Source organism: Lysobacterales bacterium (genome assembly GCA_019634735.1).
In the GTDB taxonomy this organism is placed as follows: Bacteria; Pseudomonadota; Gammaproteobacteria; order Xanthomonadales; family UBA2363; genus Pseudofulvimonas.
Genome location: JAHCAT010000007.1, coordinates 114,510 through 172,180 on the forward strand (window position 1 = coordinate 114,510; position 57,671 = coordinate 172,180).

Sequence of the window (57,671 nt, forward strand, 5' to 3'; positions counted from 1 at the left end):
GGCGAGTTCGGCGGCGCCGAGACGGCCGCCTTCGACCGTTTCGGCGGCGCGCTGGCGCTGGCCACTCCGCGCGATCTGGTGATCGGCATCCCCGGGCGCGACCTGGTGCCGCCGGTCGGTCCGGTGCTGGTCGATGCTGGCGCCGCCCAGCGCCGGGCCTTGCGCGTGCGCGGCGGTTCCTGCGCGACGCCCTGGAGCCTCCAGATCGCCGGGCTGGCCAATCCCGGTGCACTTGCCCAGGCGCAGGCCCGGTTCGGCTTCGCCGTGGCTGCCGACCGCCTGGTCGCGATCGGCGCGCCGAACGGCAATGTCCCGGGCGTCGGTCGCGCCGGCTTCGTCGACGTCTCCGTACAGGACCGCCTGCTCGACCACGATTTCGACTGTCCCTGAGGGGCCTCCGAGCACCATGACTTCCTTCGTCCAACGTTCCTCCGCGCTCCTGCTGCTGGTCCACACCCTGGCGATGGCCGCACCGCCTGATCCCGCCGTGCTGATGCCCGGCCAGCAGATCGGCCCGCTGCGGCAGTCCTCGGTGGTCCTGGAAGACGGCGCGCTGGCGATGGACGAACGCGGTCAGCTGCTGGTCGGCATGCCCGGCGGCTACACCGGCCAGACCGGCACCGTGCACCTGCGACGCTGGGAGCAGGGCGAATGGCAGGTTCGGCAGATCCTGGTGCCGCCGCCCGAATTCCGGCAGACCGGCGCCCGGTTCGGCCATGCGCTGGCCGTGCACGGGCGCTGGCTGCTGGTCGGGGCGCCGCGCGAGACCGTGGACGGCCTGGCGCAGGCCGGTGCCGGCTACCTGTTCCGCCGCCGCGACGGCGACGACGGCTACGAGCTGGTCTTCAATGGCCGGATCATCCAGCAGGGCGCAACCGGCAGCGGGCGGCAGCTCGGCGCCGCGGTGGCGATCGGTGCGGACTTCGCCGCGCTCGGCGTGCCCGGGCATTCGGTGACCGGCGCGGCACAGTCCGGACAGGTCCTGATGCTGGCGCGCCAGGCCAGCAATGCCTGGTTCCTGGAAGGCCTGCTGGCCTTGCCGGCCGGCAACCCCGCCGCCGGTGCGGCGTTCGGCTCGGCGCTGGCGATGACGCCGACCGGCGACCAGGTGTTCGTGTCTGCGCCCGACCAGACCGTCGCCGACCAGGCGGTGGCCGGTCGCGTCTACTGGTTCCGGCGCAGCAGCGGCGCGTGGCAGCTGCGCCAGCAGTTGAGCTGGACGCCGGTCGACCTGCTCGACCGCTTCGGCGCCTCCCTGGCGCTGCAGGGCGGCTACCTGTTCGTCGGCGCCTCGGCGCGCAGCAAGCCGGGCGACGCGCAGACCAAGGGCGGCGGCGTCCGTGTCTACCGGCGCGAGGTGTCGCTGGACAGCTGGATCACCGCAGCCGACCTGTTCCCGACCACCGCCCAGGCCGGCGCCCGCTTCGGCCAGTCGCTGTCGGTGCTGGCGACCGGCAGCGGCCCGCGCCTGCTGGTCGGCGTGCCTCGCCGCAACCTGGGCACCCTCTTGATCGGCGTGCGCACCGAGGCTGGCGAGGCGACCGTGTTCGAGCCGGCCCCTGCCGGTGCCGGACATGTCTGGTCGCCCGGCGAGAACCTGCGCTGGGGCGGCTCGGTGCTGGCCTCGGCCAGTGGCAACCGGTTCGGCAGTTCGGTGCTTCTGGCCCCGGGCGATGGCGGCCCGCTCGCGTTTGCGGCGGCGCCGGGGCGCAGCGACGATGGTCTCACCGCCGGCTGGGTGCAGGCATTCGTGGGCGACCGGGTGTTCGCCAACGGATTCCAGCCGTAGGCGCCTGCTGCCGGACAAACCTGGGTCGTCCTCGAAGAACTGCTTCCGGCGCCTGTTCTTGCCGATTGTCGGCGAGGCGGCAGCACGCCCGGTTGCGGCTGCGGACGGCCATGAGTGGCAGGCGTCGGTTGCGATGCAGCCCGGCAAACTGCTCGCGGCGATTCCCGTGCCCGTCGTGCGCATCTGCTGTCGGCGAACCGGGATGCGGGTGCGCGAAAGGGCGACCGCAGCCGACCGGGACGCGGCGCTGCCGGGAACGGCGTCGCGCGCCTTTCCCTGTACCCTGCGGTTTCCCGGGCGCTGCGGGCTTGCGCAGCCCGCAGCCCGCCCTTGCGCCCCTGTGATGCCACCCCGACACGTCATCGACACCGTAGCCAGCCGCCCGCGCCCGGGACACGCCAGGATCGCGGTCCTGCTGGCGGCGCTGGCGATGTTCGGGCCGTTCGCGATCGACACCATGTTCCCGGCGTTCCCGGCGATGGCGGTTGCGCTCGGCGTCTCGGACCTGGGCATCCAGCAGACGCTGAGCGTGTACCTGCTCGCCTACGCAAGCATGGCCCTGGTGCATGGCCCGCTGTCCGACCGCTTCGGGCGGCGCCGCATCATCCTGGTCGGCACCTTCGTGTTCGCCCTGGCCTCGGTGGGTTGTGCGCTGGCACCGTCGCTGGGCTGGCTGCTGGTGTTCCGCGCGGTGCAGGGCGTTTCCGCAGGCGTCGGCCTGATCGTCGGTCGCGCGATCGTCCGGGATCTGTACGACGGCCCCGACGCGCAGCGCCTGATGTCCACCGTGACCATGCTGTTCGGCATCGCGCCGGCGGTGGCACCGATCATCGGCGGCTGGATCTTCGGGCTGGCCGGCTGGCAGGCCGTGTTCTGGTTCCTGTGCGGGTTCGGCCTGCTGCTCTGGCTGGCCTGCCTGCTGGGCTTGCCGGAAACGCATGGTCCCGAGCGGCGGCGTTCGCTGTCGGTCGGCGTGATGGTGCAGAACTATGCGCAGATGCTGGGCGATCGCAGCTTCGGCTGGATGTCGCTGGCGGCTGCCTTCAACTTCGCGGCGCTGTTCCTGTACATCGCGGCGGCACCGGCGTTCGTGCTCCGCCATCTGGGCCTGGGCACAATGGACTTCGGCTGGTTCTTCGTGCCGACCATCGCCGGCATGATGGCCGGGGCCTTCACGTCCGGCCGTCTGGCCGGCCGCGCCAGCCCCGAGCGCAGTATCGGGCTGGCCTATGCCGCGATGCTGGCGGCAGGCGTCGGCAATGTCGCCTACGCGGTTTCGGGGCAGCAGTTCGCGCTGCCCTGGGCGGTGTTGCCGATCAGCGCCCTGGCCTTCGCCATCGCCATCGCCTTTCCGGCGATCACGCTGCTGCTGCTGGACCGCTATCCGGCCCATCGCGGGGCCGCATCCTCGCTGCAGTCCTTCATCTCCCTGGTCCTGAACGCGCTGGTCGCTGCATTGCTGGCGCCCTGGCTGGGCGCGTCCCCGCAGATGCTGGCCCTGGGCTCCCTGGTGCTCACCGTGCTGGGCTACCTGGCCTGGCAGCTGCGGCCGCGGCCGCCCCGGACGCGGCCCCTGCCCGACGAGCCACTGCTACCGCTGGCCAATGCCGGGCAGCAGTGAAGCCGGCCCGGCAGCGGCCGGCGGCCTGCGCGGCGAGACGAGGCGCCCTTCGGGCGGATGCCTGTGAGCTTCGGTCGCCGCATCGGCCGACCGGCATCGCACCCCCTCGGTGCTCCGGCGCCATCCGTCACGCGCAGTTCTCAGGGCAACTGGGACGGTGCTCACGACGCGCGCGACGCGTCACCATTGTTTGCGTTCCAGGACCCGCCAGGGCCGTGCCGTCACCATTGTTTGCAGTTTTCGTCTTGTCCACCGGTACCGGGACCCGGAGACTGGCAGGCAACCCACAGGCAGACCGGTTGCGCGAAGACCATGGACAAAGGACACGGCATCACCGTCTACGATCGCGCCGGCAACCGCCTGCGCGGATGGCTGCAGGACAACGGCCACATCCACCTGGCCCAGCACGCCCATCGCTACACCTACGGCCGGCTCAACCGCAAGGGCGACGTCGAGCTCTACGACGATGAAGGCGGCGTCACCCTGGCCTGCGTCGGCGGCGTGGCGGCGCAGGACGCCGACGCCGAACCCGAACCGCCCCGGGCACTGGTCGCCTGAGCGCCCGTCCAGCCAGCAGGCTGTTGAAAAACAGCCTGCTGGCGGCGGCCATGGATGGCCGCTCGGCGAAGCAAGTGCGTGAGCAGTTGATTCGACGGGAGCCCGTCCGGACCTGCGCCGGACGGGCGACTTGAAAAACGACCTGGAAGGTCGTTTTTCGACAAGCTGCCAGACGTCGTTCTGCCCGGCCAACCGCGGCTCCCCTCGTGGCAACGCATCGCGGGCTGTCCCGGCCACGCGGAGGCCGGCGGCAGCCGATGAGTCAGGCCTTGCCCAGCGCCGAGAGGATGGCCTTGGTGCCGAAGTAGGCCAGCAGCAGCAGCGCCATGCCCGACAGCGTCAGCCAGGCGGCGCGCCGGCCGCGCAGGCCGTACCGGTGGTGGGACAGCAGCAGGCCGCCGAACACCAGCCAGGAGGCCACCGAGAAAAAGGTCTTGTGCGCCAGGTGCTGGCCAAGGATGTCTTCGATGAAGAGGACCCCGCTGACCAGGCTGAGGCTGAGCAGGACAAAGCCCGCCTGCAGCAGTCGGAACAGCAGGCCTTCGGTCAGGGTCAGCGGCAGGGACTGCAGGAAGGGCAGCGGGCGGCGCGTACGCAGGGCGTGCTCCTGGATCGCCAGCAGCAGCGCGGCCAGGCTGGCCACGCTGAGGGTCGAATAGGCGAGCAGCGAGGTCAGCGCGTGCAGGCTGATCTGCCAGGTGTCCGGGCCGGTCCCCGGCCGTCCATCGGGAAGCAGCAGGGCGACCAGCACACAACCGGCTGCGATCGGATAGACCAGGACGCCGAGCGGGTCGAGGTGGCGTCTGCGGGCGGCCAGCATCTGCACCGCGGCCATGCCCAGACCCACCACCGAGAGGGCGAATCCGAAGCTGTGCCGCACGCCTCCCGCGGCATGGATGGCCATCGCCAGGGCCGCCGCATGGAAGAGCACGCCCAGCCCGGCCAGAAACAGGACCGGCGCATGGCCGATGCGATCCACGCCGTGGCGCAGGCGGCCGGCCGTGAGGGCAGCGGCGGCCAAGTAGAAGAACAGGGCGATGGTGAGGGCCAGGGGCATGGTCGTGCAAGTCTCGCACGGCGCTCCGTCCGGCGTCAGCGCATGCGCGCGGTCGGCCGTTCGCCGGCCAGCGCGTCGGCGGGGCGGGTCGTTGCGGCCGACCGGCGACGGTCGCGGCAGGCCATCGATTCTCCACGCGCCGGCCAGGCCAGGGGACGGGTCGCGACCCGGAAGGGGGCCGGAACAGCCGTTCCCCGGCAATCTGCCGGCCCGGGTCTTTCGCAGGGCGGCGAATCATCGCAGTCGAGGTCCCGCCGTGGCGTGGAAATGGGCGGTCCCAGCAGCGATCTCATGAGGGATCCGGGCTAAGCTGACCCTGACACCCATGGCAGGAGTGACGATGAACTGGACAGGCAGACGGGCGGTCATTGCGTTCCTCTTCGCGACGGCCTGGAACGTCGATGCCCTGGCCGGCACGGTCGGTCCCGTGGATCGCCTGCTCAGGGACGGCTTCGATCCGCCCTTCGTGTACCTGCTCGACGACGGCAGCGGCAACGTGAACATCGGTCCGCCATCGACGTTCGACCCGGACATGCTGTGGGGCAACTATTTCCTGGTGCAGCCCGGCGCCGAGGTGGTCACGGCCATCGAGGTCGCCTTCGGCGCCACCTTCCCGTCCCTGGCGAACGGGCCGGTGACCTTCTGGCTGCTGGTCGACGCCGATGCCGACGGCGATCCGCGCAACGCGACCGCCCTGGCCAGCGTCCAGGCGACGCCAGACGTGTCGGGCAACGCCTTCTACCGGGTGGCGATCCCGCCGATGCGGGTCCAGGGCGCGATCTTCGTTGGCGCCAGCGCGCAATTGCTGGGCGGCCAGGACCGGCCGGCGCGGGTCGACACCGACGCGGTCGCCGACCGCTCGTGGTTCTTCTATGCGCCGGACATCGCGGCGGTGATCGACGACCTGGCCAGTGCGCCGTTCGGCACGCGCATGGACAACACGCAGTTCGTGCCCTTCCCGGGCGGCTTCATGGTCCGGGCGATCGGCCAGCCGGACAACTGAGCCCGGTTCGGGGCCGGCATCGGCCGGGCTCTCAGCGGCCGACCGGCCCGATCAGCGCCAGCATGGCCTCGCGGCGGCCGGGCTCGACCGCTTCGGCGTGCCCATAGGCCTCCAGGGCCTGCTCCGCCAGCGCGCGTGCCCGCCCGGCATCGCCGGCATCGGCGTGGACGCGCGCCGCGATCGCCAGCAGGTTGCCGGGGATCTGGCTGCTGGGCGGCACCCGTCCGGTGGAAAGCGCGAGCACGGCATCGATGGTTTCGCGCGCCCGGTCGTGGTGTCCGGCGCGGCCCAGGTGGGCAGCCAGGTTGGCGCGGGCGACCAGGATGGCGGGATGGTCGGGCGGGAACAGCGAGACCCGGATGGCCAGCGAGTCTTCCAGCAGGGGGATCGCGTCCTCGACCCGTCCTTGGTCGGACAGCACCAGCGCAAGATTGTTGAGGTTCACCGCTCGGTCGGGGTGGCCGTCCGGCAGCGCCGACTCGAGCAGTGCGCGGGCCCTGCCGTAGGCGGCGGCGGCCTCGTCGAGCCGGCCCAGGCCGTGCAGCGCATAGCCGAGATTTCCCTCGCGCAGCGCCTGGGCCCGGAGGTCGCCCTCGCCCGGACTGGCCAGGGCAAGGGCGGCCTGGGCCTGGGGCAGGGCCTCCTCGTAGCGGCCCAGGTCGTTGAGCAGGGCCGCCAGGTCGTTGCGGAGGGTCGCCTCCGTGACCGGGTCGCGGCGTCGGGGCAGGGACGCCAGGGCGCTGTGCAGGAGCTCCTCGGCGTCCTGGTAGCGGCCCTGGTACCAGGCGAGCAGGGCCACGGCGTCCAGGGTGCGGGCACGAACGGCGGGCGGGGCCGTGCGGTGCAGGCGCTCTGCCGCCGCGATCTGCGCGGCGGCATCGTCCAGGCGGTCCAGGGAGAGGTAGGCGCGGCCAAGGGCGACGCGAAGCTCGCCCTCCAGCAGCGGGTCCGCGGCAAAGCGATTGCCCAGGCCGGAGACCGCCTTGTCGACCGCCTCGCCAAGGGTCAGCGAGGTGCCGCTGACATGCGGGTCCGCGGCGCTCACCATGTCGATCAGGAACCGGTTCGCCTGGCGGGCCCGTTCGGCCTCCCGTTCGGCGCGCTGCGCCTGGTCGAGACTGGCGACCAGGCCGCCCAGGACACCGACCAGCGCCACCGCGCTGGCCGCCGCCGCGACGCGGTTGCGGCGCAGGAAGCGCCCGAATCGGTACCAGCGGCCATCGCCGCGCGCCTGCACCGGGCGGTGGTCGAGCCAGCGACGCAGGTCGTCGGCGAAGGCTTCGGCGGTGCCGTAGCGGCGTTCGGGCTGCTCGGCGATCGCCTTCATGACGATGCCGTCGAGGTCGCCGCGCAGGCCGCGCCGCCAGCTTGCCGCAGCAGCCCCGGTCAGGGACAGACTGCCGGGATCGAGGCGGCTGCTGGGTCGCGTCGGTGCCGGCGCCGCGAGCAGGCGGGCGAGGGCATCCAGGGAGCGGCCAACGGACTCGCGGGCCGGTCGCCCGGCCACCAGCAGGTACAGCAGCAGTCCGGCCGAATGGATGTCGCTGGCCGTGGTCAGGGGTTCGCCCCGGAACTGCTCTGGCGAGGCGTACTCCGGCGTCATGGCGGCCAGCGCCGTGACCGTGCGGTCCTGCGCGTCGCCGCTGCCGATCGAGGCGGCGATGCCGAAATCCAGCAGCTTGACGGTGCCATCGTCGGCAACCAGCACGTTGGACGGCTTCAGGTCGCGATGCACGACCAGTGCCCGGTGCGCCGCAGCCACTGCGGCCAGAACCTGCAGGAACAGCCGGACCCGGGCGCGCAGGTCGAGGCCCTTGCGTCGGCACCACTCGTCGATGGCCGCGCCGCGGATGAATTCCATCGCCACCCACGGTGCGCCGTCCGGCGCGCTGCCCCCGTCGATCACGCGGGCGATGTTGGGATGCTCCAGGCGCGCCAGCAGCCGGCGTTCGCGCTCCGCCCTGCGCAGCGCGTCGGCATCGGCAAGGTGGTCGGGAACGATCTTGATCGCCGCCTGCTGCTGGAAGTCGCCGGCATCGCGTTCGGCCAGCCAGACCTGCCCCATTCCCCCCCGGCCGATCGGCTGGAGCAGGCGCCAGGGACCCAGGCGCGAGGGCGCGGACGGATCCCCTTCGAGAAAGCCCTGGCTGCTGCCATGGGCGGCCAGCAAGGCATTCACCTGGTCCAGCAGCGCGTCGTCGCCGGCGCAGGCCTGGGCCACGAACGCGCCTCGTGCCTCTCCGTGATGTTCCAGGGCGGCCTCCAGTAGGGCCAGCGCCGCCCGACTGGTCACGACAGCGCCTGGAAAAGGAAGGCGCGCGCGACCTCCCAGTCGCGCTGCGCCGTGGATCGCGACAGGCCCAGGACGGTCGCCACCTCGGCCATTTCAAGGCCGCCGAAACAACGCAGCTCGACCACTCGCGCCTTGCGCTCGTCGAGCGCTTCGAGCTGACGCAGCGCCTGGTCCAGGGCCAGGGCATCGATGCCATCGCCGGTGCCGGCGACGTCCAGCGCCAGCGACAGGGTCAGCGGACGATCGCCGCCACCGCGTTTGCCGGCATCCCGGCGCCGGGCATGGTCGACCAGGACCTGGCGCATGCGCCGGGCGGCGATCGCGAAGAACTGCCGGCGGTCGGCTGGCGCCAGGGTGTCGTCGGCGGCCAGGCGCAGCCAGGCCTCGTGTACCAGGGCGGTGGGCGACAGCGTGTGGCTGCCGCGCTCGACGCCGAGCTGGCGTGCGGCCAGCCGGCGAAGCTGGCCGTAGACCAGGGGCAGCAGGGCGGCATCGGCGCCGCTGTCGCCGGCCGACAGCCGATGCAGCAGGACGGTGATGGCGCCTTCGTCGTCGGACATGGGCCAGCGGCACGCGGGACGGGCGTCAGCTTAGCGTCCCTTTGCCCGGTCCCGGGAGCCCGGGGTCAGCGCGCCGACTGCGGAGCGACGATTTCGCTGTGGCCCCAGGGTGTCGGCGGCAGGTCCACCGGCGTGGCCAGATCGAACTCGACCTGGAACAGCCGCCCGCCGGGCCGCGACAGCTCGTACAGGAAGCGCTGGCCGGGCTCGATCTCCATCGCCCAGGTGTTGGTCACCGAGGCGGTCAGGCCCTCGCGCTCGAACATCGCCACCGACTCGGCGTCGACCGGGAATTCCTGGCGCTGCGGCGTACCGGGTCCGGCGGTGTCGCCGCCGTACATGGTCACGGCGTCGTCGCTGCCATCCTCGTGACGGTGGTCGTGCTTCAGGCGCAGGCCAGTGCCGGTGCGGGTCAGCACCCAGGTCCGGCTGTGGTCGTCGCCGACATGGAAGGGCACCTTGACCTCGGTCTGGCCGCATTCGCGCACGTGCATCACCAGGGCCTTGCCTTCAAAGGCGTCGTCGGGCTGCGCGGGCTGGTTGGCGACGATGCGGCCGGCGTAGGCCTGGCCGCAGTGGCTGCGCAGACGGTCCAGGAAGGCATCGTGCGGGCTGTCCGCGGAGGGCGGCGCCTCCGCTTCAGCCTGCGGCGGCGGGGGCGCGGCCGGTTCCGGCGCGCTTGCAGGGGCGGTCTGCGGCGACTGGCCGCAGGCGGCCAGGGCGAGGGCTGCGCACAGCAGCGTCAGGCGGGTTGTCGTGTTCATGGCGCCACCCTACGCCGCGCGCCGGCCCCGGGCAAGGCGCGGCACAGCAGGGTCGTATACTTGGCGCCTTGCAGTCGACCCGCCCGGCCGCCGGTGCGGCGCGGGGAGTCGCTGCCCCGAGATCCGGAGTCCAGCATGTTCCAGTCCCTGAGCGAACGCCTCGGCACCACCCTCGACCGCCTGCGCGGCAAGGCGCGGCTGAGCGAGGACAACATCCGCGAGGCCCTGCGCGAGGTCCGCATCGCCCTGCTCGAGGGCGACGTCGCCCTGCCGGTGGTGCAGGCCTTCATCCAGCGCGTCAAGGTCCGCGCGGTCGGCCAGGACGTGCTGCGCAGCCTCACGCCCGGCCAGGCCCTGGTCAAGGTCGTGCGCGACGAGCTGGTCGCGGTGATGGGCGGTGCCGGCGCGCAGCCGCTGAACCTCAATGCCCCGGCGCCGGTGGTGATCCTGATGGCCGGCCTGCAGGGCGCCGGCAAGACCACCACGGTGGCCAAGCTGGCGCGCCACCTGAAGGAGCGCCAGAAGAAGAAGGTCATGGTGGTCTCCGCCGACGTCTACCGGCCGGCGGCGATCGCCCAGCTGGAGACCCTGGCCGGCCAGGTCGACGCGGTGTTCCAGCCGTCCAGCGCCGGCGAGCAGCCGGTGGCGATCGTCGAGCGTGCCATCGACGCCGCCCGCAAGGCCTTCGCCGACGTGCTGATCGTCGACACCGCCGGCCGGCTGGCGGTGGACGAGGCGATGATGGCCGAGATCAAGGCCCTGCACGCCGCGGTCAAGCCGACCGAGACGCTGTTCGTGGTCGACGCGATGACCGGCCAGGACGCCGCGGCCACCGCCAAGGCGTTCGCCGACGCCCTGCCGCTGACCGGCGTGGTGCTGACCAAGGCCGACGGCGACGCCCGCGGCGGCGCCGCGCTCAGCGTGCGTTACGTGACCGGCCGTCCGATCAAGTTCATCGGCCTGGGCGAGAAGACCGAGGCGCTGGAGCCGTTCCACCCCGACCGCATCGCCGGCCGCATCCTGGGCATGGGCGACGTGCTCAGCCTGGTCGAGGAGGTCGAGCGCAAGGTCGACCGTGACAAGGCCACGAAGCTGGCCGAAAAGGTCGCCGCCGGCCGCCGCTTCACGCTCAAGGACTTCCGCGACCAGCTCCAGCAGATGACCCAGATGGGCGGGCTGTCCGGCCTGCTCGACAAGCTGCCCGGCATGGGCAAGCTCACCGAGCAGGTCAAGGGCAAGGTCAACGATCGCGAGATCCGGCACATGATCGCCATCATCGACTCGATGACCAAGAAGGAGCGGCGCAACCCGACCCTGCTCAACGGCAGCCGCCGCGCCCGGGTCGCGCGCGGCTCCGGCACCCAGCCGGCCGACGTCAACCGCCTGCTCAAGCAGTACCAGCAGATGGAGAAGATGATGGGCAAGCTGAAGGGCGGCGGCATGAAGGGCATGCTGCGCGGCCTGAAGGGCGCCATGGGCGGGTTGGGCGGCGGCGGCATGCCGCCCGGCGGCATGCTGCGCTGAGCGGGCAGGCATGAGCGCCTGTCCCTCGCCTTGCCGTCACGGCGGCGCCCCGGGTCGCTGAGCCGGCCACGTCCGTGAACGCCTGGCTGCTGGTCTACGTCCTGGGTGCCGGCCAGGGCGCGCTGCTGGCGCTGGCGCTGTGGCAGCGTCGCCACGAGGCCGCCGGGCAGGGGCTGCTTGCCGCCTGGATCGCCCTGGCCAGCCTCGACCTTGCGGTGCGGGCGCTGTACCTGGCCGACCCCGGGCCCGGCCTGTTGCGGCCCTACCGCCTGGTCGGGTTGTTCCCCTTCCTGCACGCCAGCGCCTTTTACCTTTACTGCCGGATGGTGGTCCGCGGCGACGGCCTGCGCCGGGCCGACCTGTTGCACCTGGCCGTGTTCGCGCTGGCGGTGCTGGCCTGGGCGGATCTGCTGCTGCTCGACGAGGCGGGGCTGGTCGAGCTGTACCGTGCGCTGGCTGCCGGACGGATCCCGGCGCGGGCACCCTGGCTGGACCTGGCGATGATGGCCTGGGGCCTGGCCTGGCTGCTGCTGTCCCTGCGCCTGGTCTGGCGCTACCGGCGCCGCCTGCTGGCCAGCGCCTCGGACGGCGATCCGGGCGCGCTGCGCTGGCTGATCGCCATGGGCCTGTCGCAGGCGCTGATCTGGGCGATCGCCTTCGGCCAGTGGCTGACCACCTTGCCCTGGCTCAGCTACCGGCTGATCTATGCGGCGGTGGCGGCCTGGGTGTTCCTGGTCGGCTACCTGGCCCTGGTCCGGCCGCAGGTGCCGCGTGCGGCCGGCGACATCGAAGAGGCCGCCGCAGCCGAAACGCCGCCGCCGGATCCGCTGCCTGCCACGGATACCGAGGACCCGCGGGCCGACGCCGTCGCCGCCCGCATCGACGCCCTGATGACCGAGGGCCGGGTGCACCGCGAGCCGGCCCTGACCATCGCCCAGCTTGCCCGGCGCAGCGGCTATCCCGAGTATCTGGTCTCGGCGGTGATCAACCGCCGCCACGGCGTGCCGTTCTGGGAGTTCGTCAACCGCCACCGCATCGCCGATGTGTGCGCGGCCCTGGCCGACCCCGGCGACACCCGCACGGTGCTGGAGATCGCCTTCGCTGCCGGCTTCACCGCCAAGTCGACCTTCAACGCCGCCTTCAAGCGGCTGCAGGGCGAAACGCCGGCGGCCTACCGGCGCCGCTGCGCAGCGGACCCCGCAGCAGCCACTCGCAGACCAGCAGGTTGACCGGCCAGCACAGCCAGGCGGCGGCCAGGTAGGCGGCGTCGAAGGGCAGGCCGAGCACGGCGATGCCCAGCCCCAGGTAGGCGCGCAGGGTCACCGCGGCGAAGGTCAGGGCGATGCTGCGCAGCATCCAGCGCCGGTGCGCCTCCAGGCGGCCGGCGATGGCGTGACGGATCGCCAGGCCGGTGAAGGCCAGCCAGAGCAGGGACAGCAGGGCGAAGTTGAAGGCATTTGCCAGGCCGCCCTGGGCGCGCGGCGCCAGCAGCAGGCCCGAGACCCCGCCGATCAGCACCGCGGCCACGTACAGCCAGCCGCTCGCCCGGTGCAGTCCGGGCCAGCCTCGGCGAAGGCCGCTCAGGTACTGGACCGGTGCCAGCACCAGGGCCAGCCCGGCCGCGAAGAAGTGCGCCGGCACCGGCCAGCCGGCCTTCGCGAAGCTGACATGAAAGGGGTTGCGCGGATTCCAGCCCTGGTACAGGTAGGCGAAGGCGTGGCCGGCAATGGCCAGGCAGGACAGGGCGAACACGGCGAAGGCCAGCTTGCGGAGCAGGAGGTTCCAGGGCAGGCGCACAGGACAGGTCTCGACGGGCAGGGACGGTCCAGCCTGACCGCTGGACAGGTGTCCGGCGTCCGGTCCGGCCGGACCGGACTTTTTCGCCCCCGTCGGTCGCGCCGAGCTGCCGCCTGGTCGATCCGGCACGGCTTTGGCGCCCTGCCGGCCATCCAGGGGCGTCGTCCCGGGCCACGGATCCGGACCAAGTCCGGAGCGGCCGTGTTCCAGGGGACCGCTACATCCCGAGAGTCTCGGCCGAGTCGTAGAAGATGACGTCGTCGGCATCGATCTCGGCGGCGCCGATGTCGCAGCGCGGCGGGCCGCCATAGCCGTGCGGCCGCGTTGTGCCGTGCTGGTCGGCACCGGTGCAGGCGCCGTCGCCGACCTGGCTGGGCGATCCCGCGCTCATTGCCGGACTGTCGCGGCGCGGCCAGTGGATCGGCGTGACGCTGAGGCTGCTGCGGTAGCGCAGCGGGGTCAGCCGCGGGTCGAGGCCGCGCAGGTTGCTGATCCCGGGCAGGCCGATGCAGCTGGCCCCGTACAGGAGGTTGTGGCCGTCGCTGTCGGCCACGACCTGGGCCGGGTCGACCACGCAGTCGTTGAGGTTGCCGGCGACGATGCTGTTGCGCAAGGTCAGGTGCCAGGGGCCGTCGGCACCATAGTGCCGGAGCCCGTCGCCACCGTTGCCGACCAGGGTGACGTTGCGCAGGACGAGGTGCTTGCGCAGGGCGATGATGCCGTCGCCCTGATTGCCGCTGATGGTGCTGTCCTGCACGAGCAGGGACTGGTTGCCGGCGCCCGACTGGAAGACCGAGATGGTGCTGTTGCCCAGGTTCGAATGCACCGCGCTCTCGGTCAGCCGCAGTGAACCGGAACCGGTGAAGCGGATCGCCGCGCCGGTGCCGCCGAAGGATTCGTTGTAGGCCAGCTCGCTGCCGGCGACCCGCGTATCCGGTCCGTCCGAATAGAGGCCGCCACCGACGAAACCGGCGTTGCCGATCAGGCGCATGGCGTTCAGGCGCACGATGCCGGCGCCGGACTGCACCAGCACGCCACCGCCCACGGCATTCGGGGAATTCCTGCCGTTGATGATGTCGAAGCCGGTCAGGGTGACGTCGCCCTCGACGATCCGTACGGCCAGGGAGTTGTGGTTCGCGTTCAGCACCGGGCGCTGTTCGCAGCCGGGACAGAAGATGCTCATCGAGCGGGCGATGCGCAACTCGCCGGTGGCGCCGTCGTGCGCCACCAACGGCCGGGTCAGCAGGTACTCGCGGCCGGATTGCAGGTGGATGGTGTGGCTGCCGGGCAGGGCGCTGGCCTCCATGATCGCCGCGCGCAGCGTGCACTGGCTGGGCGGCAGGCCGACCGGGTCGCACACGCCGTTGCCGGGATTGGCGTCCGGCACGTCCAGCGAACTGGCCGCCACGAAGGTGGCGGCATGGGCGGAAGGCAGCAGGATGAAGGACAGGAGTCCGGCGCGGAGCAGACGAGACATGAGTGAACGCTCTTGAAGACGTGGGCCGCACCCGTGTCGGCCCTCGCCTGTACCTACGGGCCGACGAAGGCGCAGGGATCAGCGCTCCGCCCCGAACCGTCGCCGATCAATCGGCCACCGGCGCTGTCGTCGCTGGACAGCGGCGTCTGGCGGGTGCTGCCGGATCGAACGGACATCGGAAAACCCCGGGCCGCCACACGGCGCGTTGCAGACACCAGGCCATCCCGGCCTGAAGGAGTGCCGCCATGACCCGATCCGTCCTTGCCGCCGCGCTGACCCTGCTGGCGCTGGCTGCTGCCTACCCCGCCCAGGCCGGTACCGGCCGCCTTGCCGAGCTGGAGGTGTTCGACCGCGCGACCGGCCAGGCCTTGCCTGTGCATCGCCACCAGGGACGACTCTGGGTCGCCGGGCGGCCGGGTCACGAGTACGAGCTGCGCGTGCGCAGCCGCCATGGGGGTCGCCTGCTGGCCGTGACCAGCGTCGACGGCGTCAACGTGGTGACCGGGCAGACCGCGGCCCCGGACCAGTCCGGCTACGTGCTCGCCGGCCACGGCCAGGTGCGCATCACCGGCTGGCGCAAGAGCACGCGGCAGACCGCGGCCTTCGAGTTCACCACCCTGTCCGACAGCTATGCGGCGCGCACCGGTCGTCCGGGCCATGTCGGCGTGATCGGTGTGGCCCTGTTCCGCGAGGCGGTTCCGCAGCGCTGGCAGGGCGACGAGCTGGCCGCCGGCGAGGCTGATCGGCATCGCGCCCGGGCACCGGCAGCGCCCTCGGCCTCGGCGCCGCCCTCGGCCGCCGAGAGCCTGGGCACCGGCCACGGCCGCCGCCTGGACTCGCCGGTCCGGAACGTCGACTTTGCGCGCGCCACGACGCAGCCCGACGAGGTGATCGAGATCCGCTACGACAGCCGCGAGAACCTGGTGGCGATGGGGGTGCTGCCGGCCCCGTGGCGCCACGACCGGCAGCCGCGCGCCTTTCCGGCCGGCTTCGTGCCCGATCCCTGAGGCCGCATCGCCTGCGCCGGGCGGCCCGGAACCCGCGACCGTGTCGCAGGCGGTGAGACGGCCGCCATGGCAGCATGGCGGCCATGGACGGCACGCCCCCCGACCCGCGTCGTGATCCTCTGGATGGCTTCCATCCGGCGGTCGCCGACTGGTTCCGCCGGGCCTTTCCCGGCGGCGCCACCGCGGTCCAGTTGCGTGCCTGGCGCGAGGCCCGCGCCGGCCGCCATGCCCTGGTCTGCGCGCCGACCGGCTCGGGCAAGACCCTGGCGGCCTTCCTGGCGGCGCTCGACGACCTGGTGGTGCGCGGCCTGGCGGCGCCGCTGCCGGATGCCGTCCAGGTGCTCTACGTGTCGCCGCTGAAGGCGCTCTCGAACGACATCGAGAAGAACCTGCAGGCACCCCTGAACGGCATCCGCGACCGCCTGTTCGAACTCGGCCTGCCCGACGTCGGCCTGCGCGTCGGCGTGCGCACCGGCGACAGCACCGCCGCCGAGCGCGCCCTGATGCGCCGGCTGCCGCCGCACGTGCTGGTGACCACGCCCGAATCGCTGTTCATCCTGCTGACCAGTCCCTCCGGGCGCGCCATGCTCGGCGACGTGCGCACCGTGATCGTCGACGAACTGCACGCCCTGGCCGGCAGCAAGCGCGGCGCCCACCTGATGCTGTCGCTGGAGCGCATGGCGGCGTTGACCGGCCGGCGGCCGCTGCGCATCGGGCTGTCTGCGACGGTGCGGCCGGTCGACGTGGTGGCCCGCTACCTGGTCGGCGAGGGCGACGACGGCGATTGCGCGGTGATCGACGCCGGCCATGCCCGCCGCCGCGATCTTGCCGTGGAAGTGCCGGGCGCGCCACTGGACGCGGTGATGTCGAACGAGGTCTGGACCGAAGTCTACGACCGCCTGGCCGAGCTGGCCCGCGGCCATCGCACCACCCTGGTGTTCGTCAACCAGCGGCGCCTGGCCGAACGGGTCGCCCGGCACCTGGGCGAGCGCCTGGGTGAGGGCGAGGTCGCCGCCCACCATGGCTCGCTGGCGCGGGCGCAGCGCCTTGACGCCGAGCAGCGCCTGAAGTCCGGCCGCCTGCGCGCCCTGGTCGCGACCTCGTCGCTGGAACTGGGCATCGACATCGGCGAGGTCGACCTGGTCTGCCAGCTCGGCTCGCCGCGCTGGATCAGCGCCCTGCTGCAGCGAGTCGGTCGCTCCGGGCACGCCGTCGGCGGCCTGCCCAAGGGCCGGCTGTTCCCGCTCAGCCGCGACGACCTGCTGGAGTGCGCAGCCCTGCTGCGGGCCATCGACGACGGCGTGCTGGACCGCTTGCGCGATGCCGGCGCACCGCTGGACGTGCTCGCCCAGCAGGTGCTGGCCGAGGTCGGCTGCGGCGAATGGCGCTGCGACGAGCTGTTCACCGCGGTCCGTTGCGCCGCGCCGTACCGGAGCCTGGCGCGCGGCGAATTCGACGCCGTGCTGGCGATGCTGGCGGAAGGGTATGCCACCCGGCGCGGCCGACGCGGCGCCTGGCTGCACCTGGACGGCATCAACGGCCGGGTGCGGCCGCGGCGCGGCGCGCGCCTGGTCGCGGTGACCAATGCCGGCACCATTCCCGACCAGTTCGACTACGACGTGGTGCTGCAGCCGGAAGGCCAGCGGATCGGCACCCTAAACGAGGACTTCGCCTTCGAGAGCGTCGCCGGCGACATCTTCCAGCTCGGCAACAGCGCCTATCGCATCCTCAAGGTCGAGACCGGCAAGGTGCTGGTCGAGGACGCCCGCGGCCAGCCGCCCAGCCTGCCGTTCTGGTTCGGCGAGGCGCTGGGCCGCAGCGACGAGCTGTCGCAGGCGGTCTCCGCGCTGAGCGCCGACGTCGACCGTGCCCTGGACGAAGGGCCGGACGTCGCCGCCGGCCTGCTCGCCCGGGTGCCTGGCCTGCCGGTCGCGGCCGGCGCGCAACTGGTGCAATGGCTGGCCGCCGCGCGGGCTGCGCTGGGCGTGCTGCCGACCCTCGACACCCTGGTCGTCGAACGCTTCTTCGACGAGGTCGGCGACGCCCACCTGGTGATCCATTCGCCGTACGGCTCGCGCATCAACAAGGCCTGGGGCCTGGCCCTGCGCAAGCGCTTCTGCCGCACCTTCAACTTCGAGCTGCAGGCCTCGGCGCTGGAGGACAGTCTGATCCTGTCGCTGGGCCCCAGCCACAGCTTCCCGCTCGAGGACGTGGTCCGCTTCCTGCACAGCGCCAGTGCCCGCGATGTCCTGGTCCAGGCGCTGCTGGACGCGCCCATGTTCGGCACCCGCTGGCGCTGGTGCGCCAGCGTCGCCCTGGCGGTGCGCCGCATGAACGCCGGTCGCCGGGTGCCGCCGCAGTTCCAGCGCAGCGATGCCGAGGACCTGCTGACCGTGGTCTTCCCCGACCAGGTCGCCTGCGCCGAGAACCTGTCCGGGCCGCGCGAGGTGCCCGACCACCCGCTGGTCGCCCAAACCCTGCACGACTGCCTGCACGACACCATGGACGTCGACGGCTTCCTGGCGCTGCTGGCCGGGATCGAGTCCGGTCGGGTCCGTGTCGAGTGCCGCGACCTGGTGGCGCCGTCGCCGCTGGCCGGCGCCATCCTCAACGCCCGCCCCTATGCCTTCCTCGACGATGGCGAGGCCGAGGAGCGCCGTACCCGGGCGGTCGGCTGGCAGGCGCTGCCCGATGCCGCCACCGCCGCCACCTTGGCGCGGCCCGATCCGGCGGCGGTGGCGAAGGTCCGCGACGAGGCCTGGCCGCTGGTACGCGATGCCGACGAGCTTCACGATGCCCTGATGGTGCATGGCGCCCTGGCCGAAGCGGATGTTCAGCGGCTGGCTGCCGCGGTGTGGCTGGACGAACTGGTCGCAACGGGCCGCGCACTGACACTTGCGTGGCCCGATGGCCGCCGCGCCGCCTGTGCTGTGGAACGCTGGCCGCAGCTCGGGCCCGCCTGGTCCGGCAACGGGATAGAGGTCGTGGCGGGGACAACCGCGCCGGGCGATGTGGAGGCGGCCGACGCGGACCCCGACACCGCCCTGGTCGAGCTGCTGCGCGGCCGGCTGGAGCTGCTCGGACCCACCACGGCGGCCGCGCTGGCGGCGCCGTTCGCCCTGCCGGAAGGGCGGGTCGAGGCGGCGCTGCTGCGTCTGGAAGGGGAGGGCGTGGCGATGCGCGGCGCCTTCGACGCCGGCCTCGGCCCCGGCCAGTGGTGCGAGCGCCGCCTGCTGGCGCGCATCCACCGGCTCAGCCGCGACCAGCGGCGGGCCAGCCAGAAGGCGGTGCCGCCCGCGCAGTTCCAGCGCTTCCTGCTGCACTGGCAAGGCATCGCCGGCGCCGGCGAACCGCGTCGCGGCGAGGCCGGACTGCTGGCGGTGCTGGACCAACTCGAGGGCTGGGTGGCGCCGGCCTGTGCCTGGGAGCGCGACCTGCTGCCGCAGCGCCTGGCCGACTGGTCGCCGGCGCTGCTCGACCGCCTGTGCGCAAGCGGCCGGATCGCCTGGTGGCGGCCCCGTGCGCAGGGCGCCGTGCCGTCCGGGCGCGGCGCACCGGTGCGCGCCACGCCGATCCTGCTGTCGGCGCGCGCCAGCCTGGGCCACTGGCAGGCCCTGGCCGCCGGCGAGCCGGCGGCCGGCCAGGATCAGTTGGCCGGGCTGGATGGCCGTGCCCGACGGGTGGCCGAAACGCTGCGCGCCTGCGGCGCCCTGTTCCTTGACGACCTGGTGGCGGAGAGCGGCCTGATCCTGGCCGAGGCCGAGACCGCCCTGGGGGAGTTGGTCGGTCAGGGCGTGGTCGGCTGCGACAGCTTCGCGGGACTGCGCGCCCTGCTGGCGCCGGCCCGGCACCGGGCGCGCCAGCGGGGCAGGGCGCTGCCCGCCGATGCCGGCCATGCCGGTCGCTGGAGCCTGCAGCGCGTCCGGTCTGCCGGCGCGGGCGAGGCGGGCGGCGGCCTGGCCGAACCCGCCGTGGAGCATGTCGCCCGGGTCCTGCTGCGCCGCTACGGCGTGGTGTTCCGGGCCCTGCTGGCGCGCGAGCAGCACCTGCCGCCCTGGCGGGCCCTGCACTACGTGTACCGGCGCATGGAGGCGCGCGGCGAGCTGCTGGGCGGCCGCTTCGTCGAGGGCCAGGCCGGCGAGCAGTTCGCGCTGGCCGAGGCCGCCAGCGCGCTGCGCGGCCTGGCGCCCGGGCAGGGCAGCCTGGTCGCGCTGAGCGCCGCCGACCCGCTCAACCTGTGTGGTGTCCTGGGCAGCGGCACGCGCCTGCCGGGCCTGGCCGGCAACCGCCTGCTGCTGCGCGACGGCGTGCCGGCCGGCAACCGCAGCGGCCGGCGCATCACCCTGGACCCGCAGCTCGCCCTGGCCGATCTGGACCGGGCGCGCCGGATCCTGGCCGCCAGCGCAGGTCCGCGCGCTCGGGCCTGAGCGCGTCGCGCGGCCCGGCCACGACCGGTGCCGCAGGCTGCGGCGCTCGGTGGGGCGCGGCCACCGGCGCCCGGGGATCGGGTCCGATGCCGAACAAGAGGGCGCATTCCCGGCCGTGCGGCGTCTGCCGAAGGAGGCGGCAGGTCGGCCGGGCTTGCGCGGGCCTTCCATTTCCAAGGGGTGTCGCTATAATGTCGCGTTCATTCGCGCCCCCGTCGGGACGCGATTCCCACCCAGAGTCCCCGCACATGGTCAAGATTCGACTGGCTCGCGGCGGCGCCAAGGCGCGGCCGTTCTACCACATCATCGTCGCCGACGAGCGCAGCCCGCGCGACGGCCGCAGCATCGAGCGCGTGGGTTTCTACAACCCGATCGCGACCGGCCAGGAGCGTCCGCTCGAGGTCAAGCTGGAGCGCGTCGACCACTGGGTCGGCAAGGGCGCCCAGATGACCGAGAAGGTGCGCTCGCTGGTCAAGCAGGCCCGCAAGAGCCAGCCCGCCGCGGCCTGAGGGCCGCGCGCAGCCCCGCCATGGATCGTCGCGACCGCCGCGTCCTGGTCGGGCGTGTGGTCGGGCTCCATGGCGTCCGCGGGGGCCTCAAGGTGGAGTCCTTCACCGAGCCCCGCGACCGGATCTTCGACTACCAGCCCTGGATCGTGCGCCAGCTCGGTGCCGAGCGCGTCGCGCGCGCCAGGCCCCTGGTGCGCCAGCAGCGCATCGCTGCGATGGTCGACGGCATAGACGACCGCGACGCGGCGGCAGCGCTGCTCGGCGCGGAGATCTGCGTGCGCCGGGCTCAGCTCCCGGCACCGGCGCCCGGCGAGTTCTACTGGACGGATCTCGAGGGGCTGGCCGTCGTCAACCTGGATGGCGTGCAGCTCGGCGTCGTCGAGTCGCTGTTCGCGACCGGCGCCAACGACGTGATGGTGGTGCGGCAGGGCGAACGCGAGCGCCTGGTGCCGTTCGTCCGTGGCAGCCATGTGCGCCGCGTCGACCTCGACGGGGGCATGATCCTGGTCGACTGGGATCCGGACTTCTAGACCGGGTATCTCATGGGGGCGTGATCTCGACGGCCGCGGTAGCGGCTTCATGGAACACCCGGGCCAGCCCGGCCAGCTCGCCCGGTGCGGCCGGCCAACATGGCCGGCGCCGGCCTCCTACCTGGTACGACAGGATCTTGCCGTGCGCATCGACGTGATCAGCCTGTTCCCCGACTTCGTCGACGCCGCCAGCGGCTTCGGCGTGGTCGGCCGCGCCCGGCAGCGCGGCCTGCTCGAGGTGGTCGGCTGGAATCCCCGCGACTTCACCGGCGATCCCCACCGCACCGTGGACGACCGCCCCTACGGCGGCGGACCGGGCATGGTGATGCTGGTCGATCCCTTGCGTGCCGCGCTGGCTGCGGCACGCGACGCCGCGCCGGGGCCTGCGCGCGTGATCCACCTGAGCCCGCAGGGCGAGCGCCTGAGCCAGTCCGGGGTCAGGCGCCTGGCGGCCCTGCCGCGCCTGGTCCTGGTCTGCGGACGCTACGAGGCGATCGACGAGCGCCTGCTGGCCGCCGAGGTCGACGAGGAACTGTCGGTCGGCGACTACGTGTTGTCCGGCGGCGAATTGCCGGCCTGCATCGTGATCGATGCCGTCGGCCGCCTGCTGGACGGGGCGCTTGGCGACGCCGACTCGGCGCGCCAGGACTCCTTCGGGGACGGGCTGCTGGACTGCGGGCACTGGACCCGCCCGGAGCACCACGCGCTGGGCGCCGTGCCCCAGGTGCTGCTGGGCGGCGACCATGCCGCCATCGCGCGCTGGCGCCGCCGCGAGGCGCTCGGCCGCACCTGGCTGCGGCGCCCCGACCTGCTGGCCAGGGCCACCCTGGACCCGGCCGACCGCGTCCTGCTCGCCGAGTTCATCGACGCCTGGCGGCGTGCGGGCGGATCCGGCGCGGCCTGAGCCGGCCGCAGCGTCAGCCTGGGCGGGGTCGGCAGGGGGGGGTGTCGCGGTCCCGGATTGGATGCCAGGGTCCGGTCAGGACGGCCCGGCGGGCCGCCCTGGCGGGACCTTCCCAAGCACCGTCGGGATCTGCCATAATCCGCGGTCTTTGCAAGCCCCCCCGATTCTCACGTCATTGGTGAACGCCATGAACCTGATCCAGCAATTCGAAGCCGAGCAGATGGCGCGCCAGCTGCCGGATTTCTCCCCCGGCGACACCGTGGTGGTCAACGTCAAGGTCAAGGAAGGCAACCGCGAGCGCATCCAGGCCTATGAGGGCGTGGTCATCGCCAAGCGCAACCGCGGCCTGAACTCCGCCTTCACCGTGCGCAAGATGTCGCATGGCACCGGCGTCGAGCGCGTGTTCCAGGCGCACAGCCCGGTGATCGACTCGGTCGAGGTCAAGCGTCGTGGCAAGGTGCGCGGCGCCAAGCTGTACTACCTGCGTGGGCTCGAGGGCAAGGCGGCGCGCATCCAGGAGGATCTGGCCGCTTCCGCGAAGGACGCCGCAAAGCGCGATGCCGCCAAGAAGGCGGCCAAGAAGGCCAAGGAAGCCTGAACCCGGGCAGCTGGACGGTGTGCGCGAGCGCGCCGTCCGGGGATCGCCGCGAAGGCCGCCAGCAATGGCGGCCTTCGGCATTTGCGGGGTCCTGTGGGCCGCTTGGCCGCGTGCCGGGTCGTCAGGCGAGAAGGGAGCGCAGCATCCAGGCGGTCTTCTCGTGCGCCTGCATGCGCTGCGTGACCAGGTCGGCAGTGGGCTGGTCGTCCGCGCCGTCCGCCACCTTGAACGCCTCGCGCGCGGTCCGCGCGCAGGTCTCGTGGCCGTCGACCAGCTGCCCGACCATGCCCTTCCAGTCGGGCACCCCGGCCTCTTCCTTGATCGCCGACAGCCCCGCGAACTGCGCACCCGAGCCCGGCGCGTACATGCCCAGGGCGCGGATCCGTTCGGCGATGTCGTCGTTGGCCAGCCACAGTTCGTTGTACTGGACCTCGAACATGGTGTGCAGGGTGTTGAACATCGGCCCGGTGACGTTCCAGTGGAACGCATGGGTCTTGAGGTACAGGGTGTAGTTGTCGGCCAGCAGGCGGGCCAGACCCTCGGCGATCTGCCGCCGCTGCTTCTCGGGAATGCCGATGTCGATCTTCGCCTCGGCCTTCTTCGCCTTCGCCTCGATCTTGCGCTTGCCGCTTGCCATGACCATCTCCTGTCGGAACCGGAATTGGCCCTAGGCTAACCCGCCGCCCCGTCACAATGAAGTCAGCTCCGCCAATGGCGTCAATCGACCCTGCCGATCGCCGTCCCGGACTCCCGCCCCTGCCGCCGCCGGGCAGCGTGCGCAGCGCCGACCGCGGCCGGCTGCTGCGCCTGCGCCAGCGCCTGCGCGGCGCGAAACCTGACCAGGTGGCGGCCCTGGCCGAGCAGTACCGTGCCCTGTGCGAGACGTCGGCGGCGGCGGTCGGGGCCCGCCGGCAGGTCCTGCCGACGCCGCGCTTCGACGGTTGCCTGCCGATCCACGCCGAGGGCGAGCGCCTGGCCGGACTGATCGCCCGGCACCGGGTGGTGGTGGTCGCCGGCGAGACCGGCTCCGGCAAGACCACGCAGATCCCGAAGCTGGCGCTGGTGGCCGGTCGCGGCGCCGCCGGTGCGATCGCCTGCACCCAGCCGCGCCGGATCGCGGCGCGCAGCGTCGCACGCCGGGTCGCCGAGGAGCTCGACACCCGGCTCGGCGAGCTGGTCGGCTATCAGGTGCGCTTCGACGAGCGCGCCGGCGAGGACACCGCGATCCGCTTCATGACCGACGGCATCCTGCTCGCCCAGGCGCAGTCCGACCCCTGGCTTTCCGCCTACGACACCATCCTGGTCGACGAGGCGCACGAGCGCTCGCTCAACATCGACTTCCTGCTCGGCCTGCTCAAGCGCCTGCTGGCGCGCCGCGACGACCTCAAGGTGATCGTCACCTCGGCGACCATCGACACGGCACGCTTCGCCGCCTTCTTCGATGGTGCGCCGGTGGTCGAGATCCCCGGCCGCAGTTACCCGGTCGAGCGCCGTTGGCGGCCGCTGGCGGACCGCGAGCGCGGCGAGCGCGGGCTGGTCGCGGCGCTCGCCGACACGGTCGCCGAAATCGGCCGGGAGGATCCTCAGGGCGACGTCCTGGTGTTCCTGCCCGGCGAGCGCGAGATCCGCGAAGCGCACCGCGTGCTGGCCGAGCTGCGCCTGCGCCATACCGAAGTGCTGCCGCTGTACGCGCGGCTGTCGGCGCGCGACCAGGACCGTGTGTTCCGGCCCGGCACCGGCCGGCGCATCGTGCTGGCCACCAACGTCGCCGAGACCTCGCTGACGGTGCCGCGGATCCGCCACGTGGTCGACGCCGGCACCGCGCGGATCAGCCGCTACAGCCCGCGCAGCAAGGTGCAGCGCCTGGAGGTCGAGCCGATCGCCCGCGCCAATGCCGAGCAGCGCGCCGGCCGCTGCGGCCGCACCGGCCCGGGCATCGCCTGGCGCCTGTACGACGAGGCCGATTTCCTGGCGCGCCCGGAGTACGCCGATCCGGAGATCCTGCGCAGCTCGCTGGCCAACGTCATCCTGCGCATGCTGTCGCTGGGTCTGGGCGACATCGAGGCGTTCCCGTTCATCGACCCGCCCGGCGAGCGCGCCATCCGCGAGGGCCTGCAGCAGCTCGCCGAGCTCAGGGCGGTCGACGGCCAGCGCCGGCTGACCGACATCGGCCGGGCGATGGCGCGCTTCCCGATCGACGTCCAGCTCGCCCGGATGCTGGTCGAGGCCCGCGAGCTGGGCAGCCTGCGCGAGCTGCTGGCGATCGTCGCCTTCCTGGGCGTCCAGGATCCGCGCGAGCGGCCGGCCGAGGTCCGCCAGCTCGCCGACAGCCGGCACGCCGAGTTCGCCGACGCCCGCTCGGATTTCCTGTCGGCCTGGAAGCTGTGGCAGGCCTTCGACGCCGCCCACGCCGAGCTCGGCAGCAGCCGGCTGCGCGCCTGGTGCGAAGAGCGCTTCCTCAACTTCATGCGCATGCGCGAGTGGCGCGAACTGCACCGGCAACTGCTGCAGATCGCCGATGCCATCGGCTGGCCGCTGGCCGGCCCGGACGGCAAGCCGGCGAGCTACGAGGCGATCCACCGGGCGATCCTGGCCGGCCTGCCGACCAGCGTCGCCCGACGCGGCGAGAAGGGCCTGTACGAGGGCACCCGCAGCCGCGGCTTCTCGATCTTCCCGGGCAGCGCCCTGGCCAAGGCGCAGCCGCCCTGGCTGCTGTCGCTGTCGGTGATCCAGACCGCCCGGCTGTACGCCCACGTCAACGCCCGGATCGAGCCGGACTGGCTGTACGCACAGGCCGGCCACCTGCTGCGGCGGACCGTGTTCGAGCCGTTCTGGGATGCCGACCGCGGCCGCGTCCAGGCCTTCGAGCAGGCCAGCCTGCTCGGCCTGGTCGTGCATGCCCGGCGCCGGGTCGACTATGCCGCCACCGACCCCGCCGGTGCCCGCGCGATCTTCCTGCGCGACGGCCTGGCCGAATGCGACCTGCGCAGCCGCAGCGATTTCGTGGCCGACAACGCGCTGGTCCTGGCCCAGGCGCGCGAGCGCGAGGCTGCGCAGCGACGCCAGGGGCTGGTGCTGGATGCTGAAGCGAGGGCCCAGTTCTTCGAGGCGCTGGTGCCGGCGACGGTGAACTCGACCCGAGCCCTGGACGACTGGTACCGGCGGCTGCCGGCCCCGGAACGGCGAGGCCTGCATTGGCAACTCACCGACCTGCTGGCCCAGGACACCGGCGCCGACGGCTTCCCGGCGCGCCTGCAACTGGCCGGGCACTGGTTCGACCTGGACTACCGTTTCGTGCCGGGCGACGAGGCCGATGGCGTCTCCCTGCGGGTGCCGCTGGCCTGGCTCAACGCGGTGCCGCCGGCGCGTCTGGACTGGCTGGTGCCCGGCCTGCTGCCGGCGCGGGTCGCAGAGCTGATCCGCTCGCTGGCCAAGCCGCAGCGACGCAACTTCGTGCCGGCACCCGACTTCGCCCGGGCCTTCGCGCAGGCGCAGGCACCGCGCGATGTCGCCCTGGTCGACGCGCTGGCGGCCTGGTTGCGCAGCACGACCGGTGTCGACGTTGCAGCCTCTGATTTCGACGACAGCGGGTTGCCGGCCCACCTGCGCATGCGCATCGTGGTGGTCGACGAGGCCGGCACCGAAGTCGCACACGGGCGGGACCTGGCCGCCCTGCAGGCACGCTGGGGACGGGCCGCCCGCGCCGCCTTCGCGCAGCGCGCGGCTGGCGGCTTCAGCCGTACCGGGCTGACCCGGTTCGAACCCGATGAGCTGCCCGACCGCATCGAGGGCGAGGCCGGTCTGGCCGCCTATCCGGCCTTCGTCGACCGCGGCGAGCACGTCGACCTGGTGGTGTTCGAGACCGCCGCGCAAGCGGCACAGGCGCATGCCGGCGGCCTTCGCAGGCTCCTGCTGCTGCGCCTGGCCGACCTGCGCCGGCGCCTTGCCCGGCAATTGCCGCTCGATGCCCAGGCGCAGTTCGCCTGGGCCGGCATCGGCTCGGTGGATGTGCTGCGCGCGCAGATCGTCGACCACGCCCTGGCCAGGCTGCTGGTGGAGGCCGGGCCGGTGCGCAGCCGTGCCGCCTTCGAGGCGCTGGCCGGCGATCTCGGCGAGCGGCTGGGTCGCGCCGTCAACGCCCGGGCACTGAAGGTGGCCGATGCGCTCTCGGCGCTGGCCCAGGCGGCCCCGGCCCTCGCACCCCCTCTGCTGGGCTTCGCTGCCGCCAACTTCGACGACTTGCACGCGCAGCGCCAGGCACTGTTCCCCGCCGATCTGGGCGAGCGGATACCCGACGAGCGGCTTTCGGAGTATCCGCGCTACCTGCGGGCCATGGCGCTGCGCGCCCAGCGGCTGCAGGACGACCCGCGCCGCGACCAGGCGCGGATGCTGGTGGTCGAGGGCTTCCAGCGGCGCATCCAGGCGCTGGCCGGGCGTGCCGACGGCCAGCAGCTGGAAGACGTGCGCTGGCTGCTCGAGGAACTCCGGGTGTCGTTGTTCGCGCAGGAACTGGGCACCCGGGAGCCGGTCTCGGAAAAGCGCGTGGAGCGAAGGCTCCAGGCGCTGGAGAGCTGATCGGCGATTCCGTAACGGAGCGGGGGTCGCCCCTGCGGCGGGTTGCGCGCTGCCGGTCGGGGTCGTGCTGCGGACCGCCGGCCTGCGGTGGCTCGGCCGATGCGCGGCGGAAGCCGGGCCGGCGCCTGCGCAGTTCCTTGACGCCGTTCAGCCAGACAGGCCGGGGCCGGTCCGGCTGCAGCGGGACTCAGCGAACGCGGCGGACCCGCGCGGACGCGTTGTAGCCCTCGATGCGCAGGTTCCAGGCGCCGAACAGGCCAGGTTCGATGATCACGGTCGGGTCCTGCACCGCCCGGATCGCCAGCGGCGTGAACGAGCCGGCCATCTCCCAGACCATGCCGTTCTCCAGCGTGAAGGTGGTGCGGCTGTTCCAGCCGGTGAACTCGCCCTTGATGCGGCTGACGATGGCGTTGCGGGAGACGGCAGGGTCGCTCAGGCCGCGGTTGTCCGCCTGGGCGGGGTAGGCAGCGGCGGCGCTTGCCGGCCAGTTGGCGCGCAACCAGTCGTTGAGCCGGGCCAGCTCGTCGGCGGACAACCGGTCCAGGCCAGCCGAGCTGAAGTCGTCGCTGCTCATGCGCTCCTCCAGGGAAGAGAAGTCCTGTGCCATCGCGGTGGATGCGGTCAGGACGAGGAACAGGAGGAGGACGCGGGCGATGATGTGCATACGGCGGGCCTTGGCGAGGGTTCGGACGTCAGGGGCGGATTGTAGCCGCGATCCGGCCGCCACCACGGCGGCGACCGTCCGCCGGCCTACAATGGTCGCCATGGAGTCAGCCGCCACCGTCGATCCCGCCGCAGGCGCCGTGCTGCCGGACTGGGCCGCACCGGCGGCGCAGGCGCTGATGTCCGACGATCGCGACGCGCTGATCCAGGTCCTGGCCCTGCTCGACGGCCTGCAGGTCGACCCGGCGACGCGCGCGGCGGCCATCGCGCGCCGGCTGGATTGCTGGTCGCAGGCCACGGCGGCGGTGCGCGAGTGCGGCGCCCTGCGCGAAGGACTGGGTGAGGCCGGGCTGGTCTGGAGCCTGCACGCCGATCCGACCGGCGCTGCCAACGCCGAGGGGCTGCGCCGGCTCCTGCTGGCGATCGTGCGCGACCTGCGCGTGGTGTTCATCCTGCTGGCCGAGCAACTGGTCGCCCTGCGCCAGGCGGCACGCCTGCCAGCCGACCAGCGCCGGGAGCTGGCCCGGCTCGCGGCGGACATCCACGCGCCGCTGGCAAACCGCCTGGGCATCTGGCAACTCAAGTGGGAGCTGGAGGATCTCGCCTTCCGTTTCCTCAACCCGGACACCTATCGGCGCATCGCCGGTCTGCTCGATGAGCGCCGTGGTGACCGCGAGCGCTACATCGAGCAGGCCGGCCGTGCGCTGACCTTGGCCCTGGGCCAGGCCGGCCTGCGCGCCCAGGTCGCCGGCCGGCCCAAGCACATCTTCAGCATCTGGAAGAAGATGGGCCGCAAGAACGCGGGATTCGGCGAGCTGTACGACGTCCGTGCCCTGCGCGTCCTGGTCGACGACGTCGCCGCCTGCTACGCGGCGCTGGGCGTGGTCCACAGCCTGTGGACGCCGATTCCCCAGGAGTTCGACGACTACATCGCCCGGCCCAAGGGCAACAACTACCAGTCCCTGCACACGGCGGTGGTCGGCCCCGACGGCAAGACGCTGGAGGTGCAGATCCGCAGCCATGACATGCACGCCCACGCCGAGCTGGGCGTCGCCGCGCACTGGAAGTACAAGGAGGGCGGGCGTGGCGACGCCGCCCTGGAACGCAAGATCGCCTGGCTGCGCAACCTGCTGGAGAACCGCGAGGCCGGCGAGGACGACCGCGGCCTCTACGAGGGCTTCCGCACCGACACGGTCGAGGACCGTGTATACGTGCTGACCCCGCGCGGCCAGGTCGTCGACCTGCCGGCCGGCGCCACCGTGCTGGACTTCGCCTACCACGTGCACACCGAGGTCGGGCATCGCTGTCGCGGCGCCAAGGTCAACGGCCGCATCGTGCCGCTGAGCCACTGCCCGCAATCGGGCGACCGCATCGAAATCCTGACCGGCAAGCAGGCGGCGCCGCGCCGCGACTGGCTCAATGCGCAGGCCGGTTACCTGGTCAGCGGTCGTGCCCGCGACAAGGTCAGGGCCTGGTTCCGGCGCCTGGAGCTCGACCAGAACCTGCGCGAGGGCGCCGCCCTTCTGGAACGCGAGCTCAAGCGCCTGGGTCTGCACGAGTGGCCGCTGGCGCCGCTGCTTGCGCGCTGGAACCTCAAGCGCATCGAGGAGCTGCATGTGGCGGTCGCGCTCGGCGAGGTGTCGCCGGCGCAGGTGGCGCGCGCCATCCACGAGGCGCAGGTGCCGCGCCCGGCGCCCGCGGAGCCGGCGCCGCGCCAGGGCCAGGTGCCGGCGGCCGGCGACGCAGTGACCGTCGAGGGCGTGGACAATCTGCTGCTGGCCTATGCGCGTTGCTGCCAGCCGCTGCCGGGCGACGCCATCACCGGCTACGTCACCCAGGGGCGCGGTGTCAGCGTGCACCGCCAGGACTGCGGCAGCCTGGCCCGGATGGCGGCCCGGCACCCCGAGCGGGTGCTGCCGGTCGAGTGGGGTCGCCGGGCGGCCGGCCAGTTCGAAGTCGGCCTGCGCCTGCGCGCTTTCGACCGTGGCGGGCTGCTCAAGGACGTCACCGCGGTGTTCGCCGGTCTGGGCGTGCCGGTCCTGGCCCTGGACTCCCGCATCGATGCCCGCCAGGGCGAGGCCGAGATCCGCTGCGCGGCCCGCGTGCGCGATGTCGATCAGCTGGGTACGCTGCTGACCCGCCTGTCGGCCCTGCCCTCCGTCCGCGAGGCGCGGCGGCTGAGCTGATTCCCTCTGCGAATGTGAGTTTCATCGCACAAGCACGGTTCATGCGCCAGGCCTTCTAATGGCGCGATCCGATTTCCGATCCGACCCTTCAAGGCCCCGCCGCGCCATGCATCCCCGCCATCGACCCGAACCCGAACTGGGGCGTATCGACGACCTCGACCCGGAGCGCCCGGACCGGCCGGTCGAGGAGCCGCTCATCGCCGGCGAGCGGCGGGCGCCGAGACGACCGCCGCCGCCGGGCCGCGGGGCGCGCTGGCCCCTGCTGCTGACCGGGATGGTGCTGGTCGCCGCGGCGCTGGTCTGGAGCCAGCGCGAGGCCCTGCGCGAAGGGTTCCCCGCCTCCCAGACCCGTGAGCTGCTCAACGCCGCCGCCCGCGCCGAGGCGGAGGGACGCTGGCAGGGAGAGGCCGGTGGCAACGACGCGCTCGCCCTCTATCAGCGGGTGCTGGCCGACGATCCGGACAACGACGCCGCGCGCCTCGGCCTTCGCCGGGTTGGCCAGGCCCTGGTCGGACAGGCCCAGGATGCCCTGGCCACGGCTGACCCGGCGCGCGCCCGTGCCCTGGTCGCGCTGTTGCCAGACACCGGCGAGGCCGGTGCCACGGTGGCCGACCTCGAACGTCGCATCGCCGCCATCGAGGCGGCCGGCCAGGCCCTGCCTGCGCTGCTGGAGCGCGGTCAGGAGGCGCTGGCGCGCCGTCGTATCCGTGGCGATCAGGGCGCCCTGGTGGCGTTCCGGCAGATGCTGGCGATCGATCCCGGCAACGCCGTTGCCAGCCGGGGTATCGAGGACGCGCTGGCGGTGCTGGCCGACGAGGCCGGCCAGGCGCTCGGCGCTGGCCGGCTCGACAGTGCCGGCGGGATGATCGAGGCGATCGCCGCCGAACAGCCCCAGCACGCCAGCCTGCCGGCCCTGCGCCAGCGCCTGGCGCAGGCGCAGGCCGGCCAGCAGGCCGCGGCGGAAGCCCAGGCGCGCGCAGCGCAGCTCGCGGCTGCCGAACAGGCCGCTGCGACCGCCGCTGCCGCGGCGGAGGCGGTCGAACGCGAGGTCGCCGAGCTGGCGCGCGCTCGCGAGCAGCAGGCGGAAGAACAGGCACGCCGCGACGCCGAGTTGCGCAGACGCCTGGCCAGTGCCGATCGCGCCCTGCAGGCAGGTCGCCTGGAGGATGCCATCACCGGTTACCAGCGTGTCCTGGCCCTCGACGGCGACGATCCGCGCGGCCAGGCCGGCCTTGAACGCGCGGCCGAGCGCGCCCTGGCACAGGCACTCTCGGCGATCGAACAGCGCAACCCCGCGCGGGCCGAAGCCGGACTTGCCCTGGCCCGGCGTGCCGGCGCCGATGCAGCGGCGCTGGCCGACGCCGAGGCCAGCCTTGCGGCGATGAACGAGCGGCTTGCAGAGGTGCTGGCGCGGCCCGAGCTCGACGCCGCCGCCCGCGCCCGGCTGAACCGGCTGATGGAACAGGCACGCGGCGCCGAGCGCCGGGGCGCGCTGGTCGAGCCCGCTGGCGCGAGCGCCTACGACCTGTACCGCCAGGTGCTGGCCATCGATCCCATGGACGAGGATGCCCGGCGCGCGGTGGCCGCCCTGCCCAGCCGTGCGCAGTCGCTGGTCGTCCACCATGCGGAAATGGGTCGGCTGGTCGAGGCCGGCGATGCCCTCGACGCCCTGGTCGCCATGGCCCCGATGGATCCGGCAATCCCCGAACTGCGCCGGCAGCTCGCGAACGCCTGGCTGGAGCGGGGCAGCGGCCAGGCGCGGGCTGGCGAGACCGGTCCTGCGCGCCTGTCGCTGGAGCGTGCCCGCTCGCTGGCGCCAGGCCACCCTGGACTTGCCGTCCTGGCGCGCGAGATCGATGGCGGCTGAACCGGTCCACGGTTCCCGGTGCCCGCCGCACGCGGTGCGGGCGGGACCGGGCCTGCGGGCCGCGGCGCCGAATCGCGCTAAAATCGCGGTTCGACAACGGGCGAGTGCATGCCGATCACCCTGAAAACCCCCGAGGAAATCGAGCAGATGCGCACGGCCGGCCGCCTGGCCGCCGAGGTGCTGCGCATGATCGAGCCACACGTCCGCCCGGGGGTCACCACGGAGGAGCTGGACCGCATCTGCCACGACCACATCGTCGGGGTGCAGCAGGCGGTGCCGGCCAACCTCGGCTACGGCGGCGCGCCCGGCCGGATGCCGTTCCCGAAGACCATCTGCACCTCGGTCAACAACGTCATCTGCCATGGCATCCCCAGCGGTGGCAAGGCGCTCAAGGCAGGGGACATCGTCAACATCGACGTCACCGTGATCAAGGACGGCTGGCACGGCGACACCAGCCGCATGTACTACGTCGGGGAACCCCCGGTGCTCGCCCGGCGCCTGGTGGAGACCACCTACGCGGCGATGTGCGCCGGCATCCGCATGGTCCGGCCGGGCGTCCAGCTTGGCGATATCGGACATGCCATCCAGCAGGTCGCCGAGGCCGAACGCTTCTCCGTGGTGAGGGAATACTGCGGGCACGGCATCGGCAGGATCTACCACGAGGAGCCGCAGGTGCTGCACTACGGCCAGCCGGGTACCGGCGTGGTCCTGCGGCCGGGAATGGTGTTCACCATCGAGCCGATGGTGAACGCCGGCAAGCGGCACACCCGCCTGCTGCCCGACAACTGGACCGTGGTCACCCGCGATCGCTCCCTGTCCGCGCAGTGGGAACACACCGTGGCCGTCACCGAGGACGGCTTCGACGTGCTCACCCTGCCGCCCGGCGAGCCGCTCTGAGGCCGGGCCGCCGTGCACGCCGTCGCCGACCCCGGACTCGAGCGGTTGCGCGGCGAGGTCGCCGCCTTCGACAGGGCCCAGGAAACGGCGTTCCGCGGTGATGCGCCGGTTGCCGATCTGCTGAGGGAACGGGCGCACGCCTTCGACGGGTGGCTGACCTCGCTGTGGGCCGAGGCGGTCGGCGACGACGATGGCCTGTCGCTGTTCGCGGTCGGCGGTTACGGTCGGGGCGAGCTGCATCCGCAGTCCGATCTCGACCTGCTGGTGCTCTCCGACGGCGAGCCCGATCTCGCGCGACGCGGCCGCATCGAGGGCTTCGTGTCCCGCCTCTGGGACCTCGGCCTGCGCCCGGGCCACGCGGTCCGCACCCTGAGCCAGTGCACCGCCGCTGCCGCCGCGGATGCCGCGGTGTGCACGACGATGATGGAGGCCCGGCTGCTGGCAGGTCCTGCCGGGTCCGCCGCCGCCCTGGCGGCGGCGATCGCCCCCGACCAGGTCTGGCCGCTCGACCGCTACGCGGCCGCCAAGCAGGCCGAGCTGACCGAGCGACACGCCCGCTATGGCGATACCAGCTACAACCTCGAGCCCAACCTCAAGGACGGTCCGGGCGGGCTGCGCGACATCCAGACCATGGCCTGGATCGCGCTGCGCGCTACTGGCAGCGCCGACCCCGCCGAATGGGCCCGGGCGGACGTCCTGCGCGCCGGCGAGTGGCAGGCGCTGGTGGCGGCGGGCGAACAGCTGTCCCGGTTGCGCTTCGCCCTGCACCTGGTTGCGGGCCGTGCCGAGGAGCGTCTGCTGTTCGACCATCAGCCGCCGCTGGCGGAGCTGTTCGGCCTGCGCGACGAGCACCGCGACAACCGCGCCGTCGAGCAGCTCATGCAGGGCTATTTCCGGGCTGCGCTGGCGGTCCGGCGGATACAGGCGCGGTTCGATGCGCGCTGGCGCGAGCGCTACGAGGGCGACGTCGAGGGCCAGGGGCTGGACGACGACTTCCTGCGCTACGGCTCGCGGCTGGCGGTGCGCGACATGGCGGCGTTCGAGCGCGATCCGGCCACCGCCGTGGCGCTGTTCGCGTGCTGGCAACGGCATCCCGACCTCACCGCACTGAGCGCCGACACCACGGCGGCGTTGGACGCCCTGGTGCAGCGCGGCGATGCCGCGCTGACCGGGCGGCCGAAGGCGCGCGACGCCTTCCTCGCCATCCTGCGCGGCGCCGACGTGTCGCGGACGCTGCAGCGGATGCACCTGCACGGCGTGCTTGGCGCGTACCTGCCGGCTTTCGCGCAGGTGACAGGACGCATGCAGTACGACCTTTTCCATGTCTACACGGTCGACCAGCACACCCTCAACGTGATCCGCAACGTCGACCGCATCGCGGCCGGCGAGGCGCCGGAGTTCCCGCAGGCGGCAGCGGTGTTCGAGGGACTGCGCAAACCCGAGCTGCTCTATCTCGCGGCCCTGTTCCACGACATCGCCAAGGGCCGTGGCGGCGACCACTCGGAACTGGGCGCCGCCGACGCCGCGGAGTTCTGCCGCGCGCATGGCATGGGCGAGGCCGATGTCGACCTGGTCGCCTGGCTGGTGCGCCAGCACCTGCTGCTGTCGGTCACCGCCCAGAAATCGGACGTGACCGACCCGGCCGTGATCAACGGGTTCGCCGCCATCGTCGGGGACCGCGAGCGGCTCGACGCGCTGTACCTGCTCACCATGGCCGACATCGCCGGCACCGGTCCCACGCTCTGGAACACCTGGAAGGCGCGCCTGGTCGCCGACCTCCACGCCGCCGCGCGCTTCGCCTTGCGGCGCGGCCTCGAATATCCGATCCATGTCGACGAACGCATCGCCGAGTGCCGCAAGGCGGCGCTCGCGCAGCTCGCGGACGAGGGCATCGATGCCGCCCAGGCGGAGGTCATCTGGCAGGATTTCCCCGCCTCCAGCTTCCTGCGCTACCGGCCCGGACTGATCGCCTGGGTCACCCGCAACGTCGCTTCGGCGCGCAGCGACGCGCTGCCCCTGGTCGCGGCGCGCCGTGAGGGCGAGCGCGGCGCGCGCGAGATCCTGGTGCACAGCCAGGACATCGACGGGCTGTTCGCGGCGATCACCTCGGCGCTCGACCGCCTCGACCTGGACGTCGTCGAGGCTCGGGTCATGACCTCGACCCGGGGTCTCAGCCTGGACACCTTCCGCGTCCTGGAGCGCAGCCGGCGCGCACCCGATCCCGGGCTGCCGGTCGCCGAGCGCGAGGCGGCGTTCGCCGAGCGCGACGAGGAGATCGTGCGCAGCCTGCGCTACGCGCTGCGGCAGCGGCCGCTGCGCCTGGGACCGGTGCGCCGGAGCCTGAGCCGCACGCAACGCCACTTCCACATGAGCCCGCGGGTCGAGTTCAGCCCGTCCGCCACCGCGGCCCGCACCCGCATGGCCCTGGTGTGCTCGGACCGGCCGGGTCTGCTGGCCCTGGTCGCCCAGGTGCTGCGCGAGCAGCAGGTGCGCGTGCATGGCGCCAGGATCGCCACCTTCGGGGAGCGTGCCGAGGACTTCTTCGTGCTCAGCGACGAGCGCGACCGGCCGCTCGAGGAGGCGGCTCAGCGGGACCTGGGGCAGGCCCTGGCCGAGCGCCTGGACGCCGCTTTCGGTTGATCCGGGCCCGTCCGGAGGGCCTGTCGGCCCGGCCCGCCCGGCCAGCAGGCACGTCGGGCATCGTGCTCGTCTACCATGGCGGGCCCGCACGAGCCCAGACCCCATGAGCGTATCCGCCCGTCACATCGACCAGGCCGCCATCGAAGAGGCCTTCGGCGAGCTCTCCTCGCTCGACCAGCCCGCCCTGGCCGCGCGCGCAGGGTCGCAGGTGGAGGCGGTGCTCGATGCCCTGGAGTCGGGCGAGCTGCGCGTCGCCGAACCGGACGGGCAGGGCGGCTGGCGGGTCAACGACTGGATCAAGAAGGCGGTGCTGATGTATTTCCGGATTCGCGGCATGGCGCCCATGCCTGCGACTCCCGGCGGTCTGCTGGGTGCCTGGGACAAGGTGCCGCTGCGTTTCGCCGGCGACACCGGCGAGGCGGTCTACCAGAGCGCCGGCGCCCGGGTGGTTCCGGGTGCGATCGTCCGCCGCGGTGCGCATGTCGGCCGCGACGTGGTTCTGATGCCGAGCTTCGTGAACATCGGCGCGCACGTCGGCGCCGGCACCATGGTCGACACCTGGGCGACCGTCGGCTCCTGCGCGCAGATCGGGCGCAACGTCCACCTCTCCGGCGGTGCCGGGATCGGCGGCGTGCTCGAACCGCTGCAGGCGACGCCGACCATCGTCGAGGACGACTGCTTCATCGGCGCGCGCTCGGAAGTGGTCGAGGGCGTGGTGGTGGAACGCGGCAGCGTGATCGGCATGGGCGTGTTCCTGGGTCAGAGCACGCGCATCTACGACCGCGCCAGCGGCGAGGTTCACTACGGCCGGGTGCCGGCCGGAAGCGTGGTGGTGCCCGGCAGTCTTCCCTCCGAGGATGGCCGCTATTCCCTGTCCTGCGCGGTCATCGTCAAGCGCGTCGATGCCCGCACCCGCGCCAAGACCTCGATCAACGAACTGCTGCGCATGGCATGAGCCGCCCCGCGCGCGCATCGGTCCCCTGTCCGCAACTCCCTACCTTGCCATGAGCCACACCGTTTACGGGCTGCCCAACTGCGATACCTGCCGGAAGGCGCGCAACTGGCTGCAGCGCTTCGGGGTGGACCACGATTTCGTCGACTACCGGACGCAACCGGTGGCTGCCGAACGCCTGCGCGCCTGGGCCGGTCGGCTTGGCGGGTTCGATGCGCTGATCAACCGCGCCTCCTCGACCTGGCGGAACCTGCCCGGCAATCGCAAGGCGCCGGGCAGCGAACCGGAATGGCTGCTGTTGATCCGCGAGTATCCGGCCCTGGTCAAGCGCCCGGTGCTGGAAGGCGCCGACGGCTCGGTGACCCTGGGTTTCTCGGATGCCGCTTGGAAGCGGCTGCTTCTGCCATGAGGCTGCGCCAGCCGCCCGACGATCGACGCCCCGGCGCGAAGGCGGGTCGATGAGCGACGTGCTGGCCCTGGCCTGCGAGCTGATCCGCCGTCGCTCGGTGACGCCCGAGGACGACGGCTGCCAGGACCTGCTGGCCGCACGCCTGGCCGCCGCCGGATTCGCGATCGAACGCCTCGATACCGGTGGGGTGCGCAACCTCTGGGCCAGCCATGGTTCCGGCGGGCCGGTGCTGTGCCTGCTGGGTCACACCGACGTGGTGCCGCCCGGCCCGCTCGAGGCCTGGCAGCACGATCCGTTCGATCCGGTGGTGCGCGACGGCCGGCTGTACGGCCGCGGCGCCGCCGACATGAAGGGGTCGGTGGCCGCCTTCGTGGTGGCGCTGGAACGGTTCGTCGCCGCCCATCCTGACCATCCCGGCACCGTCGCCCTGCTGCTCACCTCGGACGAGGAGGGCGATGCCATCGACGGCGTGCGCGCCGTGGTCGAGCGGTTCCGCGCCGAGCGACGCGCCATCGACTTCTGCCTGGTCGGCGAGCCCAGTTCGGGGCATCGTCTGGGCGACGTGGTCCGTATCGGCCGCCGTGGTTCGCTCACCGCGACCGTGACCGTCCATGGCGTGCAGGGGCATGTCGCCTACCCGGACAAGGCCGTCAACCCCATCCACCGCGTCCTGCCGGTGCTGGCCGAGCTGGTTGCGCGAGCCTGGGACGCGCAGCCCTGGCCGGACTTTCCGGCGACCTCGCTGCAGGTCGCCAATGTGGCGGCCGGCACAGGCGCCAGCAACGTGATTCCGGGCACCGCCACGGTGCAGTTCAACCTGCGCTACTCGCCGCGCTGGACGGCCGAGGGCCTGATCGCGGAGATCGAGGCCGCGTTCGCACGCCAAGGCGTCGAAGCCTCGATCGCCTGGCATCGCTCCGGCGAGCCTTTCCATACCGCCCCTGGCCGGCTCCGGGCAGCGGTCCGCGAAGCGGTGCAGGGAGCGTTGGGGGTGACGCCGGACGAGAACACCGGCGGCGGCACCTCCGACGGCCGCTTCGTGGCCCTGCTTGGCGCCCAGGTGGTCGAGCTGGGTCCGGTCAATGCCAGCATCCACAAGGTCGACGAGCATGTCGAGGTCGCCGATCTGGAACGCCTGCCGGGACTGTACGGCGCAGTATTGGCGCACTGCCTGCTGGACGCTGGGCGGGCGCCCTGAGCAAGGTCCGATCAGGCCATCCCTGGCCTGATCCGGTTCGCGCGCGTCCGGCACAGGATCGGGCGCGGCTGCGCCGAGTCGTAGGCTCTGCGCCTGCTTGCGCGCGCCGGCCTTGCTGGTCGGTGGAGCCTCCGACCCGATCGGAGGGCACTTGCGGCGCCGCTCGGCCGGTTCCGGATGGCGGTTGGCCGGTTCGGCCGACCTGAACCGTGCGCCCGGGAACCGGCCAGCGGGCTGCCGAATCCGGCAGGTGCCGGCGGTCTGCGATCCGGTCGCGTTCATGATGCAGCGCACAGGCGGCCGGGTCGCGCCTGTGCTAGCGTCACGGGATTGTCAAGGCCGACCAGCCAACCATCCGGAGGGAAATCCATGTCTCGCATCATCCTGGCGCCGCTGTCGGCGCTGCTCGTGCTGGCAATCGGTGTCGCCCACGCCGCGACGCCCCAGCAGCCCTACGAGCGCAGTGCCGACGAGGCCGTGCAGGAGGCCTTCTGGGCGGTCAGCGGCGGTGAACTCAAGCTGCGGGTGAACGAGGATTTCCTCGAGCTGTTCGGCGTTCATGCCCGACTGCCGGCCCCGGCACCCGGCCAGGATGCCGAGGACCACGAGTTCGCGGTGTTCGCCGTCAGCCCCGGCGAGGCCCTTCATTTCAATGCCCCGGAAGGCGGCTTCGACCGCTTCGTGGGCGGCAGCCTGCGCGTCGAGGGCGGCTTTTCGGTCGATCTGGCAGGTCGCGGCAGCCTCGACCAGCGCGGCCTGAACCTGCGAGCCAGCACCGTCAACCCGATGCAGCTCGAGCTGGTCGGCGCCGACGGCACCGCGTGGTTCTACCTCAACCACCTGATGTACAAGATGGTCGAGGACTACCGCTGGTTCTACGTGCGCAGCGCCGACCTGCGCGCAAGCAAGGCGCTCGCCGACCGCATCGGTCGCCCGGAACTGGCCGATGCCTATGTCGGTGAGGTCAAGATGCTGCTCGACGTGGTCGCCCGGCCCGCAGGCTTCGACGCCGCCGCGCTGCGCTGCCCGGCGCCGAACTTCCATGGCCTGCCGCTGCCGGGCGGCGGCGGCAACTATCGCGCCGACGTGCTGATGGAGGTTTACACCATGGCGTTCACGCGCTGCCGGCGCGGCGACAACCAGGCCAACGGCTGCAATGTGGCCGGCGACGACGGCCAGGTCGTGTTCACGCCAAGCTCGACGCTGCGCAACAGCAACCGCGACGACTCCGCCGACGTGCCGTGGTACCAGAAGTTCACGGTCAGCCCCTACAACTACCCGTACCCGGGCAACGACCAGCACCCCTACCTGATCTGGAACATGTTCCGGCTCAACGACGGCCAGCTGGAGCAGATCGGCGCGTCCGGCGTCAAGCACGCCTTCCTGACCATCAACACCGGCTGCGCACCGGGCGCCTGCACCGGCGGCGGCCACATCCTCGGCCGCAACTGCGGCGACGTCTACGGCACCGGCAACAACGACAGCAACTCCAGCCTGGGTCCGCGCCGCGAACTGGTGCCGGCCACCGGCGAGTGGGGCCGCTGCCGCTCCATCTACGACCTCAGCTGCAATGGCGTGCAGAACGCCTCGGGCAACACCAACTACGACCAGCGCCTGATCGTGCGGGAGTCGCAGATGCGGGTGCCGGGCGCGCAGTTCTTCACCGAGTCCTGGTACATCGTCCAGGACGACGTGAACATCTACAACACCATGGCGTTCCGCCCGATCAACCCGTCGGCCTCCGGCAGTTCCTGGACCACCGGCAGCCAGGGCGCCTTCACGCTTGGCCCGGTGATCAACCACTGGGTGAACCCGGCCGCCAACCCGACCCGCAACGTCGAGATCGCCACGCCCGAGGGCCATACCCGGATCGCCGTCGCCACCAAGGACCTGGGCGCCTGCGAGGCCGGGACCGGCCTGGCCGGCAACTGCTGGCGCTACGACTACGTGGTCAACAACTTCGACTTCTCGCGCGCTGTGTACGGCAACCCGCCCAACGACGTGCCGCCCAATCTTGAGGTGGTCAGCAACAAAGGCTTCGACCGCTTCACCATTCCGGTGGCGCAGGCCGGTGTGCACGTCCCGACCGGGCACTTCGCCGACATCGACATCCAGGCCGGCAACGACTGGACCGTGTCGCAGGATGCGGGCAGCCTGACCTGGACCGCGCCGGACGGCAACGAGCTGAACTGGGGAACGCTGTACCGCTTCAGCTTCGTCACCAACGTCGCACCCGATCCCGCCCACACCCGCCAGGTCGTGCTGGGCGTGGCAGGCCCCGGCGAGCCGTCGTCCCTGACCACCCAGGTGATGGTGCCGGACGTGAGCGCCATCCTCGATCTCATCTTCGCCCACGACTTCGAGGCGGCGGCCACCGAACGCCGGCACTGATTCGCGAACCGTGCCTGCCCGCGGTCTCCTGGCCAGCACCGCCCTGGCGGTGCTGGCCCTGCTCTGGCCGGCTAGCGGCAGGCCCGACATCTCTGGGCGGGTCGTCGACGTCGTCGACGGCACGCCGCTCGCCGGGGCGGTGGTCGCGATCCGCGCCCGACCCGAGCTGGGCCGGGCGGTGACCGGCGAAGACGGGCATTTCCACCTGGCCATGACGGCGGCCGGCCAGCTCGAGATCGGTGCCGCGCTGCCGCACGATCCAGCGCGCCCGCGCAACTATCTCAGCGAGACGCAGCAGGTCTTCGACGGCATGTCGCAGGTGCTGATCGAGCTGCCCAGGCTGCCCGGGCTGGACAACCCGACCTATCTTCCGCCGTCGACCCAGCAGTCCTGCCGAAGCTGCCACTCCGCCTATTACACGCAGTGGGCCGGCTCCAGGCATGCCGGCGCCGCGGTCAACAGCTGGGTGCTCGACCTGTTCTCCGGCACCGGGACCCCGGGCGGAGCGGCCGGCTACGTGTTCCGGAACCTCCACGACCCCGACGACACCGGCTTCTGCGCAACCTGCCATGCGCCCATGCAGGATGTCCGTGTGCCGGGCGGCATGATGCTGGACGAGGTCGACAGCCCGGCAGGCCTGGAGGGCGTGAACTGCCATGCCTGCCACCAGCTCGCCCACGTCAACGACGATATCGACGCCCTGCACCATCGCGGCAATGGCGAGTACCGGTTCCCGCTGGGCACCAGCGACTCGTCCTTCTACGTCTGGGGAAGCCTGCCGGACGTGCCGACATCGCCCATGCAGAACAGCTACTCGCCTCTGCACGGCGACTCGAAACTGTGCGCGTCCTGCCACCAGTACACCAATCCCGTCACCGGCGCGCCTGGCCAGAACACCTACCGGGAGTGGCTGGCATCGCCCTATGCGCAGCCGGGTCCGGGGCAGCGCCATTGCCAGGGTTGCCACATGCCCACCCAGAGCGGCTCGGCGGTGATCGGCAGCGGCGGTCCCAGCCGACCGGGCAGCCAGCGGCACGCCCACACCATGATCGGCGCGACGCCGGCGCGGCTGACCGAGAACATCCTGCTGCGCGTGGAGAGCCGCCAGGAAGGCGCCCAGCTCGTCGTCGAGGCCGAGGTCGAGAATCGGTGCGGGCACAATTTCCCGACCGGCATCTCCCTGCGCAACGCGCTGCTGGTGGTCGACGTTCGCCTGGATGGCGAGCCGCTGGCGCAATCCGGGGGTGGCGTGGTGCCCTGGTGGGCGGACGACGACGTGCCGGGCGAGCAGCCGGGCGACTACGCAGGGCGACCCGGCCGGGGCTTCGCCAAGGTCCTGGCCGGGCGCATCAACGGCTCGGGTCCGGAGGTCGCGCCGGTGCTGTTCATCGATGCCGAGTCCGTGCTCGAGGACAGCGGCATTCCTTCGGGCGCCACCGACCAGAGCAGCTACCGCTTCCGGGTGCCGGTCGGCCTGCCGCCGGGCGCCCAGGCGAGCGTCGACGTTCGTCTGCTGTACCGCCGCGCCTGGCGGGCCCTGGCGGTGACCAAGGGCTGGACCCAGACTCCCGGCGGCATGCCGGTGGAGATCCAGGTGCAGCGCGTGCAACTGCCGCAAGCGCTGGCGCCGGTGCCCGATGCCTTGTTCCTGGACGGTTTCGAGTTGCCGCCATGACGGCCCGCGGCATGGCGCCGAGACGGGGCGATCCGTCGCACGGAGCCGTGTTCGCGCGGCTCGCCGCCTTGACCGTCCCGGCGCTGCCGACTTATGGTCACACGTGGGGAGACGTCATCGTGATGGCCTGCCCGGTTCCGACGCCTGCTGGGCCCAGCCCGGAGTATTCATGAATCCTCTACTGCGGCCGCCGATGCCACGCCTCGGCGCGGTCTGCTTCCTCTGGCCGGCTCGACGTGGTGTCCGCTGCGCCTTCGCCGTCCATCGGTCCGCGGCCCGCACCCCGACGCGGCCTCGACGCCCTCGCGACGAGGTTTCACGAAAACTCCAGGTCAGACGATGATCCGATTCCGCCAATCCGGCGCCGCCCGCTGGCTGCTGCTCGCCATCGTGGCGACCGGCGCCGCCGCCGCGCTGGGTGCCGGCCTGACCTGGTCCGCCGCACCTGCCGATCCCCACGCCGGCTTCCTGGACATCACGCCCGATGGCACCCAGCCGGGTCTGGCCAGCGCCATGGAGCCCAACACCGGCTGCTTCGGCTGTCATCGCTCGTTCAATCCCGACTCGCCGCAAGCCGGCTTCCTGCCGCACAACACCTGGGGCGGCTCGATGATGGCGCACTCCGGCCGCGACCCCCTGTTCTGGGCGGCGCTGGACGTCGCCAATGCCGACCTGCCGGGAGTCGGCGACTGGTGCCTGCGCTGCCACGCGCCGACCGCCTGGCTGGAGGGTCGCGTCCTCAAGGTGCCGGGTGGCGGGCTGGTCGACGGCACCAACGGCTGCCTGCTGGAGGGCCGCCACGATGCCACCGACGACAAGGGCAACGACTATGCCGGCATCGGCTGCCACTTCTGCCACCGGATGACCGAGACCGGTCCGGCCGGTGCGACGGCGCCGCCGGGCAGCGGCAACTTCTGGCTGGACGACGCGCTGTCCTGCGAGACGCCGGGCGGCACCTACGGCGGGCCCTGCCGGGCCGGCCCCTATCAGTATCAGCCCGGCGACCTCTACGAGCCGCCGCATGGCTGGGTGTACTCGGCCTTCCTCGACCGCGGCGCCGTATGCGGCGTCTGCCACGACGTGACCTCGCCGATCACCGAGATCGGACCGGTCACCACGCTGATCCTTCCGGACGGCACCGATACCGGGCTGGCGATGCCGATCGAGCGCACCTTCACGGAGTGGGGGCGCAGCGATTTCGGCGACCTCGTGTTCCGCGACCGCATGGGCGACGATTTCGACTTCACGCCGCAGCTCGCCCGCGGCGCGACCTGCCAGGATTGCCACATGGCCAGCAGCGAGGATCCGCTTGCCAAGGCCTGCACCTTCCTGCCCGACGGCTCGCGGGCCGGCAACCTGCCGGTGCACGAGTTCGTCGGCGCCAACACCTGGATCCCGAAGATGATCCGGGACCTGTATGCGACCGGCATCGGCGGCGGCATCGAGGACCGCGCTGCCGATATCGACCGGACCATCCTCCGTGCCCGGCACATGCTTACGCAGCGCAGCGCCGTCATCGAGACCAGCGCGCAGGCCGGCGCCGGGGTGGTCAACGCCCAGGTCAAGGTCACCAACCTCGCGGGCCACAAGCTGCCGACCGGCTATGCCGAGGGTCGGCGCATGTGGCTGCACGTGGTGGCCCGGAGTGGCCAGGGCGACGTGATCTGGCAGACCGGCGACTGGAACCCCGATACCGGCGCGCTTGCGATCGACGCGCAGACGCGCGTCTACGAGGTCCAGCAGGGCATCTGGAATCCGGCGACCCAGTCCTGCGAGACCGAGGACGCGCTGGGCCGCAAGCAGTTCCATTTCGTGCGCAACAACTGCGTGGCCAAGGACAACCGCATTCCGCCGCTGGGCTTCACCGGCGGTGCCGATCTCGACACCCGCCCGGTCGGCCTGGTCTACCCGCCGGTGGCGCCCGGGTCGCCCAGGCTGGTCAACTACGACGTGAGCAGCTACGCGATCCCGCTGCCGCCCGGCTTCAACGGCCAGGTCACGGTGACCGCCACCTTGAAGTTCCAGATCGCCAGCGCGGAGTACATCACCTTCCTGCGCGACCAGGCGGTCGAGCGCAACTTCCAGCCCGAGAACCTGATGTGCGCCGGCGGTCCGGGCAGGCCGTTCGACGTCGGTCCGCAAGGCCAGACCCGCGGCGAGTTCATGTACGACCTGTGGAGCAATCCCGCCTACGGGCGATCGCCGCCCGAGGACATGGTGAGCGCCGCCGCAGCCGTGATGGTGGCGCCTTGAGCCCGGTAGCAGGTCGCGCCCTGGCCCTGGTGCCGCTGGTACTGGGGCTGCTTGCGGGTTGTGCGACCGGCGGCGGGCGGCAGTCGGCACATCCGGCGCCGGCGTCTGGACCTGTCGCCTCGGCGGTCGATCCGGGCGGCCGGATGAGCGGCTACCAGTTCGCGCGTCGCTACTCGGACGTCGTCAAGCTCGATGGCCGAGATGTCCGGCAGGATGTCGAGTACGGATTCGATTACGACCGGCGAAGCACCGTGCGCCGGGTCTTCGACCCCGATGGGCGGCTGCTGTCCGAGGACCTGCTGCCCGGCGAATCCCTGCGCGCCAACGCTGCGGAGGAAGCCCGCCTGGAAGCGTTGGTGCGCGGCCATCCCGAGCTCGGCCCGTTGATGGCCGGCCGCGACGACCTGCTCGTCCATCGCGGCGGCTTCGTGGTCCGGGAGGCCGGCGACCCGTGGTGCGACCTGGGCTCGCGTTGCCTGCGCTTCATCGTCAGTGCCGGGGATGGCTCCATTCCCGTCCTCCATGCCGTCGTCGACCTGGTGAGCGACCGCGTGGTGTACACCCACGACGACCACCAGGTTCCTGCTGATCCGCCCTGAGGACCGTTCGCCGATGAAATCCGCCCTGTACCTGGCTGGCCTGCTGGCCCTGGCCTGCCTGAGTCCTTCGGCCGCCCGCGCCGCCGCCCCCGACTGCGTGGCCGAGGGCGGCACCCTGCTGTCCTGGCCGGCGGTCGAGCCGCTCTGGCAGATGTGCTGGCTGCCGCCCAACCAGAGCATCGGCCCGCGCGGTTCCGGGCTGGAACTTCGCGCCGTGCACTACCGGGGCATCCTGGTCGCCAAGCGCATCCATTCGCCCATGCTGTTCGCCGAATACCGCACCAGCACCTGTTACCGGGACTGGAAGGACACCGGAACGCCGACGCTCGCGCATACCAGCACGCACAACGTCCTGGCGGTGCCGCCCGACCCCGAGCGCCTGGCGACCACGTCCTGCACGGTTTCAAAGTCGCCCACCGCATCCTACGGCACCTGTCCGTTCCAGCAGCCGACCGGCGGCGGCTTCGCCTGCACGACCAACAACGGCGTGGTCATCGAGGACCTCGGCGATCATGTCCGGCTGACCAGCCAGTACCGCGCCGACTGGTACATGTACGACTCGCGGATCCGCTTCTTCGACGACGGCACGATCGAGCCGACCTTCGGCTTCGGCAACAACAACGGCACCTTCAACAACGTCACCCACTGGCACCACAACTACTGGCGGTTCGACTTCGACATCGACGGCGCCGACAACCACGTGGTGGCGGAGAACGGCGTCGATCAGCCGGTCGAGTTCAGCGCCCTGCGCGGCGCGCCGGGCAGCACCACCTGGACGGTCCGCAACACCGTCACCGGCCGTGGCTACGAGCTGGTGCCCGGCGCCGACGACTACGCGGTGGCGACCAACGAGTCCGGGCGCAACTTCCACACCACCGACTTCATGGCGACCCGCTACGTGGCTGGCCAGTACGGCGACAACCCCAGCTACTCGCTCGGCGACTGCGGCATGAACCAGGGCGCCCTGGTCAACGGCCAGAGCATCGACAACGAGGACGTGGTGCTCTGGTACCGGGTCGCGGTGCGCGACGCCACCGCCAACAACTGGCCGACGGGATGCGGTACCGGCGGCAACCCGCCGTGCATTCCCCAGGACTCGATGGTCTGCAAGAGCGCGGGTCCGCGGCTGGTGCCGTTCGGCCCGTGGGCACCGGTCGACGACCGCATCTTCGCGCACGACTTCGAGTTCCCGGCGCCCTGAGACGACGCCCCGGACAGTCTGTCGGCAAACGACCGGGTCGGCCGTTTGCCGATGGACCGCTATCTCGGATGGGCGGCCAGCCCGCTGCTGCGGGCGCGGATCTTCGCGCCGTGGTGCGGTGGTCGGCGCGGGTTGCCCAGCCGGACGCAGCCTCGACCACACCCTTGCCACCCGCCGGTGCGCTCGCACCCCGACGCGATCCTTGGATCCGCCCAACGCGCCTCCCTGAGGATGCCGGGCCAGCCCCGCCTTCGCTGCCGGCTTACAGGTAGTCGCTGCGCAGATCGACGCTGGAGCGCACGCCGAGGTCGTCGAAATGCGCGGCAAGCCAGCGCCGCGCGACCTCCCGGCCGTAGTCGTGCAGGGTGGTCAGGAAGCCGAGGTCCGGGCTGAGCTTGCTGGCCAGGGTCAGTTCCGCCATCAGCGCGTCGTCACGGATGGCGTGGATGTGCATGGCGCGCACCCGGTCGCGGTACTCGTCCCGCAGCCAGCCCTCCTCGACCAGGCGGGCCGCGAAGGCGATGGCGCGCATCTCGCGCATCAACGAGGAGTTGAAGCTGATCTCGTTGACCCGGTTGGCGATCGCCTCGGGGGTTCTGGGCACCTCATCGCGGGCGATCGGATTGACGTGCACCAGCACGATGTCGCTGCTGACGGTGCGGTAGAACAGCGGGTAGAGCACCGGATTGCCCATGTAGCCGCCATCCCAGAAGGCCTCGCCGTCGATCTCCACCGCCCGGAAGAGTTGCGGCAGGCAGGCCGAGGCGAGCAGGGCGTCGACGCTCATCTCCGTGTTGCCAAAGATGCGGACCTTGCCGGTGCGCACGTTGGTGGCGCAGACGAACAGCTTCAGGCAATGCGGCTGCGACAGCGCCTGGAAGTCGACGTGGCGTTCGATCACCGTGCGCAGCGGATTGAAGTCGAACGGGTTGAACTGGTAGGGCGAGAACATCCGCGTGAACGCGTCGAAGGCGGCATGGCTGGCCGCCAGGCCGATCGCCGGGTCGATGCCGAACCAGCGCAGCAGGTCCGGCTGCGGTCGGACCGGGCTCCACAACCGGCCCTCGGCGGCGATGTCCAGCCAGAACGCCCGCAGTGCCGCGCGGGCGCCGTCGCGCCCGCCCGACAGCAGGCCGTGCGCCATCACCACGGCGTTCATGGCGCCGGCACTGGTCCCGCACAGGCCTTCGAAGCCGATCCGGCCGTCCTCCAGCAGGGCGTCCAGCACGCCCCAGGTGAAGGCGCCATGGGCGCCGCCGCCCTGCAGGGCCAGATGGACGGTCGGTGTCGCGATCAACGCGCCACCCAGCCGCCGTCCAGCACCATCTGGGTGCCGGTCATGTTCGCGGCCGCCGGACCGCACAGGAAGCGCACCGCCCCGGCGATGTCCTCGGGTCGGGTGAAGCGCAGCGAGGGCTGCTTCTCCTCCAGCAGGGCGCGTTCGGCCTGTTCCGCGGTGCAGCCCTCGCGGGCCGCGCGATCGTCGATCTGCTTGCGCACCAGCGGCGTCAGCACCCAGCCCGGGCAGACGGCGTTGCAGGTGATGTCGGCCTGGGCGTTCTCCAGCGCAACCACCTTGGTCAGGCCCATCACGCCATGCTTGGCCGCGACATAGGCCGACTTGTCGAGCGACGCGACCAGGCCATGCACGGAGGCGATGTTGACGATCCGGCCGTGGCCACGCGCCTGCATTCCGGGCAGCGCGGCCCGGATGGCGTGGAATACCGCCGACAGGTTGATCGCCAGGATCAGGTCCCAGCGCTCGGGCGGGAATTCGTGCACCGGCGCGGTGTGCTGGATACCGGCGTTGTTGACGAGGATGTCGATGCGGCCGAAGCGCCGCTCGGTGTCGGCCACCAGGGCCTCGACCTGGTCGCGGCGGGACAGGTCGGCCGGGTGGAAGTCGACCGCCGTGCCGTGCCGTGCGACCTCCGCCTTGGCGGCCTCGATCTGCTGTGGGTCGCCCAGGCCGTTGAGCATGACCGTGCAGCCGGCTTCGGCGAGGTCGGCGGCGATGGCCAGCCCGATGCCGCTGGTGGAGCCGGTGACCAGGGCGATCTTGTCCTTGAGCATGCTGTCTCCTTCGATGTCGATTTCGGTGTCGGCGCCCGACCAGGGCGGTTCCGGCCGGGAAACGGCGAGCGCCTCGGCGCCTGCTCCGCGACCGGCGATGCCTCCGTGGCCGGTCATTCTCGCAAACCCGGACCTGACCGGCTTTCACCCGCCTGCGGTGGCACCCGTTGACGCCTGCCGCTTCGGGTTCAGACGGCGGTCCCCAGCACGATGTCGCGCGCCAGCAGGCGGGCAAGGATGTCGCGCCCGTGGACCAGCAGCGCATCCGCAGCCAGGCCGGCCTCGGTGGCCAGGGTGCGGAACTGGTCGGCGCCGGCGACGGCGGGACGTTCGCGCAGCAGTTCGAGCAGGCGCAAGGTCAGGGCATTGGCCTCCAGGAAGCCGACGCGGTCGCGACGGTCGCGCACGACCACCAGGCAGGTCGGCTGCGCCGGCGCGGTCGCCTGCGGCGGCTGCTCCGCACCCAGCCGGTGCACGGGCCACCGGTAGGCGAGCGGCCAGGCAAGGGGCGAGACGACCGGGGCACCGGCCAGCAGGTCGCCTTCGGGATCATGGGCGACGTCCGCGATTTCCGCTTCGGCATTGGCCGCATGGATCTCCATGTACTCGTAATGCGCCAGCTCGGCCAGCCAGGGCGGATCGGGTGCTTCCGGCAGCGCCTGGCGTGCCTGCAGCCAGGCCACGAACTCGCTGCCGACCTCGGGGAACAGGGGCGAGCGGGCACGATGCCCCGCGTACCAGGCGCGCACCAGGGACCGCCACGCGGCCTCGTCATGGAGGACGCGCAGCACCGGGAAGTTGCCGGCCAGCAGGCCGGCCACGGTGTTGAAGAACAGGCGGCGGTAGACGGCGAGCCGGCGGGGATCGACGCCTGCCGGCGCCGACCGGCGGTCCGGGTCGCGCAGCCATTCGGCGAAGGCCTGCTGGCGGCTGCGCAGCGCCGCGCCGGTGTCAGCCGGTTCCCGCATGGCGCGCCTGCAGGGTTCGGATGGTGGCGATCTCGGCCAGCAGTTCGCCCAGCGGCGGGATGTTGAAATCGCGCTCGAGCAGGGTCGGCCGGACCCCATGGCGATCGTAGCAATGCGCCAGCAGCGCCCAGACCGGGTCGATCACCGCCGCGCCGTGGCTGTCGATGATCAGGTCGGGCGCTTCGCGGTAATGGCCGGCGACGTGCAGGGCGACGATCCGGTGGCCGGGCAGGGCGTCGATGAAGGCGACCGGGTCGAAGCCGTGGTTGACGCTGTTGACGTAGACGTTGTTGACGTCGAGCAGCAGGTCGCAGTCGGCCTCTTCGAGCACGGCCCGCAGGAACTCAAGCTCGTCCAGGTCGGTCGCCAGGGGCGCGTAGTAGGAGACGTTCTCCACGGCGATGCGCCGGCCCAGCAGATCCTGCGCCTGGCCGATGCGCGCCGAGACGTGGCGTACGCCCTCGGCCGTGAACGGGATCGGCGCCAGGTCGTACAGCTGGCCGTCGTCGCTGCACCAGCTCAGGTGTTCGGAATACAGCGCGACGCGATGGCGCTCGAGGAAGGCGCCGATGCGGCGCAGCAGGTCGAGGTCGAGCGGCGCCGGGCCGCCCAGCGACAGGGACAGGCCGTGGCAGCTCAGCGGATGGCGCTCGGCCAGGGCGGCCAGCCGGCGGCCCGGTGCGCCGCCGACGCCGATCCAGTTTTCCGGCGCGCACTCCAGGAAATCGACGGCATCGGCCGGCGCGGCCTCGAGCGCACCCAGCAGGGCGCGGCGCAGGCCCAGCCCGGCGCCCTGGAGGGACGCCGGCGTCATGGCCGCGCGGTCGCGGTCAGGCCTTGCCGCCGCACTGACCCTCGCCGCACTTGCCTTCACCGCACTTGCCTTCCTCGCCGCACTTGCCCTCTTCCCCGCACTGGCCTTCTTCGCCGCACTTGCCCTCTTCGCCGCACTTGCCTTCCTCGGGCGGGTCGTCGCTGACCTGGTAGCCACCGCCGAGGTCGGCCAGGGCGAACGGGCTGGTCGCCTGGCTCAGCGGGGCGCCGGCGAGCAATGCCAGGCCGAGCACGGCCGTCAGGGGCTTGATCAGGTTGCTGTCCATCGTGGAACCTCCTGGTGGGGGTGGAGCGCGGGCGTCGACGCCGCCGGTCGGGGGCGCAGGAGACAAGCGTAGTACCGAAGGCGACCGTCAACCAGCGCCCCGGAAAACCCGTTCAGCAGGTTGCGGTACCGGACGTCCTGCCGGCCACCGGGGTCCCGCTCAGAACCAGCCGTGCACCCGCACACCCTGGACGGTGTCGGTACCGCCGCCGGCGTGATGACCCCGGCCCACCTGGGCGGTGATCCGCAGACTGGCGGGCAGCAACCAGCTCGCGGCGAGGGCGTAGCTGTGGCCGCTCTGCCGCGCCTGGGCGGCATCCTCGACGGCCAGCCGGGCGGCACGCAGCGAGAATTCCCAGGCGCCCGCCCGCCTGCCGGGGCTGATCCCCTCGAACACGCCGTCACGGTAGCGGCGGCTCTCTCCACCCGGCCGCCAGCTCGCCATCAGATAGCCGCCGTTGGCCTGGTGGCTCCGCCCGGGGACCCGCGCACGCAGCCACAGGTGTTCGGCCTGCACGGTGAACGGTCCGCGATCCCAGGCCGCCTCCACGCCGAGACGGTCGGCCCGCGCGACGCCGTCCAGGCGGCCGCTGTCGGCCAGGACCAGGGGCAGTCCGCTGACATCGGGTCGGCCGCGCAGCCGGACCGGCCCGTCCGGCCGCTCCGTGCCGGCGGCCAGGCCCAGGTGCAGCCGGTGCCCGTCGTCGTCGGTCTGCCGCCAGTTCCAGGTGGTCCGGGCGAACAGGCCAGGGCCGCGTCGCTCGGGATTGAGGGTGCCATCGAAGGCGGCGACCGCCAGCGTCCGCCTGCCGCCTGCCCAGCCCGCCTCCAGCCCGAGTGCCCGTCCCGGCACCAGGGCGTTCATCGGCGAGCGCTCGAGCAGGGTCAGGTGGCGATGGCTGGTGAGCGCCTCCAGCCCCATCGGCGTCTTGCCCTGGCCGATCCGCAGGCGACCGTGCTCGCCCAGTCGCAAGCGCACGAAGACATCGGTCCAGGTGCCCGGCACGGCGTCGTACTCGACCTTGGCCGCCAGTCCGTTGGGACCGGCCAGGTTCACGGCCATACGCTGGCGGCGGAAACCGTCGGCCGAGACGCCGCCATGGTCGCGGTCTGCGTGCAGCACGTCGTACTGGGCGCTGGCGGCCGGGGCCACGGTCCAGCCCTCCGCTGGCGACCAGCGGGGTGGCCAGCCGTCCGCTTGGACGGCCCCTCCCGGTGCGGCAACGAGCAGGGCAAGGGCGGACAGACGCAGCAGGCAGCGCGTGGACATGATGGACCGGAGCAGCCGAGGGCGCCGGCATCGTATGTCAGAAATGTTGCTGGAAGGTTACAGATGACGCGTCGATGACTTTTCTGGGTCATCCGAATGACACGGGCCCGAATGCCCAGGGGCCGCGGTCGCAGGGCGGCGGCCGCACGTCGGACACCGCAGGTGCCCGGCTCAGTCCTCGGGTGGCGCCAGGGGCGCTTCGCCGGGCGGCGCCGGTGGCCGCAGGCGGCGCGGCCACCGGCACAGGTCGGCAACGGGGCAGGCGTGGCAGCGTGGCTGCCGGGCCCGGCAGGTGTAGCGGCCGTGCAGGATCAGCCAGTGGTGGGCGTGCTGCAGGTAGGTCTCGGGCACCCGCTTGAGCAAGCCATGCTCGACCGCCAGGGGCGTCTTTCCGGGCGCCAGGCCGGTGCGGTTGCCGACCCGGAAGATGTGCGTGTCGACCGCCATGGTCGGTTGCCCGAAGGCGACGTTGAGCACCACGTTGGCGGTCTTCCGGCCGACGCCGGGCAGGGCCTCCAGGGATGCGCGATCCGCCGGCACCTCGCCGCCGTGACGCTCGACCAGCAGCGCGCAGGTCTTCAGCAGGTTGCGGGCCTTGGTCTGGTAGAGGCCGATCGAGGCGATATGGCGGCGAACCGCGTCCTCTCCCAGCGCCAGCATGGCCTGCGGCGTCGGCGCCGCGGCGAACAGGTGGCGGGTGGCCTTGTTGACGCCCGCGTCGGTAGCCTGCGCCGAGAGCAGCACCGCGGCCAGCAACTGGAAGGTCGAGCCGTACTCCAGTTCGGTTTTCGGAGATGGGTTCAGTTCGGCCAGGCGCCGGAAGAACTCGACGCGCTCGGCGAGTCTCATGGGGCCGGTTCCGGCGCTGCCGGGCGCGCCGCGGCCCGGGCGACCAGCGCATTGCGTGCGGCGATCAGGCCGGCGAAAACGAAGAAGGCACCGGCCGGCAGCACCGCCAGCAGCAGGCCCCGCCCGGTGCCCAGTTCGATGCGCAGCGCGGCCGACCAGCCGCCCAGCAGCAGGGGCAGGTCGGCGAACACGGTGCCCTGGCCGAGCAGTTCGCGGATTGCGCCGACCGCCACCAGCACCGCCAGCAGCCCGACGCCCATCAGGGCGCCGTCCAGCGCCGCCAGGCCGACCCGCTGGCGCGCGGCGAATGCCTCGGCACGGCCGAGGATCATGCAGTTGGTGACGATCAGGGGAATGAACAGGCCGATCGCCTCATGCAGTCCGGGCAGCCAGGCCCGCGCCAGCAGGTCGACGCTGCTCACCGCCGAGGCGATCACCAGCACGAACAGCGGCAGGCGCACCTGCGGGCGGGTGATCGGTCGCAACGCCGACACCGCGGTGCTGGCGACGGTCACCACCAGGACCGTGGCCAGGCCCAGGCCCAGGGCGTTCACCGTGCTGGTCGACACTGCCAGCAGGGGGCACAGGCCAAGCAGCTGTACCAGCGCCGGGTTGTTCTCCCACAAGGCGTTGCGGGCCAGTTCGGCGGCGGAGGGCTCGGTCATGCGCGGATTGTACGGGCTGGCTCGTCAGGCGCTTGGCCGGGCAGGCCAGGGACCGGGGACCGGGGAGCAGGGGAGCAGGAAGCAGGGAGCGGGGAGCAGGGAGCGGGGAGGGGCGTGGTGCCGTCGCAAGGTGGAAGGCGCTTGCCAGGAGCGGGTGGGCCTGGCTGTGGCGATGGCTCGGCGAGGGCGCCAGTCAGGGTCCCTCAGTGGGGTTGCGCCGGCAGTGCGTACAGGGACTCGCCACGCTCGGCGTGGACGGCCAGGGCACGCGCCACCGCCGTGACCACGGCGCGCGGCGTGATGGTGGCGCCGGTGAACTGGTCGAAGTCGCCGCCGTCGCGGCGCACGGTCCAGCGGGGCGGTGGCGGTTCGGCCAGGCTGCGGCCGTCGAAGCCCAGCACCCAGTCGCTGCGGCGCAGCTCGATCGGGTCGCCCAGGCCCGGCGTCTCGGCATGGGCGACGACGCGGACGCCCAGGACATGGCCTGCCCGGTCGATGCCGACCAGCAGTTCGATCGGCCCGGCATAGCCATCCGGTGCGGTGACGGTCAGCGCGACCGCGGTGCCGATGCCGCCGCGGCGCGCCCGCCAGACGGTCCTTGCACCCGGACCCAGGCGTGCGTCATGGACCAGGGCGGTGTCGGCCAGCGGGTCATTGTCGTACAGCGAAGGCGGCAGCACCGCGGCCAGCCGCTCCAGCGCGCGGGTGTGCTCGCGGGCGGCGATGCGTTCGCGGGTGCCGTGATGGATGCCGGCCAGCAGCGCAGTGGCCAGCAGCGCGGCCACGGCCAGCAGCAGCGCCGGCGATCCGCGCTCAGCCGCCATCGCCGCGCTCCGCGCGCCGTCGGTGGCCGAAGATGCGCGTCGGCGTCAGGCGGTCGATCATCGGCGCCGCCGCGTTCATCAGCAGGATCGCGAAGGCGACGCCGTCCGGATAGCCGCCCCAGCGCCGGATCGCCAGGGTCAGCACCGCCACGCCGATGCCGAATATCCAGCGCCCGCGCGGCGTGGTGCAGCCGGACACCGGGTCGGTGGCGATGAAGAAGGCGGCCAGCACCAGGGCACCGGAGAACACGTGCTGCGGCGGCGAGGGATGCAGGCCGGGATCGGCCAGCCAGAACGGCAGGCTGAGCGCGATCGTGGCGCCCAGCACCGCGACCGGCGTGCGCCAGTCGGCGACCCGCAAAAGGCACAGGACGATGCCGCCGAGCGCGAAGAAGTTGGCCGACCATTCCCAGCCGCGGCCGCCGAAGTCGCCGAACACCGGGTCGCCGCGCACCTCGGCGAGGGTGCGGCCCGCCCCGGCCAGCTCGCGAAGCGTGGCCAGGGGCGTGGCACCGGTCACCGCATCCCAGCCGGCGTCGGGGGGGCATCCTGCGAAGATGGCCGCGAACGTCTCGGCGGCGGTGACCTGGGTCGCCGCAAGTCCCGCCGGCGCCAGCCAGCGCGACGCCTCGAGCGGAAACGACACCAGCACCACCGCGTAACCGACCATCGCCGGGTTGAACAGGTTGTGGCCGAGGCCGCCGTACAGGTGCTTGGCCAGGCCGATCGCGGCGACCATGCCGACCAGGGCCAGCCACCAGGGCGCCAGCGGCGGGATGCACAGGGCGAACAGCCAGCCGGTCACCGCCGCGCTGCCGTCGCCCAGGAACGGCCGCAGGGGCTGGCCGCGCAGGCGCAGCGCGGCGGCCTCCAGGGCCAGTGCGAAGGCCACCGCCAGCAGCACCTGGACCAGCACGCCGATGCCGAAGAACCACACCTGGGCGGCGGTGCCCGGCAGCAGGGCGGCCAGCACCAGCAGCATCACGCGGCGCACGCTGTTGCGCGCCGGCCAGTGCGGTGCGGGGCCGGTCTCGAAGCGCCTCATGGCCGACCCGCCGGTGCGTCGTCGTCGTCGCGCAACGCCGCCTCGCGGGCCCGCAGGCGCGCCTCGCGCGCCGCCTGCTCGCGCACCAGGCGCGCCTGACGGGCCTCGAACAGGACGCGCGAACGGCGCGCGCGTTCCGCCTCCTGGGCCTGCCAGGCGCGCTCGCCCTTGCCGAACCGGAAGCGCTCGACCAGGGGGATCTGGCTGGGACACACGTAGGCGCACAGGCCGCATTCGATGCAGTCGGCCAGGCCCAGGCGGGACGTGGCCACCCAGTCGCCAGCGCGGATGGCGGCGTCGAGCTGCTGCGGCAGGAGCCGGGCCGGGCAGACGCGCGCGCACTCGCCGCAGCGGATGCAGGGCAGCTCGGGGCCACGGGCTCGCAGTTCGTCGGCGGCCAGCACCAGCACACAGTTGCCGGACTTGCCGACCGGCACCTGGTCGCTGGCCAGCGACTGGCCCATCATCGGCCCGCCCAGCACCAGCCGTTGCGCGGCCGGTGTGTAGCCGCCCGCGGCTTCGACCAGGTCGGCGACCAGGGTGCCCAGCGGCACCTCCAGGCTGCACGGCCCGGCGACACCGCGGCCGGCGACGCTGACCACCCGCGAGACCAGCGGTTCGCCCAGGACCACGGCGCGCCAGGCGGCCGCTGCGGTGGCGACGTTCACGCAGGCGACGCCGTGCTGGCGCGGCGTGGTGCCGGCGCCCACCTCGATACCGGTGAGCGTGTAGACCAGCTGGCGCTCGCCGCCCTGCGGATAGCGGGTCGGCACGGCGACCAGCTCGATCGCGGTGCCGGCGGCCGCGTCGGTCAGCGCTTCAAGTGCCTCGCGCATGTGGTCCTCGACCGCCAGCAGGATGCGCGAGGCGCCGAGCAGATGGCCGAGCAGTTCGCTGCCCGCCGTCACCTGGTCCGCGCGGGCCCGCATCAGCGCGTCATCGCAGGCGATCCAGGGTTCGCACTCGGCGCCGTTGACGATCAGCGTGTGGACCGGGAAGCCGTCCGGCGCCAGTTTACGATCGGTGGGGAAAACCGCGCCGCCCAGGCCGACCACGCCGGCCTCGCGCAGGCGCGCGGCCAGCGTCGCCGGCGGCGATGTCCGCCACGCCGGCAGCGGCGGCATGCGCTGCCAGTCCTGGCGGCCATCGGGAACCAGCTCGACACAGGGCAATGGCTGGCCGGCAGGATGGCCGATGTCGTGCGTCACGATGCCCAGGACCTGTCCGGACGCCGGCGCATGCACGTGGGCGGAGTCCTCGCCGTCGGCCTCGCCGATGCGCTTGCCGGCCAGCACCCGCTCGCCGGCCGCGACGCAGGCGCGGGCGGGCGAGCCGGCATGCTGCAACAGCGGCACCAGCAGCCGGGCCGGCATCGGCAGGCAGCGCAGCGGCGGCCGGCTGGCCTGCTTGCGCGGATCCAGGCGCAGCCCCCCGGGGAAGACGTAGGTGCTCATCCGCGCGCCGCGTGCTCAGTCTGCCGCCGGCGCGATGCCGGACCCGCCGGCCGATCGCCAACCGCCGCGGCGGCGCGACATGCCGTCAGGCGCCGCGATCGACCGCGAAACGCGCAAGGAAGGCCAGCGCGTCCCGGTAGGGCGAGGCGGGCAGGGCGGCCAGCGCATCGGTGGCGCCCCCGGCGTGGTCGCCGGCCTGGCGACGCGCGTAGTCCAGGCCGCCGTGGCTGCGGATCGCGGCCAGCACCGCTGGCAGGTGCTCGCGGCCGCCGCTCGCGACCGCGTTGCGCAGGGTCGCGGCCTCCTCGCCCCGGGCGTGCGCCAGGGCATGGATCAGCGGCAGGGTCGGCTTGCCCTCGGCGAGATCGTCGCCCAGGTGTTTGCCCAGGGCGTCCTCGTCGGCCTCGTAGTCGAGGATGTCGTCGGCGATCTGGAAGGCCATGCCCAGGGCGTGGCCATAGTCGCGCAGCGCCTGGACGCGTGCGCCGTCCAGGCCGGCGAGCAGACCGCCGAGCTGCGCCGCGGCCGCGAACAGGATCGCTGTCTTGCGCTCGATCACCCGCAGGTAGTCGGCCTCGGTGGTGTCCGGATTGTGGATGTGCATGAGCTGCAGCACCTCACCCTCGGCGATCGCGTTGGTGGTGTCGGCCAGCAGCCGCATCACCGGCATGGCGTCGAGGTCGACCATCAGCTGGAACGACCGCGAGTAGAGGAAGTCGCCGACCAGCACCGAGGCCGCGTTGCCGAACAGCGAGTTCGCGGTGCGCCGGCCGCGCCGCAGGTCGGACTCGTCGACCACGTCGTCGTGCAGCAGGGTGGCGGTGTGGATGAACTCGATGATCGCCGCGGCGGCGATGTGGCCGTCGCCGCGGTAACCGGCCGCACGCGCCGCCAGCAGGACCACCAGCGGGCGCAGCCGCTTGCCGCCGGCGACGATGTGCTCGGCGACCTGGTTGACCAGCAGCACCTCCGAGGCCAGCCGGCGCCGGATCAGGGCGTCGACCTGGCGCGCGTCCTCGGCGACCAGCGCCTGCACGGCGGCGAAATCGCTCGGGGCCTGGCGGCTGGTGGCGGTGGCGGTGGCGGAAACGGCGGTCAAGAGCGGTCCTTACGATGATGGCGCGCTGCCCCGGGGCCTGGTCGGCGGCCGCCGGCGCCGTCGCAAGTATACGCCGGGGGCGATTTTGGCAGACTATGCGCCGTCCTCCAGTGCCTGTCCCGTGAAGCTCAACGCCCTCGAACGCCGCGCCGCGGCGGCCCTGGCGCTGGTCGTCAGCCTGCGCATGTTCGGCCTGTTCCTGATCCTGCCGGTGTTCGCCGCGCAGGCGCGCGCCTATCCCGACGCGGTGCCCTGGCTGATCGGCCTGGCCCTGGGCGTCTACGGACTCGGCCAGGCCCTGCTGCAACTGCCCTATGGCCTGCTGTCGGATCGCGTGGGACGGCGTCCCGCGATTTCCCTGGGCCTGCTGGTGTTCGCGCTTGGCGGCCTGGTGGCGGCCT

General features: G+C 72.4%; 47 protein-coding genes (2 of these 47 cut by a window edge). 27 read left to right on the forward strand and 20 right to left on the reverse strand.

Translation table 11 applies throughout. The annotated features are described in order from the left end of the window. From KF823_08425 to KF823_08440, 4 genes are all read left to right on the forward strand, one after another. A protein-coding gene (locus KF823_08425; GenBank protein ID MBX3725929.1) for an FG-GAP repeat protein crosses the window boundary here: on the forward strand, window positions 1-390 show its 3' end. It extends 936 nt beyond the left edge of the window; the window shows 390 of its 1,326 coding nt (coding positions 937-1,326); its start codon lies beyond the left edge, outside the window; its stop codon occupies window positions 388-390. Window positions 391-406: 16 nt separating this feature from the next. Next, entirely contained in the window at window positions 407-1,789 is a 1,383-nt protein-coding gene (locus tag KF823_08430; protein MBX3725930.1) for a hypothetical protein, read from the forward strand. A gap of 343 nt (window positions 1,790-2,132) precedes the next feature. Then, complete coding sequence (locus KF823_08435; GenBank protein ID MBX3725931.1) at window positions 2,133-3,410, forward strand: multidrug effflux MFS transporter; 1,278 nt, start codon at window positions 2,133-2,135, stop codon at window positions 3,408-3,410. Window positions 3,411-3,722: 312 nt separating this feature from the next. Then, window positions 3,723-3,968: a hypothetical protein gene (locus tag KF823_08440; protein ID MBX3725932.1), complete on the forward strand. Its 246-nt coding sequence runs from the start codon at window positions 3,723-3,725 to the stop codon at window positions 3,966-3,968. Between the two features lie 262 nt (window positions 3,969-4,230). On the opposite strand, the gene ccsA is transcribed toward KF823_08440, so the two are convergent. Next, window positions 4,231-5,025, reverse strand: coding sequence for a cytochrome c biogenesis protein CcsA (ccsA, locus tag KF823_08445; GenBank protein ID MBX3725933.1), 795 nt, complete (start codon window positions 5,023-5,025; stop codon window positions 4,231-4,233). Between the two features lie 340 nt (window positions 5,026-5,365). On the opposite strand from ccsA, the gene KF823_08450 reads away from it, so the two are divergent. After that, a complete protein-coding gene (locus KF823_08450; protein ID MBX3725934.1) occupies window positions 5,366-6,028 on the forward strand; it encodes a hypothetical protein in 663 nt (220 codons plus the stop codon). A 31-nt stretch (window positions 6,029-6,059) separates the two neighbouring features. Here KF823_08450 and KF823_08455 read toward each other — a convergent pair whose 3' ends face one another. From KF823_08455 to KF823_08465, 3 genes are all read right to left on the reverse strand, one after another. Beyond that, complete coding sequence (locus KF823_08455) at window positions 6,060-8,321, reverse strand: serine/threonine protein kinase (protein ID MBX3725935.1); 2,262 nt, start codon at window positions 8,319-8,321, stop codon at window positions 6,060-6,062. After that, the gene (locus KF823_08460) at window positions 8,318-8,881 is read right to left on the reverse strand and encodes an RNA polymerase subunit sigma (GenBank protein ID MBX3725936.1); all 564 of its coding nucleotides are present in this window, start codon (window positions 8,879-8,881) and stop codon (window positions 8,318-8,320) included. Before KF823_08460 ends, KF823_08455 begins: the two co-directional genes overlap by 4 nt. A gap of 65 nt (window positions 8,882-8,946) precedes the next feature. Beyond that, window positions 8,947-9,645 carry a hypothetical protein gene (locus KF823_08465; GenBank protein ID MBX3725937.1) on the reverse strand — a complete coding sequence of 233 codons (699 nt, stop codon included), beginning with the start codon at window positions 9,643-9,645 and terminating at the stop codon, window positions 8,947-8,949. Between the two features lie 135 nt (window positions 9,646-9,780). Here KF823_08465 and ffh point away from each other — a divergent pair, with 135 nt between their 5' ends. Both ffh and KF823_08475 read left to right on the forward strand, forming a co-directional pair. Continuing rightward, window positions 9,781-11,169, forward strand: coding sequence for a signal recognition particle protein (gene ffh / locus KF823_08470; protein MBX3725938.1), 1,389 nt, complete (start codon window positions 9,781-9,783; stop codon window positions 11,167-11,169). Window positions 11,170-11,243: 74 nt separating this feature from the next. Then, on the forward strand, window positions 11,244-12,398 hold the full coding sequence (locus KF823_08475; GenBank protein ID MBX3725939.1) for an AraC family transcriptional regulator: 1,155 nt from the start codon (window positions 11,244-11,246) through the stop codon (window positions 12,396-12,398). Here KF823_08475 and KF823_08480 read toward each other — a convergent pair. Both KF823_08480 and KF823_08485 read right to left on the reverse strand, forming a co-directional pair. Then, window positions 12,310-12,966, reverse strand: a complete 657-nt coding sequence (locus tag KF823_08480) for a DUF2306 domain-containing protein (GenBank protein ID MBX3725940.1) — start codon at window positions 12,964-12,966, stop codon at window positions 12,310-12,312. The two genes, KF823_08475 and KF823_08480, sit on opposite strands and share 89 nt — an antisense overlap. 217 nt (window positions 12,967-13,183) lie before the next feature. Continuing rightward, window positions 13,184-14,443, reverse strand: a complete 1,260-nt coding sequence (locus KF823_08485; protein MBX3725941.1) for a hypothetical protein — start codon at window positions 14,441-14,443, stop codon at window positions 13,184-13,186. 245 nt (window positions 14,444-14,688) lie between these two features. On the opposite strand from KF823_08485, the gene KF823_08490 reads away from it, so the two are divergent. From KF823_08490 to rplS, 6 genes are all read left to right on the forward strand, one after another. After that, window positions 14,689-15,450: a hypothetical protein gene (locus tag KF823_08490; protein ID MBX3725942.1), complete on the forward strand. Its 762-nt coding sequence runs from the start codon at window positions 14,689-14,691 to the stop codon at window positions 15,448-15,450. An 83-nt stretch (window positions 15,451-15,533) separates the two neighbouring features. After that, entirely contained in the window at window positions 15,534-19,877 is a 4,344-nt protein-coding gene (locus KF823_08495; GenBank protein ID MBX3725943.1) for a DEAD/DEAH box helicase, read from the forward strand. A gap of 248 nt (window positions 19,878-20,125) precedes the next feature. Continuing rightward, window positions 20,126-20,386, forward strand: a complete 261-nt coding sequence (rpsP, locus tag KF823_08500) for a 30S ribosomal protein S16 (protein ID MBX3725944.1) — start codon at window positions 20,126-20,128, stop codon at window positions 20,384-20,386. Between the two features lie 20 nt (window positions 20,387-20,406). Next, complete coding sequence (gene rimM, locus KF823_08505; protein ID MBX3725945.1) at window positions 20,407-20,916, forward strand: ribosome maturation factor RimM; 510 nt, start codon at window positions 20,407-20,409, stop codon at window positions 20,914-20,916. A gap of 142 nt (window positions 20,917-21,058) precedes the next feature. Further along, a complete protein-coding gene (trmD, locus tag KF823_08510) occupies window positions 21,059-21,820 on the forward strand; it encodes a tRNA (guanosine(37)-N1)-methyltransferase TrmD (GenBank protein MBX3725946.1) in 762 nt (253 codons plus the stop codon). A 187-nt stretch (window positions 21,821-22,007) separates the two neighbouring features. Further along, window positions 22,008-22,418, forward strand: a complete 411-nt coding sequence (gene rplS, locus KF823_08515) for a 50S ribosomal protein L19 (protein ID MBX3725947.1) — start codon at window positions 22,008-22,010, stop codon at window positions 22,416-22,418. Between the two features lie 121 nt (window positions 22,419-22,539). Here rplS and KF823_08520 read toward each other — a convergent pair whose 3' ends face one another. Beyond that, window positions 22,540-23,055: a DNA starvation/stationary phase protection protein gene (locus tag KF823_08520; protein MBX3725948.1), complete on the reverse strand. Its 516-nt coding sequence runs from the start codon at window positions 23,053-23,055 to the stop codon at window positions 22,540-22,542. A gap of 74 nt (window positions 23,056-23,129) precedes the next feature. Between KF823_08520 and hrpA the strand changes: the two genes are divergently transcribed. Further along, window positions 23,130-26,993: an ATP-dependent RNA helicase HrpA gene (hrpA, locus tag KF823_08525; protein MBX3725949.1), complete on the forward strand. Its 3,864-nt coding sequence runs from the start codon at window positions 23,130-23,132 to the stop codon at window positions 26,991-26,993. A 187-nt stretch (window positions 26,994-27,180) separates the two neighbouring features. Here hrpA and KF823_08530 read toward each other — a convergent pair whose 3' ends face one another. Further along, complete coding sequence (locus KF823_08530; GenBank protein ID MBX3725950.1) at window positions 27,181-27,567, reverse strand: hypothetical protein; 387 nt, start codon at window positions 27,565-27,567, stop codon at window positions 27,181-27,183. A 181-nt stretch (window positions 27,568-27,748) separates the two neighbouring features. On the opposite strand from KF823_08530, the gene KF823_08535 reads away from it, so the two are divergent. The 12 genes from KF823_08535 (at window position 27,749) to KF823_08590 (ending at window position 45,924) form a co-directional block, all read left to right on the forward strand. Beyond that, window positions 27,749-29,842, forward strand: coding sequence for a bifunctional (p)ppGpp synthetase/guanosine-3',5'-bis(diphosphate) 3'-pyrophosphohydrolase (locus tag KF823_08535; GenBank protein ID MBX3725951.1), 2,094 nt, complete (start codon window positions 27,749-27,751; stop codon window positions 29,840-29,842). Window positions 29,843-29,948: 106 nt separating this feature from the next. After that, a complete protein-coding gene (locus KF823_08540; protein MBX3725952.1) occupies window positions 29,949-31,709 on the forward strand; it encodes a hypothetical protein in 1,761 nt (586 codons plus the stop codon). Between the two features lie 108 nt (window positions 31,710-31,817). Beyond that, window positions 31,818-32,606 (forward strand): type I methionyl aminopeptidase, encoded by a 789-nt coding sequence (gene map, locus KF823_08545; protein MBX3725953.1) that lies wholly within the window; start codon window positions 31,818-31,820, stop codon window positions 32,604-32,606. A gap of 12 nt (window positions 32,607-32,618) precedes the next feature. Further along, window positions 32,619-35,246 (forward strand): [protein-PII] uridylyltransferase, encoded by a 2,628-nt coding sequence (gene glnD, locus KF823_08550; GenBank protein MBX3725954.1) that lies wholly within the window; start codon window positions 32,619-32,621, stop codon window positions 35,244-35,246. A gap of 103 nt (window positions 35,247-35,349) precedes the next feature. After that, window positions 35,350-36,201, forward strand: a complete 852-nt coding sequence (gene dapD, locus KF823_08555; GenBank protein MBX3725955.1) for a 2,3,4,5-tetrahydropyridine-2,6-dicarboxylate N-succinyltransferase — start codon at window positions 35,350-35,352, stop codon at window positions 36,199-36,201. Window positions 36,202-36,250: 49 nt separating this feature from the next. Then, window positions 36,251-36,607, forward strand: coding sequence for a Spx/MgsR family RNA polymerase-binding regulatory protein (locus KF823_08560; GenBank protein MBX3725956.1), 357 nt, complete (start codon window positions 36,251-36,253; stop codon window positions 36,605-36,607). Window positions 36,608-36,656: 49 nt separating this feature from the next. After that, complete coding sequence (dapE, locus tag KF823_08565) at window positions 36,657-37,805, forward strand: succinyl-diaminopimelate desuccinylase (GenBank protein ID MBX3725957.1); 1,149 nt, start codon at window positions 36,657-36,659, stop codon at window positions 37,803-37,805. 369 nt (window positions 37,806-38,174) lie between these two features. Beyond that, a complete protein-coding gene (locus tag KF823_08570) occupies window positions 38,175-40,196 on the forward strand; it encodes a hypothetical protein (protein MBX3725958.1) in 2,022 nt (673 codons plus the stop codon). 10 nt (window positions 40,197-40,206) lie between these two features. Beyond that, complete coding sequence (locus tag KF823_08575) at window positions 40,207-41,871, forward strand: hypothetical protein (protein MBX3725959.1); 1,665 nt, start codon at window positions 40,207-40,209, stop codon at window positions 41,869-41,871. Window positions 41,872-42,210: 339 nt separating this feature from the next. Beyond that, window positions 42,211-44,124 (forward strand): hypothetical protein, encoded by a 1,914-nt coding sequence (locus KF823_08580; GenBank protein MBX3725960.1) that lies wholly within the window; start codon window positions 42,211-42,213, stop codon window positions 44,122-44,124. Then, window positions 44,121-44,723 (forward strand): hypothetical protein, encoded by a 603-nt coding sequence (locus KF823_08585; GenBank protein ID MBX3725961.1) that lies wholly within the window; start codon window positions 44,121-44,123, stop codon window positions 44,721-44,723. Before KF823_08580 ends, KF823_08585 begins: the two co-directional genes overlap by 4 nt. A gap of 13 nt (window positions 44,724-44,736) precedes the next feature. Continuing rightward, the gene (locus KF823_08590; protein ID MBX3725962.1) at window positions 44,737-45,924 is read left to right on the forward strand and encodes a hypothetical protein; all 1,188 of its coding nucleotides are present in this window, start codon (window positions 44,737-44,739) and stop codon (window positions 45,922-45,924) included. 262 nt (window positions 45,925-46,186) lie between these two features. On the opposite strand, the gene KF823_08595 is transcribed toward KF823_08590, so the two are convergent. The 12 genes from KF823_08595 to KF823_08650 all read right to left on the reverse strand — a co-directional run bounded on the left by KF823_08595 (window position 46,187) and on the right by KF823_08650 (window position 57,270). Continuing rightward, on the reverse strand, window positions 46,187-47,221 hold the full coding sequence (locus tag KF823_08595; GenBank protein MBX3725963.1) for a patatin-like phospholipase family protein: 1,035 nt from the start codon (window positions 47,219-47,221) through the stop codon (window positions 46,187-46,189). Continuing rightward, window positions 47,218-47,997: a 3-hydroxybutyrate dehydrogenase gene (locus KF823_08600; protein MBX3725964.1), complete on the reverse strand. Its 780-nt coding sequence runs from the start codon at window positions 47,995-47,997 to the stop codon at window positions 47,218-47,220. The genes KF823_08595 and KF823_08600 overlap by 4 nt, the downstream gene beginning before the upstream one ends. Window positions 47,998-48,185: 188 nt before the next feature. After that, a complete protein-coding gene (locus tag KF823_08605) occupies window positions 48,186-48,965 on the reverse strand; it encodes a putative DNA-binding domain-containing protein (GenBank protein MBX3725965.1) in 780 nt (259 codons plus the stop codon). Further along, window positions 48,949-49,779, reverse strand: a complete 831-nt coding sequence (locus KF823_08610; protein ID MBX3725966.1) for a DUF692 domain-containing protein — start codon at window positions 49,777-49,779, stop codon at window positions 48,949-48,951. Before KF823_08610 ends, KF823_08605 begins: the two co-directional genes overlap by 17 nt. A gap of 16 nt (window positions 49,780-49,795) precedes the next feature. After that, the gene (locus tag KF823_08615; GenBank protein ID MBX3725967.1) at window positions 49,796-50,065 is read right to left on the reverse strand and encodes a hypothetical protein; all 270 of its coding nucleotides are present in this window, start codon (window positions 50,063-50,065) and stop codon (window positions 49,796-49,798) included. A gap of 159 nt (window positions 50,066-50,224) precedes the next feature. Then, the gene (locus KF823_08620; protein MBX3725968.1) at window positions 50,225-51,334 is read right to left on the reverse strand and encodes a hypothetical protein; all 1,110 of its coding nucleotides are present in this window, start codon (window positions 51,332-51,334) and stop codon (window positions 50,225-50,227) included. A 171-nt stretch (window positions 51,335-51,505) separates the two neighbouring features. After that, the gene (gene nth / locus KF823_08625; GenBank protein ID MBX3725969.1) at window positions 51,506-52,183 is read right to left on the reverse strand and encodes an endonuclease III; all 678 of its coding nucleotides are present in this window, start codon (window positions 52,181-52,183) and stop codon (window positions 51,506-51,508) included. Then, a complete protein-coding gene (rsxE, locus tag KF823_08630) occupies window positions 52,180-52,848 on the reverse strand; it encodes an electron transport complex subunit RsxE (protein ID MBX3725970.1) in 669 nt (222 codons plus the stop codon). Before rsxE ends, nth begins: the two co-directional genes overlap by 4 nt. A 203-nt stretch (window positions 52,849-53,051) precedes the next feature. Beyond that, complete coding sequence (gene rsxG, locus KF823_08635) at window positions 53,052-53,672, reverse strand: electron transport complex subunit RsxG (GenBank protein ID MBX3725971.1); 621 nt, start codon at window positions 53,670-53,672, stop codon at window positions 53,052-53,054. Next, window positions 53,662-54,717, reverse strand: coding sequence for an RnfABCDGE type electron transport complex subunit D (locus tag KF823_08640; GenBank protein MBX3725972.1), 1,056 nt, complete (start codon window positions 54,715-54,717; stop codon window positions 53,662-53,664). Before KF823_08640 ends, rsxG begins: the two co-directional genes overlap by 11 nt. After that, the gene (gene rsxC / locus KF823_08645) at window positions 54,714-56,171 is read right to left on the reverse strand and encodes an electron transport complex subunit RsxC (protein ID MBX3725973.1); all 1,458 of its coding nucleotides are present in this window, start codon (window positions 56,169-56,171) and stop codon (window positions 54,714-54,716) included. The genes KF823_08640 and rsxC overlap by 4 nt, the downstream gene beginning before the upstream one ends. Before the next feature lie 85 nt (window positions 56,172-56,256). Next, window positions 56,257-57,270 carry a polyprenyl synthetase family protein gene (locus tag KF823_08650; GenBank protein MBX3725974.1) on the reverse strand — a complete coding sequence of 338 codons (1,014 nt, stop codon included), beginning with the start codon at window positions 57,268-57,270 and terminating at the stop codon, window positions 56,257-56,259. 121 nt (window positions 57,271-57,391) lie between these two features. On the opposite strand from KF823_08650, the gene KF823_08655 reads away from it, so the two are divergent. Next, window positions 57,392-57,671, forward strand: partial view of an MFS transporter gene (locus KF823_08655; protein ID MBX3725975.1) — the 5' portion only. It continues 893 nt past the right edge of the window; only the first 280 of its 1,173 coding nucleotides appear in the window; the start codon lies at window positions 57,392-57,394; the stop codon falls past the right edge of the window.

What these genes read in the sequence shown, in the direction of transcription:
- KF823_08430 (MBX3725930.1), top strand. Translation starts at nt 407, where the DNA reads ATGACTTCCTTCGTCCAACGTTCCTCCGCGCTCCTGCTGCTGGTCCAC.
- KF823_08435 (MBX3725931.1), top strand. Translation starts at nt 2,133, where the DNA reads ATGCCACCCCGACACGTCATCGACACCGTAGCCAGCCGCCCGCGCCCG.
- KF823_08440 (MBX3725932.1), top strand. Translation starts at nt 3,723, where the DNA reads ATGGACAAAGGACACGGCATCACCGTCTACGATCGCGCCGGCAACCGC.
- ccsA (MBX3725933.1), bottom strand. Translation starts at nt 5,025, where the DNA reads ATGCCCCTGGCCCTCACCATCGCCCTGTTCTTCTACTTGGCCGCCGCT.
- KF823_08450 (MBX3725934.1), top strand. Translation starts at nt 5,366, where the DNA reads ATGAACTGGACAGGCAGACGGGCGGTCATTGCGTTCCTCTTCGCGACG.
- KF823_08460 (MBX3725936.1), bottom strand. Translation starts at nt 8,881, where the DNA reads ATGTCCGACGACGAAGGCGCCATCACCGTCCTGCTGCATCGGCTGTCG.
- KF823_08465 (MBX3725937.1), bottom strand. Translation starts at nt 9,645, where the DNA reads ATGAACACGACAACCCGCCTGACGCTGCTGTGCGCAGCCCTCGCCCTG.
- ffh (MBX3725938.1), top strand. Translation starts at nt 9,781, where the DNA reads ATGTTCCAGTCCCTGAGCGAACGCCTCGGCACCACCCTCGACCGCCTG.
- KF823_08485 (MBX3725941.1), bottom strand. Translation starts at nt 14,443, where the DNA reads ATGTCTCGTCTGCTCCGCGCCGGACTCCTGTCCTTCATCCTGCTGCCT.
- KF823_08490 (MBX3725942.1), top strand. Translation starts at nt 14,689, where the DNA reads ATGACCCGATCCGTCCTTGCCGCCGCGCTGACCCTGCTGGCGCTGGCT.
- KF823_08495 (MBX3725943.1), top strand. Translation starts at nt 15,534, where the DNA reads ATGGACGGCACGCCCCCCGACCCGCGTCGTGATCCTCTGGATGGCTTC.
- rpsP (MBX3725944.1), top strand. Translation starts at nt 20,126, where the DNA reads ATGGTCAAGATTCGACTGGCTCGCGGCGGCGCCAAGGCGCGGCCGTTC.
- rimM (MBX3725945.1), top strand. Translation starts at nt 20,407, where the DNA reads ATGGATCGTCGCGACCGCCGCGTCCTGGTCGGGCGTGTGGTCGGGCTC.
- rplS (MBX3725947.1), top strand. Translation starts at nt 22,008, where the DNA reads ATGAACCTGATCCAGCAATTCGAAGCCGAGCAGATGGCGCGCCAGCTG.
- KF823_08520 (MBX3725948.1), bottom strand. Translation starts at nt 23,055, where the DNA reads ATGGCAAGCGGCAAGCGCAAGATCGAGGCGAAGGCGAAGAAGGCCGAG.
- hrpA (MBX3725949.1), top strand. Translation starts at nt 23,130, where the DNA reads ATGGCGTCAATCGACCCTGCCGATCGCCGTCCCGGACTCCCGCCCCTG.
- KF823_08530 (MBX3725950.1), bottom strand. Translation starts at nt 27,567, where the DNA reads ATGAGCAGCGACGACTTCAGCTCGGCTGGCCTGGACCGGTTGTCCGCC.
- KF823_08535 (MBX3725951.1), top strand. Translation starts at nt 27,749, where the DNA reads ATGGTCGCCATGGAGTCAGCCGCCACCGTCGATCCCGCCGCAGGCGCC.
- KF823_08540 (MBX3725952.1), top strand. Translation starts at nt 29,949, where the DNA reads ATGCATCCCCGCCATCGACCCGAACCCGAACTGGGGCGTATCGACGAC.
- map (MBX3725953.1), top strand. Translation starts at nt 31,818, where the DNA reads ATGCCGATCACCCTGAAAACCCCCGAGGAAATCGAGCAGATGCGCACG.
- dapD (MBX3725955.1), top strand. Translation starts at nt 35,350, where the DNA reads ATGAGCGTATCCGCCCGTCACATCGACCAGGCCGCCATCGAAGAGGCC.
- KF823_08560 (MBX3725956.1), top strand. Translation starts at nt 36,251, where the DNA reads ATGAGCCACACCGTTTACGGGCTGCCCAACTGCGATACCTGCCGGAAG.
- dapE (MBX3725957.1), top strand. Translation starts at nt 36,657, where the DNA reads ATGAGCGACGTGCTGGCCCTGGCCTGCGAGCTGATCCGCCGTCGCTCG.
- KF823_08570 (MBX3725958.1), top strand. Translation starts at nt 38,175, where the DNA reads ATGTCTCGCATCATCCTGGCGCCGCTGTCGGCGCTGCTCGTGCTGGCA.
- KF823_08580 (MBX3725960.1), top strand. Translation starts at nt 42,211, where the DNA reads ATGATCCGATTCCGCCAATCCGGCGCCGCCCGCTGGCTGCTGCTCGCC.
- KF823_08590 (MBX3725962.1), top strand. Translation starts at nt 44,737, where the DNA reads ATGAAATCCGCCCTGTACCTGGCTGGCCTGCTGGCCCTGGCCTGCCTG.
- KF823_08600 (MBX3725964.1), bottom strand. Translation starts at nt 47,997, where the DNA reads ATGCTCAAGGACAAGATCGCCCTGGTCACCGGCTCCACCAGCGGCATC.
- KF823_08605 (MBX3725965.1), bottom strand. Translation starts at nt 48,965, where the DNA reads ATGCGGGAACCGGCTGACACCGGCGCGGCGCTGCGCAGCCGCCAGCAG.
- KF823_08610 (MBX3725966.1), bottom strand. Translation starts at nt 49,779, where the DNA reads ATGACGCCGGCGTCCCTCCAGGGCGCCGGGCTGGGCCTGCGCCGCGCC.
- KF823_08615 (MBX3725967.1), bottom strand. Translation starts at nt 50,065, where the DNA reads ATGGACAGCAACCTGATCAAGCCCCTGACGGCCGTGCTCGGCCTGGCA.
- KF823_08620 (MBX3725968.1), bottom strand. Translation starts at nt 51,334, where the DNA reads ATGTCCACGCGCTGCCTGCTGCGTCTGTCCGCCCTTGCCCTGCTCGTT.
- nth (MBX3725969.1), bottom strand. Translation starts at nt 52,183, where the DNA reads ATGAGACTCGCCGAGCGCGTCGAGTTCTTCCGGCGCCTGGCCGAACTG.
- rsxE (MBX3725970.1), bottom strand. Translation starts at nt 52,848, where the DNA reads ATGACCGAGCCCTCCGCCGCCGAACTGGCCCGCAACGCCTTGTGGGAG.
- rsxG (MBX3725971.1), bottom strand. Translation starts at nt 53,672, where the DNA reads ATGGCGGCTGAGCGCGGATCGCCGGCGCTGCTGCTGGCCGTGGCCGCG.
- KF823_08640 (MBX3725972.1), bottom strand. Translation starts at nt 54,717, where the DNA reads ATGAGGCGCTTCGAGACCGGCCCCGCACCGCACTGGCCGGCGCGCAAC.
- rsxC (MBX3725973.1), bottom strand. Translation starts at nt 56,171, where the DNA reads ATGAGCACCTACGTCTTCCCCGGGGGGCTGCGCCTGGATCCGCGCAAG.